Below are 56,074 nucleotides of genomic sequence, written 5' to 3' on the forward strand. Positions count from 1 at the left end.
GCCGTCGTGGTGGATCGCCGTGGCGGCGGAGAAGACTTCTGTGCGGGTCAAGGAGAGTTCCGCCGTGTGCGCGCCGCCGCCTTTGCGGTGGGGCCAGGATCGGCCGTGGCCGGGTGCGGGAGGGCTCGGCACCGCCGGGCAACGCCGTCGTGGTGGATCGCCGTGGCGGCGGAGAAGACTTCTGTGCGGGTCAAGGAGAGTTCCGCCGTGTGCGCGCCGCCGCCTTTGCGGTGGGGCCGGGATCGGCCGTGGCCGGCTGCGGGAGGGCTCGGCACCGCCGGGCAACGCCGTCGTGGTGGATCGCCGTGGCGGCGGAGAAAGGTGGTGTGGCGGAGAGGGGCGGTGTGGCGGAGAAGGGTGGTGTGGCGGGGGGCGGGAGCGGGGTGGGGCGGGAGGGCCGCCGCCCCGCCCGGGCAGTGACCGGGTGGGGCGGCGGGGGGTACGAGGAGAGGGGCAGCGGGGACTTGGCCCTTCTCCCCGAGTTCGGGGAGGGTGGGCGGGTCAGCCCATCTCCTCCAGGGCCTTGCCCTTCGTCTCCTTGACGTACTTGAGGACGAAGGGGATGGAGAGGGCCGCGAAGACCGTGTAGATCACGTAGGTCGCGGAGAGGTTCCAGTCGGCCAGCGACGGAAAGCTCGCGGTGATGGCCCAGTTGGCGATCCACTGCGCGGAGGCGGCGACGCCCAGCGCGGCGGCGCGGATCCGGTTCGGGAACATCTCGCCGAGGAAGACCCAGACGACCACACCCCAGGACAGGGCGAAGAAGAGCACGAAGATGTGCGCGGCGATCAGGGCGGTCCAGCCCTGCGCGGCCGGCAGCTTGCCGTCGACCAGGTCGTAGGAGAAGGCCCATGCCTCCAGGCCGAGGCCGATCACCATGCCGACGGAGCCGATGAGCGCCAGCGGCTTGCGGCCGATGCGGTCCACGAAGATCATCGCGATCACGGTGCCGATGATGTTGATGATCGACGTGGTGAAGGAGTAGAAGAACGAGTCCGTCGGGTCGACGCCCACCGACTGCCACAGGGTCGAGGAGTAGTAGAACGCGACGTTGATGCCGACGAACTGCTGGAAGACCGAGAGGCCGATGCCGACCCAGACGATCGGCTTGAAGAAGAAGGAGCCGCCGAGCAGGTCCTTGAACGTGGACTTGTGCTCGCTCTTCATCGCGTGCTCGATCTCGGCGACCCGGGCGTCCAGGTCGCCGCTCCCGCCCTCGACCTCTTCGAGGATCTCGCGGGCGCGGTCGTGCTTGCCGACGGAGATCAGGAAGCGCGGGGACTCGGGGATCGCGAAGGAGAGCAGGCCGTAGAGGACGGCCGGGATCACCATGACGCCGAGCATGACCTGCCAGGCCTCAAGGCCCATCAGCTTGCCGCGCTGGTCGCCGCCGGCGGCGTTGAGCAGACCCCAGTTGACCAGCTGCGAGATGGCGATGCCGATGACGATCGCGGCCTGCTGGAAGGAACCGAGACGGCCGCGGTAGGCCGGCGGGGCGACCTCGGCGATGTAGGCGGGGCCGATCACGGAGGCCATGCCGATGGCGAAGCCGCCGACGATCCGCCAGAAGGCGAAGTCCCAGAGGGCGAAGGGCAGCGCGGAACCGACGGCGCTGACGGTGAACAGCACGGCGGCGATCTGCATGCAGCGGATACGGCCGATGCGGTCGGCTATGCGGCCGGCGGTCGCGGCGCCGATGGCGCAGCCGATCAGCGCGACGGCGATGACCTGCGCCAGGGCCGCGGACCCGATGTCGTAGCGGCTGCGGATCGCCTCGACGGCGCCGTTGATGACGGAACTGTCGTAGCCGAAGAGGAACCCGCCCATCGCGGCCGCCGCCGCGATGAAGATGACATGCCCGAGATGATCGGGGTGAGCCGTCCCGGCTCCTGACTGGGGTGCCTGCGCAGTGCTGGTCACAAGAAACTCCTCGGGCCACCGGCAGCGCTGCCGGGGTGGGGGTGAGCCCTTTCAGGTTCAAGTGGCGCATATGTTCACGCCGCTCACACCTGAAGGTAAAAGCAACGTTGCAGAGACTATGCCTTCAAGTTTCGAAGTCAATAGACGGGGTGATGTGAGCTTGAAGGCATGGTGAAGGTCTTTGCCTTCAATAGTTGAAGCAATGAAGGGGGTGTGCAGGTCAGACCGGTGTACGGCACACGCAAACTCAGCGGAGGCGCTGGCTGATGACCTTCGACACACCGTCGCCCTGCATGGACACGCCGTACAGCGCGTCGGCGACCTCCATCGTGCGCTTCTGGTGCGTGATCACGATGAGCTGCGAGGACTCCTGGAGCTCCTGCATGATGCGGATCAGCCGCTGCAGGTTGGTGTCGTCCAGAGCCGCCTCGACCTCGTCCATGACGTAGAACGGGCTGGGGCGGGCCTTGAAGATGGACACCAGCATCGCGACCGCGGTCAGCGAGCGCTCGCCGCCCGACAGCAGGGAGAGCCGCTTGACCTTCTTGCCCGGCGGGCGGGCCTCGACGTCCACGCCCGTGGTGAGCATGTTGTCGGGGTCGGTGAGGATCAGCCGTCCCTCGCCGCCCGGGAAGAGGCGGCTGAAGACGCCCTCGAACTCGCGGGCCGTGTCCCGGTAGGCCTCCGTGAAGACCTGCTCGACCCGCTCGTCGACCTCCTTCACGACCTGAAGCAGGTCGGTGCGGGTCTTCTTCAGGTCCTCCAGCTGCTCGCTGAGGAACTTGTGCCGTTCCTCGAGGGCCGAGAACTCCTCCAGGGCGAGCGGGTTGACCTTGCCGAGCTGCTGGTAGGCCCGCTCGGCCGCCTTGAGCCGGCGTTCCTGTTCCGCCCGGTGGAAGGACTTGGGCTGGTTGCGCGGGTGCTCGGGGTCGTCCGGCAGCACCTCGCCCTCGGCGGGGGGCGAGGGCGGCACGAGCTGATGGGGGCCGTACTCCTCGACCAGCCCCGCCGGTTCGACACCCAGTTCCTCCAGCGCCTTCGTCTCCAGCTGCTCGATGCGCAGCCGCTTCTCGGCGCCGAGTACCTCGCCCCGGTGAACTGAATCCGTGAGTTTGTCGAGTTCGGCCTTGAGGTCGCGGCCGGTGGAGCGGGCGGCAGTCAGCTCCTGCTCGCGCTGTGCCTTCGCGGCCTCGGCGGCGGCCCGCTCCCGCTCGGCGCGGCCGACGGAGACCTCGACATGCGCGAGCAGTTGCCGCGCACCGGCGGCGACGGCCTCGGCGACGGCCGCCTCGTGGCGCAGCCGGGCCCGGCGCTGCTCGGCACGCGCGCGTGCCTCGCGTTCCGCGCGGGCGGCGCGGTCGAGGGAGTCGGCGCGGCCGGCCAGGCCCTTGACACGTTCCTCGTGGGTACGGGCCTGGAGGCGGGCCTCCATCTCGGTCTGCCGGGCGTTGGCGCCGTCGGCGGCGAGCCGGTCGCGTACCGAGGTGTCCGGTTCCTCCTCGACGGGCATCTCCTCGGCCACGGCGAGCCGCTCGGCCAGGATCTCCAGCTCTTCCAGGGACTTGTCGAGGGAGTCCTGGGCGCGGGCGGCCGCCGCCGTGGAGCGTTCCGCCTCACCGGCCGCGCCGCGGGCCTGTCCGGCGAGCCGGCCCAGCTGCTGGGCCACGGCCGACTTCTCCCGGTCGGCGGCGCGGCGCCGCTCGCCCAGTTCCTCGACGAGGGCCGCGCACTCCTTGCGCCGTGTCTGGGCGGTCTGCTGCGCCTCGGCCAGCTCCTCGCAGCGGACGGCCAGCTCCTCCAGTTCGGCGGCGGCCTCGTCGACCGAGGCCTGTACTTCGAGGAGGCTGGGCGCACCGGCGGAGCCGCCGTGGGCGAAGTGGGCGCCGAGGAGGTCGCCTTCGGCGGTGACGGCGGTGAGGTGGGGGTGGCGGTAGACGACGTCCTCTGCGGCTTCGAGGGTGTCGACGACGACGATGTCCTGAAGCAGGCGCCGTACGGCGGGCATCAGGTCGGCCGGGCCCCGGACCAGGTCCGCGGCGGGGCGCGCCGCGAGGGGGGCGGCGAGGGGGGCCGGGTGGGGTCGTCGGTCTGGTGCGGGTGCGTGGGGGCCGGTCGCGCCGTTCCCCGCGCCCCCGAGGGGCGCCGGCCAGGCGACGGTGTTGTCCAGTGCGGTCGTCGGTCGTCGGTCCGCCGCGGCGCCGTCGTGGCTGGGCGCGCCGTTCCCCGCGCCCCTTCGGGGCGCTTCGGTGCGGGGCGTCTCAGTGTGAGGCATCGGGGTGTCAGGGGCTCCCGCCAGCAGCAGGGCCGCGCGGCCGCCGTCCTGTTTGCGGAGGAGGCGGATCGCGTCGGCCGCCGAAGCCGGGGTGGTCACCGCGATCGCGTCCGCTGCCGTGCCGAATGCGGCTGCCAGGGCGACCTCGTGGCCCGGGGTCACGGTGAGCAGTTCCGCCGCCGGGCCCAGGACACCGGTGAGGCGGTCGCGGGCGCCGAGCAGTATCCCCGTGCCGTCCTTGCGGCGCAGGCCCAGTGCCAGCGCCTCGTGGCGGGCCTGGGTGGCGGCGCGGCTGCGTTCCGCCGCGGTGGCGGCCTCGCGGGCGGCGGTCAGGGCCGCCTCCGCCTCGGCGAGCTGCTGCTTCGCGTGGCCGTGCTGTTCGCCGAGTTCGTGGTCGCCGGCGTCGAGGCCGTCGACCTCGGCCTTGAGCGCCTCGTACTCCTCCTGCGCGGCGACCGCCCGTTCCTGGGCCTCGTCGCGGGCGGCGGCCAGGCGGTCGATCTCCGCCTGGGCGGACGCGGCGCGTGAGCGGGCCGCGTTGACCTGGCCGTTCAGCCGGGCCAGGCTCTCGCGCCGGTCGGCGATGGAGCGGGCGACGTCCTTCAGGCGCCGTTCCTCCAGGGCCAACTCGCGCTCCAGCTCGGCGCGGTGCGCGACCGTGTCGTCGAGGGCGCGCTCGGCCGCTTCCAGGGCGGCCTCCAGTTCGGCCTCCTGCTCCCGGATCCGGTGGGCCTCGCGCTCCATGTCCTCGGGGTCGCGGCCGCGCCGCTCCTCGGGGGGCGCGGAGGTGGCGCTCTTCACCCGGGCGTCGGCCAGCGAGATCGTGCCACGGACGCGTTCGGCGAGCTGGGAGAGCTCGTACCAGGTCTGCTGGGCGCGCTGCAGGCGCGGGGTGAGCTGCCGTACCTCGTCCTCCAGGAGCGCCTCGCGCTGGAGGGCCTTCTTCAGCTCCTGCTCGGCGGCCTCCTTGCGTTCCTTGAGAGCGGCCTCGTCGGCGATCTCGGTCTGGAGTGCGTTGCGGAGCCGTACGAGGTCGTCGGCGAGCAGGCGCAGGCGGGCGTCGCGGAGGTCCGCCTGGATGACGGCGGCCCGGCGAGCGACCGCGGCCTGGCGGCCGAGGGGCTTGAGCTGGCGGCGGAGTTCGTCGGTGAGGTCCTGGACGCGGGCGAGGTTGGCCTGCATCGCGTCCAGTTTGCGGAGGGCCTTCTCCTTGCGCTTGCGGTGCTTGAGGACGCCGGCGGCCTCCTCGATGAAGGCCCGGCGGCCCATGGGGTCCGCGTGCAGGACGGAGTCGAGCTGGCCCTGGCCGACGATGACGTGCATCTCGCGGCCGATGCCGGAGTCGGAGAGCAGTTCCTGGATGTCGAGGAGGCGGCAGGTGTCGCCGTTGATCTGGTACTCGCTGCCGCCGTTGCGGAACATGATCCGCGTGATGGTGACCTCGGCGTACTCGATGGGCAGGGCGCCGTCGGAGTTGTCGATGGTCAGGGACACCTCGGCACGGCCCAGCGGGGGGCGGCCGGTGGTGCCGGCGAAGATGACGTCCTCCATCTTGCCGCCGCGCAGCGACTTGGCGCTGTGCTCGCCCATCACCCAGGTGAGCGCGTCGACGACATTGGACTTGCCCGAGCCGTTCGGACCGACGACACACGTGATCCCCGGCTCGAACCGGAGCGTGGTCGCCGAGGCGAACGACTTGAACCCGCGAAGGGTCAGGGCCTTGAGGTGCACGCCGTCGGACTCTACCCGGCCCCGCTACCCCACTCCACGAAGCCTCGCAACCCCGCGGTTTCGCGCATGAACATGCAGGGCACACCAGACGTTAAAGAGGGTGAAAGGATGCGCGGGGCTACAAGCGGGTCGGGGCACGGGTCACCGGGGGCAAGAAAGAAGGGACGCCGGGGCGTCCCTTGCACATCTTGACAACTCAAGCGGTTGAAAGGGCTGCCCAACCGCCGCATGTGCTGTTGTGGAGCGATGCAGCGATCAGGTGAGCGCAGGCTCCGCCTGGTTTGCGTCGATGCTCTCCATGATCCTGTCGGGAGAAGCGGCAGCCGTCAGCGCGTCGTTCTCGGCCTGAATCCGTACGAGCTCGGATTCGAGGTCCTGGACACGCTGCTGGAGCCGTCGCATCTCGGCGAGGAGTCGCGGGTCGGAGCCGCCGACGTAACCGAGAAGCGCCTTTGCCATGATGGATGGTCCTCCACACTGAGTGACCGACCGTAGCGGTGTGGGTCGTGAGGGATTCGCACCCGCGGTGCTTGACACATTCGAGTGTTGCTCGACTGTTGCGCCATGCCAAACAGCTAAGGTGCGCGGGGCTTTCAGCGTCTCACCAAAAAGTTTGACGGTCAACACGATCACGCCCTGTATTGGCGGGCGAACCCGGGGGCGGCCCACCCTGGACGGGCGGCGCTGCGACTCCTGCGGGGCCCTCAGGGCGTGGCGATCATCTTTACCTGCGGAGCCTGCCACGCGCGGCGATTCTTGGCAACCACCAGGCCATTTCTGCTCGGGGCATATGCCAGTGGCAGATCGCTCCACTTCCTCCTGCGCGGCTTTACAGAGCGGGCTCAGCGGATGGCGAAGCCGTCGTAGCCGCCCCGGGGTGTGTCCCAGATCTCGGTGACACCCTCCACCCGCCCGGGCGTGTCATCGCCCTGGAGCCAGTCGAGCAGTCCTTCGCAGCCCTCCCGGGGGCCCTCCGCGACCACCTGGACGCGGCCGTCCCCCAAATTGAGAGCAAAACCACTCAGCCCGCCGATCTCCAGCGCCCGCGCCCGCGTGAACCAGCGGAATCCCACGCCCTGCACCCGTCCACGGACCCAGGCGACCAGTCGCACATCCTCGCTCATGGGTGCAACCTAACCGGCCAATGTCACTCGGGACACCTCCTCCCTCAGCGGTATGGGGTACCGTCCCCACCCAATGAATCTCATATGAAACTCACTCGATCGGGTGAGTCTGGTTGACCAGATGGAGTCACTGGCCACACCGGCCCCTGGTCGACCCCGACCGCGAGGACGAGGGAAGAAGGCAAGGACATGGGACGCCACCGACGCTCCGCCGCCGGCCGCGCCGCCACGGGCCGCGCCACGGGGGTCACGGAGAACAACGGCTCGTACCCGGGCGGCCACGACCCGCAGGACTCGTACGCGGGCCTCCGCTACGGCACGGGCACGGCCTCCTACCTGCGCCAGGAGGAGTACGCCGACACCAACGCACGGAGCTCGGCCTACCTGTTCGCGAGCGAGGACGACTACGCCCGCTTCATGGACACCGCCGAGTTCCCGGCCGAGGAGTTCGCCCCGGGAGGCGGCTCCCCCGCCGGCGGCGGGCACCGGCGCCGGAAGAAGGGCGGGCGGCCCGTGGCCACGGGTCTGCTCGGGGTCTCGGCGGCCGTCGCCATCGGCACGGTCGCGGTGGCCACCGGTGTGGTGCCGGGCCTGGAGAACTACAAGCTCGGCGGCTCCAACAGCACGACCGGCGGCGAGCAGGTGCAGGCCGACGGCGCGCCCAGCAACACGGCCGCCGAACAGGGCGGCACCTCCGGCAACGCCGAGAGCCGTGACACCGGCTCCTCCACCAGCCGTGACACCCAGCGCGCCGGCTCGCCGACCCGGTCGGCATCGGCCTCCGCGTCGGACTCCGCCTCCGCGTCCACGTCGCCCACCCCGACGAAGACGGCCACCGAGAAGCCGACGACCAGCACCACCCCCTCCGAGGAGCCGACGGTCACGCCCTCCAGGACGGCCACCAAGGCGCCGGTGAAGACCGCCGCGCCGATCACCACCTCCCAGGAGGCCGTGGTCGAGGCCGAGGTGCTGAAGCTGGTGAACGACGAGCGGGCCAAGGTCGGCTGCAGCGCGTTGTCCGCGAACTCCTCGCTGACCAAGCTGGCCGAGGCGTTCAGCGACGACATGGCCGCGCGGGACTTCTTCGACCACACCGACCCGGACGGCAAGACGCCGTGGGACCGGGCCGCGGCCGCCGGCATATCCAACCTCGGCGGCGAGAACATAGCCCGGGGCCAGGCCACCGCCCAGGCCGTCATGGACGCCTGGATGAACAGCGAGGGCCACCGCGCCAACATACTGAACTGCGACTTCAAGACCCTCGGGGTCGGTGTGCACTTCGGTTCGGGCGGCCCCTGGTGGACGCAGGACTTCGGCTACTGACCGGACCAGGTGCGACGGGTGCGCTAACCGACGGTTAGCGCACCCTGTCGGTTAGCGCTGTGCTCCCGTACGCTGAAACGTATGACCACCACCCAGGACCGTCCGGAGGAGACGCGGGAGACACCGGAGCCGCTTCCCCCGTACGACGTCTTCGCCCGGGCCTGCCCCTCGCGCACCACCCTCGAACACGTCATGGGCCGCTGGGGCGGACTGACCCTGAGCGCGCTGCACGAGGGTTCGTTCCGGTTCAACGAGCTGCGCCGCCGCGTGGACGGCGTCAGCGAGAAGATGCTCTCCCAGACGCTCCAGGCGCTGGAGCGCGACGGCCTGGTGCACCGCGAGGCCCAGCCGACCAACCCGCCCCGCGTCGACTACGAGCTCACCCCGCTCGGCCACGAGGTCGCCGAACGCCTGCTGTCCATCGTGCACTTCGTGGAGAGCCGGATGGACGAGGTACTGACCGCCCGCGAGCGCTACGACGAGACCCGCGGCGGCCGCTGACACTTCGGGCAGAAGTAGCTGGACCGGTTCATCCAGGCCCGCCTGCGCATCGGCGTACCGCACCGCCGGCAGGGCAGCCCTTCCCTGCCGTACGCGTCCAGCGAGCGGTCGAAGTACCCCGACTCGCCGTTGACGTTGACGTACAGGCTGTCGAAGCTGGTGCCGCCCACGGCCAGGGCCGCGTTCATCACGTCCCGTACATGGCCGAGGAGTTCGGCCGTGCGCGGCTGGGTGAAGCCGGCGGTGGGGCGTTCGTAGTGGATGCGGGCGCGCCAAAGCGCCTCGTCCGCGTAGATGTTGCCGACTCCGCTGATCAGCGACTGGTCGAGCAGCGCCCTCTTGATGGTGGTCCGCTTCCGGCGCAGCGCCTGGTGGAAGGCCGCGTCGTCGAACAGCGGGTCGAGGGGGTCACGGGCGATGTGCGCGATGACGTCCGGCAGTCCGTCGGGGGTGTTGTCGTGCAACGACAGTCCGCCGAAGGTGCGTTGGTCGACGAAGCGCAGTTCGGTGTCGACCTCGTCGGCGAACCGGACGCGGATGCGCAGGTGCTTCTCGTCCGGGGCCGCGTGCGGCTGGACCAGCAGCTGGCCGCTCATGCCGAGGTGGGCGAGGACCGACTGGTTCGTGTCCTCCAGCGGCAGCCACAGGTACTTGCCGCGCCGGCTCGGGGTGCCGACCCGGTGGCCCTTGAGGCGGTGCGTGAAGTCGTCGGCGCCGGCGAGGTGCCGTCGTACCGCACGCGGGTGCAGGACCTCGGCCTCGGCCACCTCGCGATGGGCGACCCACCGCTCCAGGCCGCGCCGTACGACCTCTACCTCGGGCAATTCGGGCATCGGGACTCCCGTAGCGGACCGTGGGGGAAGATCCGAGCGCCCGCCCCCGTACTGCCGGGGGCGGGCGCTCGGGCTGCGCTGTTCGTCAGGCGGAGGCGGCGGACGACGGACCGTCGTCCTCCTCGGCTTCGGCTGCGGCGGCCTGCTCGGCCGCCTTGGCCTCGGCGCGTTCGTCCGCCGCGGCGCGAATCGCGCGCCAGGCGGACTCGGCGGCCTGCTGCTCCGCCTCCTTCTTGCTGCGGCCGGTGCCGGTGCCGTACGAGACGCCTCCGACGCGGGCGGCAGCAGTGAAGGTCTTCTCGTGGTCGGGGCCGGTCTCCGTGACCAGGTACTCGGGCACGCCGAGGCCCTCCGTCGCGGTGAGCTCCTGGAGACTGGTCTTCCAGTCCAGGCCGGCTCCGAGGTTCGAGGACTTCTCGATCAGCGGGTCGAAGAGCCGGTGCACCAGCTCGGACGCCGAATCGAGGCCCTGGTCGAGATAGACCGCGCCGATCACCGCTTCCAGGGTGTCGGCGAGGATGGACGCCTTGTCCCGGCCGCCCGTGCCCTCTTCACCGCGGCCGAGCCGGATGAAGGAACCCAGGTCGAGACCGCGGCCCACTTCCGCGAGCGCACGCGAGTTCACCACCGCGGCCCGGAGCTTGGCCAGCTGGCCCTCGGGCAGATCGGGGTGGGTGGTGTACAGCGTGTCCGTGACGACGAGACCGAGGACGGAGTCACCGAGGAACTCCAGCCGCTCGTTCGTCGGCAGACCGCCGTTCTCGTACGCGTAGGAACGGTGGGTCAGTGCACGCACCAGAAGGGCGGACTCGAGCTTGTAGCCGAGCCGCCCTTCCAGAAGCGTGTGGGACGAGGCCGTGCTGTCCGCTTTCTTCTTGGCGGACGGGTCCGCCTTGGGCTCTTCGCCCTTCTTTGGACTGGACACAGTGCCTCTCACCTGGCCGCTCAGACTTCGAGGACCTGGCGCTTGTTGTAGGTGCCGCAAGACGGGCACGCGATGTGCTGCAGCTTGGGCTCGTGGCAGCGCTCGCACGCAACCAGGGTGGGGACCGCAGCCTTCCACTGCGACCGGCGGTGGCGCGTGTTGCTGCGCGACATCTTCCGCTTCGGAACAGCCACGGCTACTTCTCCTGCTTCTCGTCGACGCCCGCTTCCGCGTCAGCGCCGCTCATCTCGTCCTTCTCGCCGTCCTTGGTGGAACCGGCGAGTCCCTGCAAAGCCGCCCAACGGATGTCGACGGCATCGTGGTGGTGGTCCGGGTCGTCCGCGAGCCGGGCTCCGCACTCGGAGCACAGGCCCGGACAGTCGTCCTGGCACACCGGCTGCATCGGCAGTGCGAGCACCACCGCATCACGCAGCACGGGTTCGAGGTCGAACAAGCCGTCCTCGATGAAGAACCTGTCCTCGTCGTCCTCGGCGTCGTCGCCCGGTTCCGCGATCACGCGGCCCCGGTCGTCGGCGTCAGGGTACGAGAACAGTTCCTGGAAGTCCGCTTCGAGCTCCTGCCCGACCGGCTCCAGACACCTTACGCACTCCCCCTCGGCCTGTGCACGGGCGGTGCCTGTGACGAGCACACCTTCCATGACCGACTCGAGCCGGAGCGCGAGCTCCACCGGGGCGCCTTCCGGCACTCCGATGACTCCCTTGATACCGAAGTCCTGGGGAGCGTCGATCGTGCGGGTCAGGCGCTGCAACGCACCGGGACGCCGCCCCAGCTCGTGTGTGTCGAACACGAACGGGTTGCGGTGGTCGAGGCGCGCGTGAGGAGCCATTCCTGCTTTCGATCTTCGAGCTCAGAGGGACGCCGTCCGGAGAGACTCCCCGGGCAGCGCTGATCGCGGACGTAGACGCGACCGAACAGCCAGGATACTGGACCTTTCGCTGTCGGCCCAATCCGCCCGGTTCCTACAGGCCCCGGCCCTGCTCGTACGCCCTCAGCTGCTCCGGAGTGATCATGCTCGTGTCGAAGAGGCTGGTCTCGTCGAGGTCGTACGACTGGTGGTGCGTCTGGTGCGGGATCTGCTGGGCCGGCTGCTGCGTGGGGTCGTAGACGGGCTGCTGGCCGGTGTCGTAGCCCTGGTAGGCGGCCGCCGCGTAGGGGTCGGCCTGCTGGTAGCCGTAGGGGTCCTGCTGGTAGCCGTACGCGTCCTGCTGGGCGTAGACGGGCTGCTGCTGGGGGTAGCCGTACGGATCCTGTGCCGCGGGCTGCTGGTCGTACTGGGGCCGGCTCTGGGGCTGGGCGGCGGCGGGCTGCTCGCTCTGGGCCGTCTGGGCCGCCTGCGCCGCCCGGTCGTCCTGGTCGGCGAGGGCCGCGAGGTCGGCCAGGTAGTCGGCGTCGCTGGAGTGCTGGAAGGTCGTGTTGTCGTCGGCCAGGGCGCCGAGGGCGTCGGTGGCGATCCGGCCGTGCAGCTTGGCGCGGCCCTTGCCGACGGCCTCCAGGGTCTTGGCGAGGACCGCCTCGAAGGCGCCCAGCTTGGCGTCCACGTAGGCGTCCGCGTCCCGGCGCAGGGTCTCGGGGTCGTGGCTGCGCTCGGGGGCGTCCTCGTCCTCGTAGCCCTGCTCGTCGAGGCCGGGGCCGGTGCCGAGCAGCTTCTCGCGGCCGCGGCCGACCGAGCCGAGGGTCTTGGTGAGGACGACCTCGAAGTTGGCGAGCTTGGAGTCGACGTAGTCGTCGGCCTCGGCGCGGACCTCCTCGGCCTCCTGGCGGGCCTCGCCCAGGATCCGGTCGGCCTCCGTCTGGGAGCGGCGGGCCACCTCGGTGCCCGAGATCAGCGAGCCGCGCTCGGCGTGCGCGGTCTCGATGATCCGTTCGGCCTCCATCCGGGCCTGCTCGACCATCTGGTCCCGGTCACCGATGAGCTCCTGGGCCTGGGCGAGGGAGCCGGGCAGCGCCTGGCGCAGCTCTTCGAGCATCGCGAGCAGGTCGGCGCGGTTGATCACGCATGACGCCGACATGGGCATGGCCCGGGCACCGGAGACCGTGGCCACGACCTCGTCGAGCTTCTTCTGTACGTCCACCCTGCGCTCGCCACTCTCTACAGCTGTGTTGGAGACGGACGGGACGACTGTAGCCCCATCAGTCCCTGTGAATACGCTTGTTGAGGGCCTCGAAAACAGGCGCGGGAACCAGGTGCGATACGTCTCCGCCCCACTGGGCCACTTCCTTGACCAGGGAGGACGAGAGGAAGCTGTAGGTGGGGTTGGTGGGGACGAACAGCGTCTCGACGCCGGTCAGGCCGTTGTTCATCTGCGCCATCTGCAGCTCGTAGTCGAAGTCGCTGACGGCCCGCAGGCCCTTGACGATGGCGGGGATCTCGCGCTGCTTGCAGAAGTCGACGAGGAGGCCATGGAAGGCCTCCACGCGGACGTTGCCGTAGTCGGCGGTGACGGTGCGGATCAGGTCGATCCGTTCGTCGATCTCGAACAGGCCCTTCTTGGACTTGTTGATCATCACCGCGACGTAGACCTCGTCGTACAGACGGGACGCGCGGGCAATGATGTCGAGGTGTCCGTTGGTGATCGGGTCGAACGACCCGGGACAGACGGCGCGGCGCACTAGTGATCCCTCGCTCTCCGGTCCGGTCATCGTGCGTCTTCGCACGTAGAGGCGGCGCGACCGTACCAAAACGTTCCCTCGCCGTAGCGACGGGACCGGAGGCCCTCGAAGCCGGTCGGCCAGTGGAAGTCGCCGCCTCTGGTGCTGCGCTCCACGGTGACGAGGGCTTCGGGCGCTAGCCAGCCCCCCGAGTGGAGTGTGAGGAGAATCTCCCGAAGATCGTGATCTGTGACCGCGTACGGCGGGTCGAGGAACACGATGTCGTACGGCTGCGCCGGTGCCGGGTTCTGGATGATCTGTTCCGCTTTGCCCGCTCGTACCTCGGCGCCGGGCAGGCCCAGATTCTTGACGTTCTCTCGTACGACGCGGGCGGCTCTGGGGTCGGCCTCCACGAGGAGGGTGTGACCGGCGCCCCGGGAGAGCGCCTCCAGGCCCACCGCTCCGGAACCGGCGTAGAGGTCCAGGACGCGTTCGCCGTCCAGGGGGCCGCCGAGGAGGGACTGCCAGGTGGAGAAGAGGCCCTCGCGTGCGCGGTCGGAGGTGGGGCGGGTGCCGGTGCCTGGTGGCACCGTGAGCCGACGTCCGCCGGCTGCGCCTGCGATCACGCGGGTCATCTTGAATCCTCGGTCCGGGGTGGTGGTGGATTCAGTTTGGCAGCTGGTACATCGTGGTTGCTCGCGCCCGCGCGGCGGAGCCGCATATGGACACAGCCCCGCGCCCCTTTCAGGGGCGCTGACCATCAGCCCTTTTCCAAGTACTGCTCCCTCTCCTCGTCCAGGAGGGCGTCCAGGGCTGTTCGTAGGCCGGCGAGGTCGGTCAGCTCCGGGTCCTTCGCCACCAGGGTCGTCGCCTCCTCTCTCGCCTCCGCGATGATCTCCTCGTCCTCGATGACGGCGAGGACGCGGAGGCTGGAGCGGGCGCCGGACTGGGCCTGGCCGAGGACGTCGCCCTCTCTGCGCTGTTCGAGATCGATACGGGAGAGCTCGAAGCCGTCCAAGGTCGAGGCGACAGCCGTGAGGCGCTGGCGGGCCGCGCTCGCCTCCGGCATCTCCGTGACGAGGAGGCAGAGGCCGGGGGCGGAGCCTCGGCCGACCCGGCCGCGCAGCTGGTGGAGCTGGGAGACGCCGAAGCGGTCGGCGTCCATGATCACCATGGCGGTGGCGTTGGGGACGTTGACGCCGACCTCGATGACGGTGGTGGCGACGAGGACGTCGGTGTCGCCCGCCGCGAAGCGGCGCATGACCGCGTCCTTGTCGTCCGGGTGCATGCGGCCGTGCAGGACCTCCACCCGGAGGCCGCTCAGCGGGCCCTTGGCCAGGTGGTCGGCCACGTCGAGGACGGCCAGTGGCGGGCGCTTCTCCGCCTCGTCCTCGGCCGACTTCCTGGCCTTCTTCGGGTCGTCCTCCTCGTCGCCGATGCGGGGGCAGACGACGTACGCCTGGTGGCCGTTGCCGACCTCCTCGCGCACCCGCTCCCAGGCGCGGGCCAGGAAGTGGGGTTTGTCGGCGGCGGGGACGACATGGGTGGCGATCGGGGAACGGCCGGCCGGGAGCTGGTCCAGGACGGAGGTCTCCAGGTCGCCGAAGACCGTCATCGCGACCGTGCGCGGGATGGGGGTGGCGGTCATGACGAGGAGGTGCGGGGGCTGTTTGCCCTTGCCGCGCAGGGCGTCGCGCTGTTCGACGCCGAAGCGGTGCTGTTCGTCGACCACGACCAGGCCCAGGTCGTGGAACTGGACCTTGTCCTCGATCAGCGCGTGGGTGCCGATCACGATGCCCGCGTCCCCGGTGACCAGGTCCAGCATCGCCTGCCGGCGGGCGGCCGTGCCCATCGAGCCGGTGAGGAGGACGACCTTGGTCGCGTGGTCCGCGCCGCCGAGCATGCCGCCCTCCGCCAGCTCGCCCATCATCTCGGTGATCGAGCGGTGGTGCTGCTGGGCCAGGACCTCGGTGGGGGCGAGCATGGCCGCCTGGCCGCCCGCGTCGACGACGGCGAGCATCGCGCGGAGGGCCACCATCGTCTTGCCCGAACCGACCTCGCCCTGCAGGAGGCGGTGCATCGGGTGTTCCGTCGCCAGGTCGTCGAAGATCTCCTTGGAGACCTTCCGCTGGCCGTCCGTGAGGGTGAACGGGAGGCGGTCGTCGAAGGCGCTGAGGAGGCCGTCGGAGGAGGGTCTGCGGGCGACCGCGGGGAGTTGGGCGTCGGTGTGGCGGCGGCGGGCCAGGGCGACCTGGAGGACGAAGGCCTCGTCCCACTTGAGGCGGTCGCGGGCGGCGGCGATGTCCGCCTTGGTGTGCGGTCGGTGGATCTTGAGGAGGGCCTCGGGGAGGGAGACCAGGCCGCGGCCCTCGCGGAGGGTCGGGGGGAGGGGGTCGAGGGCCTCCTGGGCGCTGGGGAGGACGGTCTGGACCGCCTTGCCGATCTTCCAGGACTCCAGCTTGGCGGTGGCCGGGTAGAGCGGGATCAGGGCGCCGGCCCAGGTCTCGACCGATTCGGCGGGGTCCTCGCCGCGGAGCAGTTCGTACGCCGGGTGTGCCAGTTGGAGGCGGCGGTTGAAGACCGAGACCTTGCCGGCGAACATCGCGCGGGTGCCCGGCAGGAGTTCCTTGTGGGGCTTGTGCACGCCGTTGCCGAAGAAGACCAGTTGGAGCCGGCCGCTGCCGTCGGTGATCGTGACCTCCAGGCGCTGCCCCTTGCCGCGGGGCGCCTTGGAGGAGGCGAACGTGTGCAGGCGGGCGTCGGCGACCATGGCGACCACCGTGACGTGCTCGTCCATGGGCAGGTCGGCGAGGTGGGTGAGCTGGCCGCGCTCCTCGTATCTGCGGGGGTAGTGGTGCAGGAGGTCGCCGACGGAGTGCAGGCCGAGATGCTCGGCCATCACCTTCGCGGTGGCGGGGCCGAGCACTGACTTCAGTGGTTGTTTCAGTGGTTCTTCCAGTGCGGGCACGAGATCCATTGCACACCACACCACTGACAATGCCGGATACGGTTCGGGAAACCCCTGGTCAGACGGTCGTTTTGAGCCATAGGATGGCGCGCTCCGGCCATCCTTCCGCGGTCACCACCCCACCAGGGACCGCCCGACCCCGCGCCGACCACGTCTTCCCCCCTCCGGCGCAGCGACGATGGATTCCCAGACCTCAGAGTCATCCCAGGCATCACAGTCACCCCATACGTTCCAGGTCGACCTGCGTGGTTTGGTGGACCTGCTCTCCCATCACCTGTACTCCAGCCCCAAGGTCTACCTGCGCGAGCTGCTGCAGAACGCGGTGGACGCGATCACCGCGAGACGGGCCGAGCAGCCCGACGCCCCGGCCCGGGTGCGGCTGTTCGCGGACGGCAGTTCGCTGCGGGTGGAGGACAGCGGCGTCGGGCTCACCGAGTCGGACGTGCACACCCTGCTCGCGACCATCGGGCGGAGTTCCAAGCGCGGGGACGGGCTGCAGGAGGCCCGCTCCGACTTCCTGGGGCAGTTCGGCATCGGACTGCTGGCGTGTTTCGTGGTCGCCGAGCGGATCCGGGTGGTCAGCCGCAGCGCCCGGACGCCGGACGCGCCGCCGGTGGAGTGGACGGCGCGCGACGACGGGTCGTACACCGTGCGGACGTTGGCGCCCGAGGCCCGTCCGGAGCCCGGCACCACCGTGCATCTGGTGGCCCGGGCGGGTGCGGCGGAGTGGCTGGACGAGCGGCGGGTGCTCGCGCTGGCGCGGGACTTCGGTTCGCTGCTGCCGTACGACGTCCGGGTGGGCGACGAGGCGGTCACCGACCTGCCGGCTCCCTGGGACCGGTCGTACCCCTCCCCCAGCACCCGGCGGGTGGCGCTGGCCCGGCACTGTCACGAGCTGTTCGGGTTCACGCCGTTGGACTCGATCGCGCTGGACGTTCCGCTGGCCGGGATCCGGGGGGTGGCGTACGTGCTGCCGTCGGCGGTGAGCCCGGCGCAACGGGCCACGCACCGGGTGCACCTCAAGGGCATGCTGCTCACCGAGCGGGCCGAACAGCTGCTGCCGGACTGGGCGTTCTTCGTGCGCTGTGTGCTGGACACGGACAGTCTGCGGCCGACCGCCTCGCGCGAGTCGCTGTACGAGGACGAGACGCTGGCCGCCGTACGGGAGGCGCTCGGCGAAAGGATTCGGTCCTGGCTGACCGGTCTCGCGGCGGGTGATCCGGAACGGCTCTCCGCGTTCCTGTCCGTGCACCACCTGGGCGTGAAGTCGCTGGCCCGGCACGACGGCGAGATGCTGCGGACGATGCTGCCGTGGCTCCCCTTCGAGACCACCGACGGGCAGCTGTCCCTGGAGGAGTTCGCGCAGCGGCACCCGGTGGTGCACTTCACGCGGTCGGTCGAGGAGTACCGGCAGGTCGCGCCGATCGCCTCCGCGCAGGGCATCGGGGTGATCAACGGCGGTTACACGTACGACAGCGAGCTGGTCGAGGCGCTGCCGTCGGTGCGGCCGGGGACGGTCGTCGCGGAGCTGGACGCGGACACCGTGACCGCGCATCTGGACGCGGTGGACCCGGCGGAGGAGCTGGCGGTGGCGGGGTTCCTGGCGGTGGCGCGGGCCAAGCTGGACCCACTGCAATGTGACATTGTACTGAGGTCCTTCCACCCCCTCTCCGTCCCCGCCCTCCACCTCGACGACCGCGCCGCCCGCCATGAGCAGGCCCGCGCGGAGGCCGAGGAGCAGGCGGACGACCTGTGGGCGGGCATCCTGGGTTCGCTGCGCGGCAGCGCGCCCCGCGCGCGGCTGGTGCTGAACCACCTCAACCCGCTGATCCGGCGGATCAGTTCCCTGAAGGACCCGGAGCTGATCGGCACCGCGACCGAGTCGCTGTACGGGCAGGCGCTGCTGATGGCGCAGCGCCCGCTGCGGCCCGCCGACTCGGCGCTGATCAACCGCTCGTTCATCGGCCTCCTGGAATGGGCCACTCATGGGGAGGGTGACCGCTGATGGGCGAGATCACCGACTTCGACTCGCTGCGCCGCGCGCTGGCCGAGAACTCCGAGGAGCCGGAGGGTCCCGCCCGCAACGCGCGCGCGGAGCAGCTGCTGCTGGAGGCCGAGAAGCTGAACGTCCCGCTCGCCGTGATCGAGGCGCTCGGGCACCAGCTGAAGGTCTACAACTACAGCTCCGAGAAGGACAAGATGTTCGTCCCGTTCGCGCGGCTGCTGCGGCTGTGGGACGAGCGGCCCGAGGACTTCGACGAGTACGAGACGCATTCGCTGCACTGGGTCTTCAAGTGGATGTCGGCCGGCATGCTCGACCAGCCGCACATCCCGCTCGCCTCGATCGAGAAGTGGCTGGGCGAGATGGAGCACCGCTACCGGCTCGCCGGGCACTCGGAGCGGGCGGTGCGCAGCGCGGAGTTCAGTGTCGCCGGGCACGTCGGGGACCTGGCCCGCGCGGAGCGGGCGTACGCGGCCTGGCTGGCGGCGGACCGGGACCGGATGGCCGACTGCCACGCGTGCGAGCTGCACGGGCAGGGCGGCTGGCAGCTGAAGAACGGCCGGGACGAGGCGGCGCTGGAGCTGTGGCGGCCGGTGCTGGAGGGCGAGTACAGCTGCGCCCACGAGCCGCACACGGTGCTGGCCTCCTCCCTGGTCCCGCTGCTGCGGCTGGGCCGGGTCGACGAGGCCCGTGCGCATCACCTGCGGGGGTTCCGGCTCGTCCGGCCGATGGAGAGCATGCGGGGCGCCTACGCGGACCATGTGGAGTTCTGCGCGCTGACCGGCAACGAGGCGCGCGGTCTGGAGCTGCTGGCGGAACGTCCCGCCTACTTCACGGACACCGGGCAGCCGCGCAGCCGGATGGACTTCATGGCGGTGGTGACGCTGCTGATGGACCGGCTGACCGGGCTGGGCCTGGACGGGCAGCGGGTGCCGGGGCCCGCCGGGCGGACGTGGACCGCCGGGGAACTCGCCGTCCACGCGCGCGCGGAGGCGCTGGAGCTGGCCGCGCGGTTCGACGCCCGCAACGGCACCTCCCATGTCGGCGACCAGGTGCGCGAGCGCATGGCCCGGCGGCCGCTGGTGGAGCGGCTGCCGCTGGGGGTGCGGGCGGCCCGGACGGCGCCCGCCGGGCCGGTCGCGCCGGTGCTGCGGGCGCCCGCGCCGCAGGAGCCGGAGGAGCGCCCGGAGCTGCCCGCGCTGCTCGCCGAGGCCCGGCGGCTGTCGGACACCCTTCAGCCGCACGCCATGGAGGCCTGGGCGGCGGTCGCGGAGGCCGCCGAGGAGACCGAGGTGGACACGTACGTCCGCGCGGAGATCACCGATCACACGGCGATGGGGCGCGGCCCGGAGGGCGTGGAGCTGTTCGAGCGGGCCGCCGAGCTGTACGCGGAGGCGGGTGACGAGGGCGAGGCGATCGCGGCACGCGGGCGTGCGGCGTACGTACGGGCGCTGGCCGGGGAGCTGGACGAGGCGCTGGCCGCGATCACCGATCCGTACGACCGGATCCTCGCGCTGTACGCCGACGACGCCACCGGGGTGCGGCAGACGGCGTCCGTGCTGATGAGCAGGGCGCGGATCCTGATGCGGCTGGTGCACGAGCGGTCCGCGGGCGCGGCCGACGCCGAGCAGGCCGTACGGGAGCTTCTGGCGCTGGTCGGCGGGCGCGGCGGGGCCGACGTACGGCTGGTGTCGCGGGCGGCCGAGGGGCGGGCGATGCTCGCCGAGCTGGCCGAGCACGCCGGGGACGGGGAGCGGGCGGGCGAGCTGTTCCGGCAGGCGGCGACGCAGTTCGCCGGTGCCGAGCTGCCCTGGTTCGCGGTCGAGTACGAGGTGCGGGTGGCCGCGCTCGCCCATGAGCAGGGCGACCTGGCCGAGGCGGAGCGGGCGCTGCGCTCGGCCCTGGAGCACGGCGGGCCGTACGTGGAGCCGGTCGGGCGGGCCCAGCTGCATCTCCAGCTCGCCGAGGTGGTCGGCGGGCGGGGGGCGGCCGAGGAGGCCGCCGAGCACGCCCTTGAGGCCGCGCACTGGGCCGACGAGGCCGGGGAGAGCGGCACCCTGGGCGCCTGGGCCCGGCACCAGCTGGGCGGCTTCCTGCTGCGCCAGGGGCGGTTCGCGGAGGCCGCCGAGGTGCTGGAGTCGGCGCTGGGCGACCTGAGCGCCGAGAAGCACGGGGACGGTGCCGTGGTGCAGACCCAGTGGTGGCTCGGGGACTGTCTGAGCGAGCTCGGCGAGCACCACGCGGCGGCCGAACGGCGGCTGCAGGCGGCCGAGATCGCCCGGCACTGGCCCGAGCAGCACGACCACGCCACGCTCGCGCACCTGGCCGCCGAGTCGCTGGGCAACGCGGACCTGCCCGTGGAGGCCGACCGGGCGTACACGCGCGCGGGCGAGCTGTGGCGGGCGGTGGGCAATGTGCACTTCCTGGTCCGCTCGCTGCGGGCCCGCGCGTGGCTGGCGCTGCGTACCGATGCGGGACCGGAGGGCGCGCGGAAGCTGATGGCGGACGCGGTCCGGGAGTGCGAGTCGGCGCTGGAGACCGCGGCCGACCCGGCCGCGGCCGAGCGGCTCGCCTCGGAACTCGGGCACACGCACCGGCAGTTCGGTGACCTGCTGGCCCGGTCCGTCCCGGAGGACGCCGAGGACGCGGCGATCCAGGAGGCGTTCGAGGCGGCGCTCGCCGAGATGGCGGCGGCGGTGTCGGTGTTCGCCGCGCTGGGCGAGGACGGGCTGCACAGCCGTACCGGCGCCGAACTCGCGGCGGGCTGGCTGGAGGCCGATCTGAGCCGCCCGGCGGACGCGGCGGCACGCGCGCGTGCGGTGCTGGACGCCTACGAGGGCGCCGACCCGGCCGACGAGACGGTCCGGGCCCGGCGGGCGGAGGCCCGGCAGCTGCTGGAGCCCACCGAGGAGTGAGCGGCCGGTCTACTCGACGCCGATGAGGAGCGGGGCCTCCTGCCGGCCGCCGGCGTAGACCACCGTGTCGACGGCGAGGTACGCCTCGCGCACGCGTGCCTCCAGGCGCTCGGCGACGCCCTCGGGCGCCTCGTCGCCGAGGACGAGGGTGACCAGCTCGCCCCCGGCCTGGAGCATGCGGTCCAGGACGGTCTCGGCGGTGGCCGTCACGTCCGAGCCGATGACCGCGACGTCGCCGTCGATCAGGCCCAGCACGTCCCCGGCCTGGCAGATGCCGGCCATGGTCCAGGACTGCCGTTCCGCGACCACGACCTCGGCGTAGCGGGTGGCGCCCGCCGCCGAGGTCATCTGGACGACGTCCTCGTCGAAGCGGCGGTCCGGCAGGTGCACGGCGAGCGCGGCGATGCCCTGGACCGCCGAGCGGGTCGGGATGAGGGCGACCCGGATGCCGTCCGCGCGGACCTGCTCGGCCGCCGCGGCCGCCGTGTGCCGCAGGTCGGCGTCGTTGGGCAGCAGCACCACCTCGCGCGCGTGGGCCCGCCGTACGGCGTCCACCAGCTCCCCGCTGGCGGGCGGCTCCCCGGGGCGTGCGAGCACGGTGGTCGCGCCGGCCTCGGCGTACAGCGCGGCCAGCCCCTCCCCCGGTACGACGGCCACCACGGCCCGCTGCACCCGCTCGCGCGGCGGCCGCTCCCCGCCGGCGTGCGCGTCCCCGGCGCCGAAGTGGGTGATCCGGATCCGGTACGGCCGCCCGGCCTCGACGCCGGCCTCCACGGCGGCGCCGGCGTCGTCGACGTGCACGTGGACGTTCCACAGGCCGTCGCCGCCGACCACGACCAGGGAGTCGCCGAGGGCGTCGAGGCGGGCCCGCAGCCGGTCCACGGCGCCGTCCCCGGCCTCCAGGAGGTAGATGACCTCGAAGGCGGGTCCGGGGGCGGCCTCGGCGCAGGCGGCGGCCCGGGCGTCGGACACGGCGTCCACGGGCGCGGGGGCGGTCGGGACGGCCGCGTAGGCGTGCGGGTCGAAGGCCACCGCCTCCCCGGTGAACGCCTCCACCAGCGCCCCGAGCACCGCGACCAGGCCCCGGCCGCCGGCGTCGACCACCCCGGCCCGTTCCAGGGCGGCCAGCTGGCCGGGGGTCGCCGCGAGCGCCTTGCACGCGCCCTCGTAGGCGGCCCGGGCGATCGCCCCGCAGTCGCCCTCCGCCGTGTCGGCCGCGTCCGCGGCGGCCGCCGCGACCGACAGCACCGTGCCCTCGACGGGGTGGGCCACGGCCCGGCGCGCGGAGTCGGCGGCGTGCCGCAGGGCGAGCCGCAGCCCGTCGCCGTCGATGTGAGTCGCCTCACCCGGCGCCCCGCCCCCGGTGAGGACGTGGGCCATGCCGCGCAGCAGCTGGGCGAGGATCGTGCCGGAGTTGCCGCGCGCGCCTATGAGCGCGCCGTGCGCCATCGCGCGGACGGCGTCGGCGAGGGTCGGGATCTCCTCGCCCAGCTCGTAACCGGCGAAGACGGCCTCCACGGCGCCCGTGGCCGACTCCAGGGTCAGATACAGGTTCGTGCCGGTGTCGCCGTCGGCCACCGGGTAGACGTTGATCGCGTCGATCTCCTCGCGGGCCCGGCCGAGCGCGCCCAGCGACAGGCCGCACCAGGTGCGTACCGCCAGAGCATCGAAGAATGTCTGCGGCACCTGCGCCACCTGCGCCTCCTTGAGCTGGCCGGACGTGGGACGCAGCGTAGACCCCGAAGGGGTGTCCACCGGTAGTGGGCCGGGAGTCGGCCCCTGAGCTGCCATGCTAGTTTCGTCTAACCGACGCAGCCGTTGTATGCTGCTCCGGTTGCCCGATCTGATCGGGCCATTCCCCTGGCAACGCCACTCAAGATCTCTGGTCCTCAGGATCTCGATCCCGGCACGCCGGGATTCAACCGTAAGTGCATCTGAAGTCTTTGGAGTGACCCGTGGCTGCCAACTGCGACGTCTGCGGCAAGGGGCCGGGCTTCGGCAACAACATCTCGCACTCGCACCGCCGTACGTCCCGTCGCTGGAACCCGAACATCCAGCGTGTGCGTACCGTGGTCGGCGGGACGCCGAAGCGCGTGAACGCTTGCACCTCGTGCATCAAGGCCGGCAAGGTCTCGCGCTGACGCACTGTCGCTGAGCGCGCGGCCACCGCTGGTTCGCTGCACAGAGCCGGTCCACCGAGAGGTGGACCGGCTTTTTGCCGTACCCAGAATGCCGGGCCGGGTGCTCGCCTCCCGGCCGCCGGCCCGCTTCTTCGAGAAGGTGACGGAGAAGGCGGCGACCGACATCAGGCTGCGGGAGTACCCCTTCCGAGCCCCGCCCCGGCCGCCGCTCCGAGGGCCCAGCCGTGGTCCACGGGCCCGATCCCGGCGCCGAGCGCGAACCCGGCCGCGATCGCCCCGGTGACGTACTCCTTGGCCGCCGCCACCGCCTCCGGCACGGACCGCCCCTTCGCCAGCTGCGACGCGATCGCGGACGCGAGGGTGCAGCCCGTGCCGTGGGTGTGCCGGTTGTCGTGCCGGGGGGCGCGGAGCAGGTGTTCGTCCGTGCCGTCGGTGAGCAGGTCGACGGCTTCGCCGGGGAGGTGACCGCCCTTGATCAGCACCCATTGCGGTCCGTACGACAGGACGGCCGCCGCGGCCCGTCGTAGATCCGCCTCCGCCTCGACGTGTACGCCGGTGAGTTGGGCCACCTCGTCGAGGTTGGGGGTGGCGACGGTGGCGACCGGGAGCAGCTCGGTGCGGACCGAGTCCAGGGCGGAGGCGGCGAGCAGCGGGTCGCCGTGCTTGGAGACGCCGACCGGGTCCACCACCACGGGCGCGTCGGTCCCGGCGATCAACTCCGCGACCGCCTCGACGAGTTCTGCCGAGGCCAGCATCCCGGTCTTCACCGCGTCCACGCCGATGTCGTCGACCACGCTGCGGTACTGGGCGCGGACCGCCTCGACCGGGAGTTCCCAAGCGCCCTGCACGCCCCGGGAGTTCTGCGCGGTCACCGCGGTGATCACGCTCATGCCGTGCACGCCGAGCGCCAGCATCGTCTTCAGGTCCGCCTGGATCCCGGCGCCACCGCCGGAGTCGGAACCCGCGACGGTCAGCACACGCGGGACGCCCGGGACGCCCGGGACGCTCATGACTCGATGTCCCCGAAGTGGTCCCAGCCGCCCTTGCTGGTCCAGGGCGCCCCGTCGACCGTCACCTGGGGCAGCGCGGACGGGTTGAGGACCTCGCCGATGACCTTCCAGCGGGCCGGCAGCTTCACGTCCGGCGGGAAGGTGGCCACGATCGCGTGGTCCTCTCCCCCGGTCAGCACCCACTGGATGGGGTCGACGCCGACGGCCTGGCCGATGTCGTTCATCTGGGTCGGGACGTCGATCGCACCGGACCGGATGTCGATCCGCACCTTGCTGGCCTCGGCGATGTGCCCGAGGTCGGCGATCAGCCCGTCGCTGACGTCGCACATCGCGGTGGCGCCGAGTCCGGCGGCGGCCGGGCCCGCGTGGTACGGCGGCTCGGGGCGGCGGTGGGCCTCCACGAAGGCGCGCGGCGAGCGGAAGCCGCGGGAGAGCACCGCGTAGCCGGCCGCGGACCAGCCCAGCCAGCCCGTGACGGCCACCAGGTCGCCGGGCTGGGCGCCGGCCCGGGTGACCGGCTCCTGGTTGCGCAGATCGCCGAGCGCGGTGATCGACACCATGATCGTGTCGCCGCGGACCACGTCGCCGCCGACCACCGAGGCGCCGGCCACCTGGCACTCGTCGCGGATGCCGTCCATCAGCTCGCTGGGCCAGGTCACCGGGAGTTCGGCGGGCACGACCAGGCCGAGCAGCAGGGCGGTCGGCACGGCGCCCATGGCGGCGATGTCGGCGAGGTTCTGCGCGGCGGCCTTGCGGCCGACGTCGTAGGCGGTGGACCAGTCGCGGCGGAAGTGCCGGCCCTCAAGGAGGATGTCGGTGCTCGCCACGACCCGGCGGTCGGGCGCGGCGACCACCGCGGCGTCGTCGCCCGGGCCGACCCGGACCGCCGGAGTGGTGGTGAGACGGGAGGTGAGCTCCCTGATGAGCCCGAACTCACCTAGCTCACCAACAGTGCCCTTCATTGTGCTTGCGCCCCTTCTGTGCCTTGCCGTGCCCGCTCGCGCGTCATCGTCGTCCTGGATACGGTCGAGGTGACCGTCAACTTCTGTCGTGCCTGCACCCTGGCGCGCAAGCCCTGTCCTCGCAGGTCTCCCCGCGGTGAGCGGCGACGCGATACCGTGGCCGTTCCTTTTCCCCACATGATCCTCGTGGCCGCCCTGGAGGTTCCGTGGTACAGGCGTACATCCTGATCCAGACGGAGGTCGGCAAAGCGTCGACCGTCGCCGAGATCATCAGCAAGATCCCTGGAGTCCTCCAGGCCGAGGATGTGACAGGACCGTACGACGTCATCGTGCGCGCGCAAGCGGAGACGGTCGACGAACTCGGTCGGCTCGTGGTCGCGAAAGTCCAGCAAGTGGACGGCATCACGCGTACCCTGACCTGCCCGGTCGTCCATCTGTAGCCCCCGTCTACGCTTGGCCGGTGAACTTCTTCCGTCACCGGCCATTCGGTCTGCCCGCGTTCGCTCTGTTGTTGATCGCGGCCGCGGGCTGCTCATCAGCAGACGACGCTCCGTCGGTGGCGGTTCCCACTCCGGGCGCCGCGGTCACGAAGCTCTGCGATCGCCTTGACCAGGTGCTGCCGGCGAAGGTCGACAAGCTGGACCGACGCGATCCGGAACCGGCCTCTCCGCTGACCGCCGGGTGGGGCGGCGACCCGGCGATCATACTGCGGTGCGGTCTCGAGCGGCCTGCGAAGATGGCCGATCCGGAGGCCGACGGGGTCGAGGTGAACGGGGTGGGGTGGCTGCTGGAGCAGCGGTCCGACAAGTCGTTCCGGTTCACGACGACGTTGCGGAAGGCGTATGTCGAGGTGACGATCCCGGCGGGACGGACGGGGGACGGCATGGCGCCGCTGGTGAGCTTGGCGCCTGCCATCAAGGAAGCGGTGCCTGAGGGGATTGCCGACTAGGCACCGTAGCGGCTGAAGCAGTGCGTCGGGTGCGGGTTGTGCGTGGTTGCTCGCGCCCACGCGGCGGAGCCGCAAATCGAATACAGCCCCGCGCCCCTGGCGGGGCGCCTTCGGCTCGGGGGGTTTCTAGCGAAGCCCGGTTGAACGGTTCAGGGCTGCCTGGATCAGGCGGTCGATCAACTCGGAGTAGGCGATACCGCTCGCCTGCCACATCTGGGGGTACATCGAGATCGGCGTGAAGCCGGGCATGGTGTTGATCTCGTTGATGACGAAGTCGCCGTCGTCCGTGAGGAAGAAGTCCGCGCGGACCAGGCCCTCGCAGGACGCGGCCTCGAAGGAGTCCACCGCGAGCTTCTGGACCTCGGCGGTCTCCTCGGGGGTGAGGGGGGCCGGGACGATGCCGGGGGTGGAGTCGATGTACTTGGCGTCGAAGTCGTAGTACGCGTGCTCGGAGGGCGGCGGGATCTCGGCCGGGACCGAGGCGCGCGGGCCGTCCTCGAACTCCAGGACGCCGACCTCGATCTCCCGGCCCCGCAGCGCCGCCTCGACGAGGATCTTCGGGTCGTGGGCCTGGGCGGTGGCGATCGCCTCGTCCAGACCGGAGAGGTCGTCGACCTTGGTGATGCCGATCGACGAACCCGCGCGGGCGGGCTTCACGAACAGCGGCCAGCCGTGCTCGCCGGCGAAGTCGACGATCCGCTTGCGGGCGGCGGACTCGTCCCGCTGCCACTCGCGCGGGCGGATCACCAGGTACGGGCCGACCTTGAGCCCGAAGGTGGTGAACACCCGCTTCATGTACTCCTTGTCCTGGCCGACGGCCGAGGCGAGCACGCCCGAGCCGACGTAGGGGACGCCGGAGAGCTCCAGGAGGCCCTGCAGGGTGCCGTCCTCGCCGTAGGGGCCGTGCAGCATCGGGAAGACGACGTCGACCTCGCCGAGCGCCTTGGGCACCGAGCCGGGCTCGCTGTAGACGACCTCGCGGTTGGCCGGGTCGACGGGGAGCAGCACGCCGCCCTCGGTGGACTCGGCCAGGTCGCCGACCTCGGGCGTACGGCGGTCGGAGATCGCCATGCGTTCCGGTTCGTCGGCCGTGAGCACCCAGCGGCCTTCCCGGGTGATACCGATCGGCAGGACGTCGTACTTCGTCCGGTCGATGGCCGCGAGGACGGCGCCGGCGGTGACCATGGAGATCCCGTGCTCGGAGCTGCGACCGCCGAACACGACGGCCACACGCGGCTTACGAGCGGGCTGCTCAGGGCTCTGGGGGAGGTTCTCGGTGCTCATATCGCGTTGAGAGTACCCGGTGGTAGGGCCCCGAGACAGCGTCCGCCGTGCGGGTTCGCTCAGCGTCGCTCGGGCTTCGCGCTGCGCGACATCAGCTCCTTGAGGGCGACCACCGGCGGCTTGCCCTCGTGCACGATGTCGACGACCGTCTCGGTGATCGGCATCTCCACACCGTGCCGGCGGGCCAGATCGGCCACCGACTCGCAGGACTTGACGCCCTCGGCGGTCTGCCGGGTGACCGCGATGGTCTCCTCCAGGGTCATGCCCTTGCCGAGGTTGGTGCCGAAGGTGTGGTTGCGGGAGAGCGGCGAGGAGCAGGTGGCCACCAGGTCGCCGAGACCGGCGAGTCCGGAGAAGGTCAGCGGGTCGGCGCCGAGCGCGCTGCCCAGCCGCGCGGTCTCCGCCAGGCCGCGCGTGATGAGCGAACCCTTGGCGTTGTCGCCGAGCCCCATGCCGTCCGCGATGCCCACGGCGAGGCCGATGACGTTCTTCACGGCACCGCCCAGCTCGCAGCCGATCACGTCGGTCTCGGTGTACGGGCGGAAGTACGGGGTGTGGCAGGCGGCCTGGAGCCGCTGGGCGACCGTCTCGTCGGTGCAGGCGACCACGGCGGCGGCCGGCATCCGGGCGGCGATCTCACGGGCCAGGTTGGGCCCGGTGACCACGGCGATCCGGTCCTGGCCGACCTTGGCGACGTCCGCGATGACCTCGCTCATCCGCATGGTCGTACCGAGTTCGACGCCCTTCATGAGCGAGACCAGGACCGTGTGGGGCGCGAGCAGCGGCGCCCAGTCGGCGAGGTTGGCCCGCATGGTCTGGGAGGGCACCGACAGCACCGTGAAGTCGGCGTCGGCCGCGGCCTCGGCGGGGTCGGTCGTGGCCCGCAGGTTCTCGGGGAGTTCCACACCGGGCAGGTAGTCGGGGTTGGTACGGCCGGAGTTGATGGCCTCGGCCACCTCCGCGCGCCGCGCCCACAGGGTGACGTCGCACCCGGCGTCGGCGAGCACCATCCCGAAGGCCGTACCCCACGAACCCGCGCTGAAGACCGCCGCCTTGGCAGGCTTGCTCACTTGCCGCTCTCCTCTTCCAGACCGCTCTGAGACTCTTCCGGACCGCTCTGCGACGCACGCGTGCGGCGCCGCTGCTCGATCCGCACCTGGCGTGGATCGTAGGGGGTCTCGGGGGCCTTCTCGCCGCGGATCTCCTCCAGCTGGCGGGTGATGGCGGCCATGATGACCTCGGTCGCCTCCTTGAGGAGGTCCTGGGTCATCTCCTTGTCGTAGAAGCGGGTGAGGTCGACCGGCGGGCCGGCCAGCACGTGGTGCGTCTTGCGGGGCAGCACGCTGGGCTTCTTCGCGTACGGCGGCAGCAGTTCGTTGGCGCCCCACTGGGCGACGGGGATCACCGGGCACCTGGTCTGCAGGGCGACCCGGGCGGCACCGGTCTTGGCGGCCATGGGCCACTGGTCGGGGTCGCGGGTGATCGTTCCCTCGGGGTAGAAGGCGACGCACTCACCGCGCTCCACGGCGTCGATCGCGGCCCGGAAGGCGCTGAGCGCGTCGGTGGACTCGCGGTAGACGGGGATCTGGCCGGTGCCCCGCATGGCGGCGCCGACGAATCCCTTCTTGAAAAGCCCGCTCTTCGCCAGGAATCGCGGAACGCGGCCGGTGTTGTACTGATAGTGGGCGTAGGCGAAGGGGTCGATGTGGGAATTGTGGTTCACCGCGGTGATAAAACCGCCCTCGGCCGGAATGTTCTCCATTCCACGCCAGTCCCGCTTGATCAGAACCACCAGCGGAGGTTTGCAGAGCACCGCAGCGAAGCGGTACCAGAAGCCGATTCTCCGGCGGGGCACGCGGACACCTTCCTCTAGGACTTCTTCCCGGCCTGGGATCGGGAAGAAGTGTGGCCCCGGCCCGCCGGCCTGTCGAGAACACCGTACGCCTCGGTGTCGCGGCCACCCGGTGGGCCCGGGTGACAATGAGGCAACAAGGGAGGGACGGTACGACTGTGCAGTGGACCTTGGTCATCCCGCTCAAACCTCTGGCCCGTGCCAAGAGCAGGCTCGCGGACACCGCGGCGGACGGTGTGCGTCCGTCACTGGCCCTCGCCTTCGCCCAGGACACGGTGGCGGCGGCCCTGGCCTGCCAGTCGGTGAAGGATGTGGCAGTCGTCACGGACGACACGCTGGCCGGCCGCGAGCTGTCGGCGCTGGGGGCGCGCATCGTCCCGGACCCGCCGGGAAGCGGCCTGAACGCGGCGCTGCGGCACGGGGCGGCGGCCGTCCGGGCATCGCGACCGGAAAGCCCCGTGGCGGCCCTGAACGCCGATCTCCCGGCGCTGCGCCCCCTGGAATTGTCCCGGGTGCTCGACGCGGCCGCGGAATTCCCGCGCGCTTTTCTCCCGGACACCGCGGCAATCGGCACCACCTTGCTGGCGGCGACCCCCGGCCATGAATTGGCGCCCGCATTCGGACCGGATTCCCGCGCCCGCCACCGCGGCTCGGGCGCCGAGGAACTGCGCCTGGTCGGCGTGGACTCGGTCCGCCAGGACGTGGACACCGGCGCCGACCTGCGTGCCGCTCTGGCCCTGGGCGTGGGCCCGCGCACCGCCGCGGTGGCCGCCCGCCTGCTGATCCCGGACCAGTAGGCTGCCCTTCATGCAGGCGACCGCATACACGTACGACCCCGAGACCCGCAGCGGCCAGGTACTCCTCGACGACGGGACCCCGGTGCCGTTCGACGGCACCGCCTTCGACGCGGGCGGCCTGCGGCTGCTCAGGCCGGGGCAGCGGGTACGGATCGAGACGGAGGGGACCGGAGGAGATCTCCGGATCACCCTGGTGACTTTGCAGACGCTCTGAGGCGGGAGACCTGAGGCGGGAAACCACTTCTGCTGCCGGACACACCGCGGGCCGGACTCCCCGGGGGAGTCCGGCCCGTCGCGTGAGTAACCCGACGTCTCCGCAGCTCAGCGAGCGGCGGCCTTCTTGGCGACAGCCTTGCGGGCCGTCGACTTCTTGGCCGGCGCCTTCTTGGCGGTGACCTTCTTGGCCGGCGCCTTCTTCGCGGCCGCCTTCTTGGCCGTCGCCGTGGTCTTCTTGGCGGCCGTCTTCTTCGCCGTCGCCGTGGTCTTCTTCGCCGCGGCCGTGGTCTTCTTGGCGGTCACCTTCTTCGCCGTGACCTTCTTCGCGGTCACCTTCTTGGCGGTGGTCTTCTTCGCCGCCGCCTTCTTGACCGTCGCCGAAGCGCCGCCGGTCAGGCTGCCCTTGGGCGCCTTCTTGACTGCGACCTCGCCGCCGCGCGGCAGCTTCTTCGAGCCGCTCACCAGGTCCTTGAAGCCCTGGCCGGCCCGGAAGCGCGGCACGGAGGTCTTCTTGACCCGAACCCGCTCGCCCGTCTGGGGGTTGCGGGCGTAGCGGGCGGGGCGGTCCACCTTCTCGAAGGACCCGAAGCCGGTGACCGAGACCCGCTCACCTGCGACGACCGCGCGGACGATGGCGTCCAGGACATGGTCGACAGCCTCGGCGGCCTGCTGGCGGCCGCCCATCTTGTCGGCAATCGCTTCTACGAGCTGCGCCTTGTTCACGTCTTCCCCTTCGGAGACATCGCCAGAACGAATGTGTTCAAGCTTTTTCGCACGTTAGGCAGATATATACCGCAAATCAAACACGAAACGGGCTTATCACCCTTGTGCCGCAACGGACTCGGTCGGCTCGGGCGGTCCAGTCAGCGTTCCTCTTCGGGGATTCGACCCGCGTCGAGGTCCGCGTTGAACCGTTCGAGCCGCCGTGCCGCGTCGGCGACGTCGTGTTTGGCCGCGGCCGTAATGACCAGCAGCTTCCGGGTCAGCGCCATCCGTACGCCCTCCGGGACTTGCAGTGCGCGCACTTTTGTGTGCGCTTCCTTGAGTTGGCCCGCGACCGCCGCATAGAGCTGGAGTTGGCCGTCGTGTTCCATGCACAGATTGTGCCATCTGGGGCGAGTTGTCGCCTGCGCAGGGTGCAACTGCCGCCTCAAATGGCCTTCCGGGCACTTGCGGAAGCCACGGACACAGCACTCACGTACCCTCACAACATCCGTCCTAACGTGGGAAGTTGGCAAGAGCTGCGACAACGCGAGCGTCCGTTCGGGTGCAGACATGGCTGTACCCCCAATCGTGGCGATCGGGGGTACAGGCGGGGTGTCGCGGTGGCTGAAAACAGCCGTGTTCAGTTGTGTGGCGGCCCCCCTGGGGGTGGCCGGGTCAGACCTGGAGCGTCCGCGGCTTGTACGACGGCCGCTTGGCCTCGTACGCGGCGATGTCCGGCTCGCTCTGGAGGGTGATGGAGATGTCGTCCAGGCCGTTCAGCAGCCGCCAGCGGGAGTTCTCGTCCAGCTCGAAGGAGGCGGTGACGCCCTCGGCGCGCACCTCGCGGGCCTCCAGGTCGACGGTGATCTCGGCCTCGGGGTCGTTCTCGGAGAGCTCCTGCAGGGCCTCCACGATCTTCTGGTCCAGGACCACCGTGAGCAGGCCGTTCTTCAGCGAGTTGCCGCGGAAGATGTCGGCGAAGCGGGAGGAGATCACGGTCTTGAAGCCGTAGTTCTGCAGCGCCCAGACGGCGTGCTCACGGGAGGAGCCGGTGCCGAAGTCGGGGCCGGCGACCAGCACCGTGGCACCCTGCCGCTCGGGGCGGTTGAGGATGAAGTTCTCGTCCTTGCGCCAGGCCTCGAACAGACCGTCCTCGAAACCGTCCCGGGTCACCTTCTTGAGCCAGTGAGCAGGGATGATCTGGTCGGTGTCGACGTTGGAGCGGCGCAGCGGGACCGCCCGGCCGGTGTGCGTGGTGAATGCTTCCATGGCTGATCAGACTCCAGCGGGCGTACGGGCGTCGGACAGGTCGGCCGGGGAGGCCAGGTGGCCCAGGACGGCCGTGGCGGCCGCGACCTGCGGCGACACCAGGTGGGTACGCCCGCCCTTGCCCTGCCGGCCCTCGAAGTTGCGGTTGGAGGTGGACGCGGAGCGCTCACCCGGGGCCAGCTGGTCGGGGTTCATGCCGAGGCACATCGAGCAGCCCGCGTGCCGCCATTCGGCGCCGGCGTCCTTGAAGACGACGTCCAGGCCCTCGGAGACGGCCTGCAGACCGACCCGGGCGGAGCCGGGGACGACCAGCATCCGTACGCCGTCGGCGACTTTGCGGTCCTTGAGGATCTCCGCGGCGGCGCGCAGGTCCTCGATCCGCCCGTTGGTGCAGGAACCTACGAAGACGGTGTCCACGTTGATGGAGCGCAGCGGCTGGCCGGCCGCCAACCCCATGTACTCCAGGGCCTTTTCGGCGGCGAGACGCTCCGAAGCGTCTTCGTACGAAGCCGGGTCGGGGACGTCCGCCGAAAGCGGTGCGCCCTGGCCCGGGTTGGTGCCCCAGGTGACGAAGGGCGAGAGCGCGGCGGCGTCGATGTGCACCTCGGCGTCGAATTCGGCGTCCGCGTCGGTCTTCAGGGTCTTCCAGTACGCGACGGCGGCGTCCCAGTCCTCGCCCTCGGGGGCGTGGGCGCGGCCCTTGATGTACGCGAAGGTGGTCTCGTCGGGGGCGATCATGCCCGCGCGGGCACCGGCCTCGATCGACATGTTGCAGATGGTCATCCGGGCCTCCATCGAGAGCTTCTCGATGGCGGAGCCGCGGTACTCCAGGATGTAGCCCTGGCCGCCGCCGGTACCGATCTTGGCGATGATCGCCAGGATCAGGTCCTTGGCGGTGACGCCGTCGGGCAGCTCGCCGTCGACCGTGATGGCCATGGTCTTCGGGCGGGCCAGCGGCAGCGTCTGGGTGGCCAGCACGTGCTCCACCTGGGAGGTGCCGATACCGAACGCGAGGGCGCCGAAGGCACCGTGCGTGGAGGTGTGGGAGTCACCGCAGACGACGGTCGTACCGGGCTGCGTCAGACCCAGCTGCGGGCCGACGACGTGCACGACGCCCTGCTCGACGTCGCCCAGCGGGTGCAGACGCACCCCGAACTCGGCGCAGTTCTTGCGCAGCGTCTCCAGCTGGGCCCGGGAGACCGGGTCCGCGATGGGCTTGTCGATGTCGAGGGTCGGGGTGTTGTGGTCCTCGGTCGCGATGGTGAGGTCGAGGCGGCGCACCGGGCGGCCGTTCTGGCGCAGCCCGTCGAAGGCCTGCGGGCTGGTCACCTCGTGCAGCAGGTGCAGATCGATGAAGAGGAGGTCGGGCTCGCCCTCGGCGCGCCGGACGACGTGGTCGTCCCAGACCTTCTCCGCGAGTGTCCTACCCATCGCTTTCCCTCCGGCCGGCAGACGTGCACCGGCCCAACTAGAGATCTTGAGGAAGCGGCTGCCCGTGTTCCGGGCCCCTGAAGTCGTGGTTCCGGGCGTCCGCCGCCGGGCCCGTTGGTCCGCGGGCCACTGTGTGATTCCAGGGTGGCGCGTTCCACGGAAAATTGAACTTGCGTTTCACAGAGTGAGACGTGAGTATCGTTGCATGGACAACAGTAGCGGCGTCGGCGTGCTGGACAAGGCGGCCCTTGTCCTGAGCGCCCTGGAGTCCGGTCCGGCCACCCTCGCGGGTCTGGTCGGGGCCACCGGACTGGCACGACCCACGGCCCACCGGCTGGCCGTGGCTCTGGAACACCACCGCATGGTGGCACGCGACATGCAGGGCCGTTTCATTCTCGGCCCCCGACTCGCGGAACTGGCCGCGGCGGCCGGCGAGGACCGCCTGCTCGCGACGGCGGGCCCGGTGCTCACGCATCTGCGGGACATCACCGGCGAGAGCGCGCAGCTCTATCGCCGCCAGGGCGACATGCGGATCTGCGTGGCCGCCGCGGAACGCCTGTCCGGTCTTCGGGACACGGTGCCGGTCGGCTCCACGCTCACCATGAAGGCCGGTTCCTCGGCGCAGATCCTGATGGCCTGGGAGGAGCCCGAGCGTCTCCACCGCGGCCTCCAGGGCGCCCGCTTCACGGCGACGGCCCTGTCCGGCGTCCGCCGCCGCGGCTGGGCCCAGTCCATCGGCGAACGCGAGCCGGGCGTCGCGTCGGTGTCCGCGCCGGTGCGCGGCCCTTCCAACCGGGTGGTCGCCGCCGTCTCCGTCTCCGGCCCCATCGAGCGCCTCACGCGCCACCCCGGCCGCATGCACGCCCAGGCCGTCATCGACGCGGCAGCCCGCCTCTCCGAGGCCCTGCGCCGCACAGGCTGACAACCAGCCCCCCTCAAGGAGAGGCCGGCCTCAACGCCGCGGCAGGCCTCCCCCTACGGGAGCTGACCCACCCAGGGGCGCTGGGGGTACCCCCGGCCGAAGGCTGGGGGAGGAACTGCGCGACCAGCCACACGCTGCCCGCACCCGTCCACCACGCGAGGCCCCCACGGCGCAGAACCTGCCACCACAGGCCGTCAGCCGTCCGCGACGCCGTCGTGGCTGGTCGCGCAGTTCCCCGCGCCCCTACGGGGCGCTCCGGTGAGCGAACCTGTCCTTCGCGTACCGGCCCCGCTTCTCCACCGGCACCACCCCGCTCGCCGCCCCCAGCCCGAACTCGGGCATGTCGAAGTAGATCGACTCGTAGGCGCCCTCGGGTGCGACGTAGGTCTCGTGCCACAGGCCCACGTGCGCGTGCAGCTTCCCCGCCTTCTCCTTGCGGTTCACGGCGCCCCACACCTTGTGGTGGAGCAGCCCCACCTCGCTCGCGTACGCGTACAGCTTCTCCTTCGACTCCCAGTACTGGACGACGTAGTACGTGCGCGGCGAGGCCGTCAGCAGGATGCGTCCCAGCAGCCCCCGGCCGGGGTCCCGCGCCAGCTCGGCCAGCATGCGGAACATCGACAGCATGACCGGGAACCACTGGTGGACCGCCCAGAAGTGGTTGATGCGCATGCCGATCAGCAGGACCACCGCGTCGCCCTCGCGCGCCGCGGTGGTCCGCCCCGGAATCGGTTTGGCGAACATGACGGCACCACCCCCGGATCGGTCGGATAGCAGCACTATCCTTTGGTCGAGTGCTTGGATAGTGGCACTTGCCAAGGAGGGGCGCAAGACATGCGGCTTGCCCGGTTGAGCGAGCGCAGCGGGGTGTCCGCCGCGACGATCAAGTACTACCTGCGCGAAGGGCTGTTGCCGCCGGGCCGCCAGGTCAACGCCACGACCGCGGAGTACGACGAGGGGCATCTGCGGCGGCTGCGCCTGGTGCGGGCGATGATCCAGGTGGGCCGGATTCCCGTCGCGACGGTCCGCGAGGTGCTGGGCCATGTCGACGACGACTCGCTGGGCCGGACGATCCGGGTGGGCGCGGCCCTGTGGGCGCTGCCGCAGGTGCCGGAGCCGGACGAGGACGACGAGTGCGTGCGGGCCGCGCACCGGGAGGTGGCCGCGCTGCTGGACACCCTGGGCTGGGAGAACGCCAAGCAGCTCACGACCATCTCCCCCGCCTACCGCCAGCTGGTGGTGGCGGTGGCCGCGTTCCGCCGGCTCGGCTACGACTGGGACGCCGAACTCCTCGTATCGCGTGCGAAGTTGATGCATCAGGCGGCGATCGCCGATCTGGACTTCCTGGAGACGCATCCGACGGAGGAGGAGCGGGTGGAGGCGGCGGTGGCCAGCGCGGTGCTGGTGGAGCCGATGCTCCAGGCGCTGCACCGGCTGGCACAGGAGGAGGAGACGGCGCGGCGGTACGGCTTCGAGTAGGGCGCGCCCCGGAGGCCACGAGAAAGGCCCTCCGCCGAAGCGAAGGGCCTTCTGGAAGTACCCCCGACCGGATTCGAACCGGCGCTACCGCCTTGAGAGGGCGGCGTGCTAGGCCGCTACACAACGGGGGCGTGGACACTGCGTGCGCTTGATGTACAACGCCGCAGGTCCGAGCTGGTCTACCTGGACTCGAACCAAGACTAACTGAACCAGAATCAGTCGTGCTGCCAATTACACCATAGACCAATGATGGTTTAGACCAGTTCGTACCCCCGACCGGATTCGAACCGGCGCTACCGCCTTGAGAGGGCGGCGTGCTAGGCCGCTACACAACGGGGGCCCTAGCGATCATCCGTAGAAGATCTCCGTACCCCCGACCGGATTCGAACCGGCGCTACTGCCTTGAGAGGGCAGCGTGCTAGGCCGCTACACAACGGGGGCTTTGCAGATGAGCTCTGCGAGCTGGCCTACCTGGACTCGAACCAAGACTAACTGAACCAGAATCAGTCGTGCTGCCAATTACACCATAGGCCACTGGAACGCAAGCCCCTGAGGGGATCTTGTTCTAGTTTCGCTCCTCCGGTTCCGGCCTTTCGGCCCGCTCCCCGGCGGCGCAGGAAGAACATTACCTGAAGGTGGACGGGGCTCCAAAACGGGTATCCGCGCGGAGGATCGCGGGCAGTTCGGCGAGGGAGGCGATCCGGTGCGGCCCCGCCGGTGCGTCGGCACCGGTCACCGGCCCATGGCGGTCGATCCACACCGACAGCAGCCCGGCGTCGGCGGCACCACGCCCGTCGATCTCCGGATGGTCGCCGACGTACGCGACCTCGTGCGGGGCGAGTTCCAGCGCCTCGCAGGCCGCGAGGAAGGCGCCGGGCGCGGGCTTGGAGACGCCCAGTTCGGCGGCGCACAGGATGGCCTCGAAGCGGTCGTGCACCCCGAGGGCGCGCAGCTTGCGGTCCTGCACGTGGATGCTGGAGTTGGAGAGCACGGCGTGCCGGTGGCTGGCCGCGAGCGCGTCGAGGGCGGGCAGGACGTCCGGGAAGAGGGCCCAGGCGGCCTCGTAGTGCGTCAGATAGCGGCCGAACCAGGCCTCGGCCTCGGCGTCGCTCAGTTCCGCGTCCAGGAAGACCCGCACCCGGTCCCGCCGCTGCCCCTCGAAGCTCGCCTCGCCCGCCGAGAACCGGGCCCACTGCCGGTCGGTGATCTCCCGCCACCGCACCAGCGCCGCCTCCGCGCTCCCGTACGCCTGCAGCAGCCCCTCCGCCACCAGATGCGCCCGCATGCCCTCGCGGTCGGCACTGGTGTAGTCGAAGAGAGTGTCGTCCACGTCCCAGACCACGGCCCTGATCGTCATACCGCCGACGGTACCGGGTGGGTACGGCGAAGGGGCGGCACCGGCATGAACCGGAGCCGCCCCTCCCCCGCGCGTGCGTTACGCGGCCAGCTTCGCCAGGGCCGCGTCGATCCTCGCCAGCGTCTTCTCCTTGCCCAGGACCTCCAGGGACTCGAAGAGCGGCAGGCCGACGGTGCGGCCGGTGACGGCCACCCGGACCGGGGCCTGGGCCTTGCCGAGCTTGAGACCGTGGGCCTCGCCGGCGGCCAGGACGGCCTCCTTCAGGGACTCCGGGGAGGTCCAGTCGGCCGACTCCAGCTTCTCGCGGGCCGTGGCCAGGAGGGCGTCGCTGCCCTCCTTCATCGCCTTGGTCCAGGAGGCCTCGTCCACGGCCGGCTCCGCCAGGAACAGGAAGTCGACGTTGTCGGTGATCTCGGAGAGGACCTTCAGACGGGTCTGGGCGTGCGGGGCGATCGCCTCCCACTTGGCCTCGTCGAAGTCCGCCGGGGCCCAGGGGGCGAAGGGGGCCTTCAGCCAGGGGGCGCAGCGCTCCGTGAAGTCCTTCACGTCCAGCATGCGGATGTGGTCGGCGTTGATCGCCTCGCACTTCTTCAGGTCGAAGCGGGCCGGGTTGGGCTGGACGTCCGCGACGTCGAAGGCCGCGACCATCTCGCCGATCGAGAAGATGTCCTGGTCCGCGGAGAGCGACCAGCCCAGCAGGGAGAGGTAGTTGAGCAGCCCCTCGGGGAGGAAGCCGCGCTCGCGGTAGAGGTTGAGGGAGGACTCCGGGTCGCGCTTGGACAGCTTCTTGTTGCCCTCGCCCATGACATAGGGGAGGTGACCGAAGGCCGGGGTCCGCTGCGCGATCCCGAGCTCCGTCAGCGCCTTGTAGAGGGCGATCTGGCGGGGGGTGGAGGAGAGCAGGTCCTCGCCGCGCAGGACGTGGGTGATCTCCATCAGGGCGTCGTCGACCGGGTTGACGAGCGTGTAGAGCGGGGCGCCGTTCGCGCGGACGATGCCGTAGTCCGGGACGTTCTCCGCGGTGAAGGTCAGCTCGCCGCGGACCAGGTCCGTGAAGGTGATCGTCTCGTCGGGCATCCGGAAGCGGACGATGGGCGTACGGCCCTGGGCCCGGTACTCCGCCACCTGCTCCTCGGTGAGGTCGCGGCAGTGGCCGTCGTAGCCGGACGGCTTGCCGGCGGCGCGGGCGGCCTCGCGGCGGGTGTCCAGCTCCTCCTGGGAGCAGTAGCAGCGGTAGGCGTGACCGGCGTCCAGGAGCTTGGCGGCGACGTCGGCGTAGATGTCCATGCGCTGCGACTGGCGGTACGGCGCGTGCGGGCCGCCGACCTCCGGGCCCTCGTCCCAGTCGAAGCCCAGCCAGCGCATCGCGTCGAGCAGCTGGTTGTACGACTCCTCGGAGTCGCGGGCCGCGTCGGTGTCCTCGATGCGGAAGACCAGAGTGCCCTGGTGGTGCCGGGCGAACGCCCAGTTGAACAGGGCGGTGCGGACCAGGCCCACATGGGGGTTACCGGTGGGCGAGGGGCAGAAACGTACGCGGACGGGTGCGCTAGCCACGCTTGACAACCTTGTTGGTGAGAGTGCCGATGCCTTCGATGGTGACGGCGACCTCGTCGCCGACGTTCAGGGGGCCTACCCCTGCCGGGGTGCCGGTGAGGATCACGTCGCCGGGGAGCAGCGTCATGGCCTCGGTGATGTTGACGATCAGGTCCTCGATGGAGTGGATCATCTCGCTCGTACGGCCGAGCTGGCGCTGTTCGCCGTTGACCGTGAGCTGGATCGTCAGGTCGGACGCGGTGGCGAGGTCCAGGTCCGTCTCCACCCAGGGGCCGAGCGGGCAGGCGGTGTCGAAGCCCTTGGCCCGGGCCCACTGCTTCTCGCGCTTCTGGACGTCCCGGGCGGTGACGTCGTTGGCGCAGGTGTAGCCGAGGATCACGTCCGCCACGCGCTCGCGCGGGACCTCGCGGCACAGCCGACCGATGACCACGGCCAGTTCGGCCTCGTGGTGGAGGTCCTGGGAGAAGGACGGGTACTGGATCTCGTCGCCGGGGCCGGTGACCGAGGTGGACGGCTTGAAGAAGGCGAAGGGGGCGTCCGGGACCTCGTTGCCCAGCTCCTTCGCGTGCTCCGCGTAGTTGCGGCCGTAGGCGACGACCTTGCTGGGGAGCACCGGCGGCAGGAGCCGGACCTTGCTCAGCGGGACCTTGGTCCCGGAGAGCTCGAAGTCCGTGAACGGAATGCCCTTGATGATGTCGAGGACGAGTTCGTCCTGCTTGTCGCCCTCGACCGCGCCGAAGGCGACGTTCCCGTCGATGGAGAATCTGGCGATGCGCACGGGATCCTGCGCCCCTCACTGAACCGGCTGGAGTCTGACGCTCCAGGCTAACGTGGTGAGGGGTGGCCGCCGTGGAATAACCCGGTGACCGGGTGGCTGAGCGAACGGCGGCCGTACCTCGTACTACTCCGCGACCGAGGTCCCGGCCGGGATCTCCATGAGGATCGTGCGCCGGGGGTTGGCGGTCTGGGCGGGGAGGTCGAGGGAGTGCTCGGGCAGTTCGGGGGTCTGCAGTTCCTCGGCGTCCTTGAGGTGGGCGAGGGTGGTGCGCCGGGGGTTGGCTATGTTGCGGAACATCATCGTCGTCTTCACGGTTGTACGAGACCCCGTCGTGAGTGGGTTGGCAGAGACTTCCCTCTTGTAAAGCGCCAGGCTAAACATCGAATTCCCGGCGGAAGCCGCCGAGCGGCTGTGATCTGCGTGTGAGTTTGCTCACGAAGCCGAGGGCAAACCGGTCATTCCAGGCCGCCAAGTCGGCGCAACGAAACGGACATTGACGAACTGAAGCTGTCATTCCGCTCCTGATCATGGCGACTGGGACACCCCTCGCGTGCCCGCGACTGGCAGGGATACGTCCGTTATGTACGTGCTCGGCTTCGACATCTCGTAACGTGTCACTCACACGCTGTCACGGAGGTCACAGCTCGGCCCACGGCCCTTGTTGGAGATCCGGCACTGTGCTGGAATTCCACGGAACCGCCGCAGGATCGAGCCGGCGCGCAGGGGGCGCAACGCAGCGCCGAGTGGCGGCGAGACAGGGGGAGCCAGCGCCGGTCACACTCACGACCAACAGGGGGCGTATTCAGGGCGCTCCCCGTACAACGCCGACACCGTGTCTCTCCGTTCAGCGGAGGGGCGCCTGGTCCAGAGGTTGCGACGCTAGTGCAGGGACGATTCAAGAGGGATGGCAGCGCTCCGGCGGAGCCGGAGGCGCACGGCGGGACCGACCGCGGTTCCTCCCCCCAGCACGCCCAGAACCTGGGGCCGGGCACGGCCCCGGCCGGCGGTGGCGGTGACGGCGGTGAGCGCTCCGGGCGCCCCGCCGTGTCGGCGTCTTCGGGGTCCACGGGCCCCCAGCCGGCCGTCACACCGACGCCCACGATCAAGCCCCCGAAGGCTTCGTCGAACCCCGGCTCGCGGATAGCCCTGCGCAACTGGCGCATCTCCACGCGCCTGGTGTCGCTGCTCGCGCTCCCCGTGGTGGCGGCGACGACGCTCGGCGCGGTGCGTATCAACACCTCGCTCGACGACATCCAGCAGCTCGACAACATGAAGCTGCTGACGGACATGACCACGCAGGCCACCGAGCTGGCCCAGGAGCTCCAGAACGAGCGTGACAAGTCCGCCGGTCTGCTGGCGCACGGCGCGTCGACCAACGACGTCACGGTCAAGGGCCTCGAGGAGACCACCGACCAGGCCCGCGAGAACTTCCTCAACGCCTCCGAGGAAATCGACACCGCGAGCAAGAACGGTCAGCTCCAGGGCGTCCGCGACAGCCTCGTCGGCCTGGCCGGCCAGCTGGACGACCTGGCGAAGATCCGCAAGGACGCGTACCAGCAGAAGGAGAACTCGACCCAGACGGTCGAGGCCTACCACCGGCTGATCACCCAGCTGATCGACCTGTCGCAGGACATGGCGCAGGCCTCCAGCAACCCGGAGATGATCCAGCGCACCCGCGCCCTGGCGGCGTTCTCCACCGCCAAGGAGTACGCGTCCGTGCAGCGCGCCGTCATCGCCGCGGCCCTGCCCGCCAACAACACGACCGCCGGCGACCTCTCCGAGAACGACCGCCTCTACGGCGAGTCGGCCCAGGAGAGCGAGACCTCCGAGCTCACGATCTTCCGGAAGATCTACGCCGGCAACGCGGCCGAACTGCTCAAGCCGATCGACGAGAACAACCCGACGATCGAGTCCGCGAACACCTACGCGAAGCGTGCCCTCGGCGCCCAGAACGGTCTGAACGAGCTCTCCAAGCGGTCGTACCGCGACTGGGTGGACGACAGCTCGACCAAGATCGACCAGATGCAGAAGATCGAGCACACCCTGCTCGAGGACATGGAGCAGAAGGCCCGCGAGCTGCGCTCCTCCTCCGAGCGGGAAGCGATCATCTCCGGTGCGCTGATCCTGCTCGTCCTCGGTGTGTCGCTGGTCGGCGCCTTCATCGTGGCCCGCTCCATGATCCGCTCGCTGCGCCGCCTCCAGGAGACCGCCACCAAGGTCGCCCAGGACCGCCTGCCCGAGCTGGTCAAGCAGCTCTCCGAGTCCGACCCGCAGGACGTCGACACGTCCGTGGAGTCGGTCGGTGTGCACTCCCGGGACGAGATCGGCCAGGTGGCCGCGGCCTTCGACGACGTGCACCGCGAGGCGGTCCGCCTCGCCGCCGAGCAGGCCCTCCTGCGGGGCAACGTCAACGCGATGTTCACCAACCTCTCGCGCCGCTCCCAGGGCCTCATCCAGCGTCAGCTCTCGCTCATCTCCGAACTGGAGTCCCGCGAGGCCGACCCGGACCAGCTGTCCTCCCTCTTCAAGCTCGACCACCTCGCGACCCGTATGCGCCGGAACGGTGAGAACCTTCTGGTCCTCGCGGGTGAGGAGCCCGGCCGCCGCTGGACCCGCCCGGTCCCGCTGGTCGACGTGCTCCGCGCCGCCGCGTCCGAGGTGGAGCAGTACGAGCGCATCGAACTGGCCGCCGTACCGACCACCGAAGTGGCCGGCCGCGTGGTCAACGACCTCGTGCACCTGCTCGCCGAGCTGCTCGAGAACGCCACCTCGTTCTCCTCCCCGCAGACCAAGGTCAAGGTCACCGGTCACGCGCTGCCCGACGGCCGCGTCCTGATCGAGATCCACGACACCGGTATCGGCCTCTCCCCCGAGGACCTCGCGGCGATCAACGAGCGGCTCGCCTCGCCGCCCACCGTGGACGTCTCGGTCTCCCGCCGCATGGGTCTGTTCGTGGTCGGTCGTCTGTCCCAGCGGCACGGCATCCGCATCCAGCTGCGCCCGTCCGACTCCGGTGGTACGACCGCGCTGGTCATGCTCCCGGTGGACGTCGCCCAGGGCGGCAAGAAGCCCGCTCCCGGCAAGCCCGGCGCCCCCGCGGCCGCCGGTGGTCCGGCCGCCGCGCAGGCCGCGGCCGGTGCGGCCGCCGCCCGCCGCGGTAACGGCCAGGGCGGTGCCGGCGGTCCGCTCGGCGCGGGTGCCCCCGCCCCGGCCCTCGGCGGTGCCGGCACGGCCGGCGGACGCGGTGGTGCGCTCGGTTCGGGCGGGCCCTCCGGCGGCGGACTGCTCGGTGCCGGTGCCGGCCCGCGCGGCCAGGTCGGCGCGGGCCAGGGTCCCCGGGCCGCGCTGCCCGGCGCGGGCCAGAACGGCGGCCGTCCCGGCGCCCAGGGCGGCGGGCCGCGTGGCCCGCAGGCCCCGCAGCAGGGCCGGTCCGGCGGCGGTGCCTTCGGCGGCCAGGACGCGTTCGGCAACCCGCAGGACTCCTTCGGCGGTCAGGACGCCTTCGGCAACCGTGGTCCGGTCCCGCCGCAGCGCTCCGCGAACTCCTCCGACCAGGGCCGTCAGCCCCAGCTGCCGCCGCGCGGTGGCCCGCGGGCCGAACTGCCCGGCGGCAACCCGCCGCAGGGCCGGCCCAGCTGGAGCGACGACAACGCCCAGCCGCCGCTCTCCCGTGCCTCGCTGGACACCCCGCGCGGCCACGACGAGGACCCGAGCCACACCGCGCAGATGCCCCGCATCGACGACCGGCAGGATCTCGGCGCCACCTCTCAGATGCCGGCGATCCCGCAGGCGTCGTCGACCGGCGAGTTCCCCCGCCCGGACTTCAACGCGCCGAACGGCTCGCAGAGCACCGGCTCGTTCCCGCGGCCGGGCACGACCGGCCCGCAGAGCACCGGCTCGTACCCGCGGCCCGGCGCCAACGGCCCGCAGGACACGGGGTCGTTCCCGCGCCCGAACGTGAACGGCCAGCACGACACCGGCTCGTTCCCCCGCCCGAACGTCAACGGCCAGCAGGACTCCGGCCAGTTCGTCCGCTCCGACGTCTTCGGCGGCTCGGGCGGCCCGCAGGCGGGTGCCCAGAACACCGGGCAGTACGCGGCCCCGCAGGCCTACGACAACGGCTCCACCGGCCAGTTCGCCACGCCGTCCTTCGACGGTGGCTCCACCGGACAGCACTCCCTGCCCGGCCGCCAGAACGGCTACGGGAACCACGGCCAGAACGGCAACGGCCAGCACGCCACGGGTCAGTTCGAGCGCCCGCAGACCAACGGACGCGGTGCCGACTTCGGCGCCGCCCAGCGTCCGCCGGTCCCGCCGGCCCGCCAGGAGCCCGAGGCGCTGCCGCCGGCCAGCGGTCCCGGTGACGGTCGTACCCCGCTGTACGACACGCTGGAGACCAACTGGTTCCACGGCGGCCAGCAGGACCAGCAGCAGCCGCAGAGCAACGGCAACGGCAACGGCAACACCAACGGGACCGGCCCGGCGTCGATTCCGCCGCTGCCCTCCCAGCCGCCGGCCCCCACGGCCGCGGCCCCCCAGCGTCCCGCCCAGGCAGCCTGGCGCACCTCTCCGAACGACGACCTCGTCCGGCAGGCGGAGCGTGTACGGCAGCCGGCGGCGGGCGGTGTCACCACCTCCGGTCTGCCGCGCCGGGTGCCCCGGGCGAACCTCGTACCGGGCACGGCGCAGCAGCAACAGCACCACACCGGTCCGCAGGTCTCGCGTGCGCCTGATGACGTCCGCGGCCGGCTGACCAATCTCCGTCGGGGTATCGCGCAGGGTAGGCAGGCCGCACCCGGCCAGCAGACCGGCAGCTTCCCGAACCCCACTCACCAGCAGGAGCGTTAGTTGAGTCCGATGAGCCAGGCGGCACAGAACCTCAACTGGTTGATCACCAACTTCGTGGACAACACCCCGGGGGTGTCCCACACCGTCGTCGTGTCCGCCGACGGCCTCCTTCTGGCGATGTCCGAAGGCTTCCCCCGCGACCGTGCCGACCAGCTGGCGGCCGTCGCGTCCGGGCTCACCTCGCTGACGGCCGGGGCCTCCCGGATCTTCGAGGGCGGCACCGTGGCGCAGACGGTCGTCGAGATGGAACGCGGCTTCCTTTTCCTGATGTCCGTCTCCGACGGCTCGTCCCTCGCCGTACTGGCCCACCCGGAGTGCGACATCGGCCTCGTCGGCTACGAGATGGCACTGCTGGTCGACCGCGCGGGCGCGGTGCTCACGCCCGATCTGCGCGCCGAACTGCAAGGCAGTCTGCTCCACTGACAGCCTGGATCCAACCCACCTCACCAAATCACCGTCCGGCCGCCACAATCCCCCCACCGGCCACGTCCGACGGCACGACTGACCGACTTGCTGTCCCGCCCGGAGGAACGATGACCCCGCCCACCGCCTCTCATGATCCGTACGCGGAGCCGTACGGGGACGAGGGCGACCAGCCGCTGGTACGTCCTTACGCGATGACCGGCGGCCGGACCCGGCCGCGCTACCAGCTCGCCATCGAGGCGCTGATCAGCACCACGGCCGACCCGGCAGCGCTCATGGGGCTGCTCCCGGAGCACCAGCGCATCTGCCACCTGTGCCGTGAGGTGAAGTCGGTGGCCGAGGTGTCGGCCCTGCTCGCCATGCCGCTCGGTGTGGCCCGGATCCTGGTGGCCGACCTCGCCGAGGCCGGCCTGGTCGCCATCCACCAGCCGGGCGGCGACGAGAACAACGGCGGCGCACCGGACGTGACGCTGCTCGAAAGGGTGCTCAGTGGACTTCGCAAGCTCTGACGGAGGCCGGGCCACCACCTCCGCGAAGATCGTGGTGGCGGGCGGCTTCGGCGTCGGCAAGACCACTTTCGTGGGAGCGGTCTCCGAGATCAACCCGCTGCGCACGGAGGCCGTCATGACGTCCGCCTCGGCGGGCATCGACGACCTGACCCACACCGGGGACAAGACCACCACCACGGTGGCCATGGACTTCGGCCGTATCACCCTGGACCAGGACCTGATCCTGTACCTGTTCGGCACGCCCGGCCAGGACCGGTTCTGGTTCATGTGGGACGACCTGGTACGCGGCGCCATCGGCGCCGTCGTCCTGGTCGACACCCGCCGTCTCGCCGACTGCTTCCCCGCGGTCGACTACTTCGAGAACAGCGGCCTGCCGTTCGTCATCGCCCTCAACGGCTTCGACGGGCACCAGCCCTACACTCCGGAAGAGGTACGCGAGGCACTGCAGATCGGACCGGACGCGCCCATCATCACGACGGACGCCCGGCACCGCGCGGACGCGAAGAGCGCGCTGATCACCCTGGTGGAGCACGCCCTCATGGCACGACTGCGGTAGTAGGCGTAGGCAAGTCCGACATCGCATACGGCAGTTGTCGTAAGGAAACCGGAGCCGACTGTGGCCTTTGACACGGTCGGCTCCGGTGTTCATAACGTTTCGGCAGAGGAATCCAGTGGTATCGCCACGCGTCGCGGTCACGCGGTACCGCTGCGCTCACATCGGCCCCGCCTTTTGGCGGGGCTCGCTCTTTATGACCGTTTTATCTGGGACTTACATCCGCGTACTCCGCCGGTTTCCGGTGTTTGGAAGTGCGCAGGCCCCCGTGCTGGAATGCCTGAACTGCCCAATAGTCAAAGACGTACTGAGTAGTGGTCTGTGACACACCGGGCTCTGAGAGACTGCGGCACGACGACAGGTGCCCGCCGCCGAGAGGTTGTTGGTCGAGTGAGGCGAAGCAAGAACGGTCCCGAGCCGTCGGCACGGGGCAACTTCACCCCGCCGCCGCGCGCTGCGGCGCCCACCCCTGTGCCAGCCGCGGAACCACCGGCCGCGCCCGCGAAGAGCGGCGGCCGTTTCTCCCCGCGGAACTGGCGTGTGCCGACCAGGCTGAACGCGATTCTGCTCATACCCGTGGTCGTCGGCCTCGTGATGGGCGGCTTCCAGGTGAAGAGCTCCATCGACACCTGGCAGGAGGCCCGCGACGCGGAGAACACCGCGCGCCTGGTCCGCGCCGCTCTGAGCTACGGCGACGCCCTCTACAACGAGCGTGACGTCACCGCCGCGCCGCTGCTCCTGAACAAGGACAAGGCCACGGTCACCGCGGCACGCGCGGAGACCGACAAGGCCGCCGACGCCTTCGACGCGGCAGCGCAGAACATGCCGCAGAAGGCCGGTCTGGAACGCCGTCTGAAGCTGTTCCGCGAGGCGGAGCCCTCGCTCGCGAACCTGCGTACGGCCGCGTACACCACCAAGCTCACCGGTGTGCAGACCGAAGAGGGGTACACGCAGATCGCGCACCCCCTGATGGAGTTCGCCAACGAGCTCGGCCTGGGCACCGGAAACATCACGTCCTACGGCCGTACCGTCTACGCCATCTCGCTCACCAAGGCGGCGCTGTCGCTGGAGCGCTCGATCGGCATGCACCTGCTGATCAAGCCCGGCCCGGACGCCGGCAACCTGGCCTCGCAGCGCGTCGCCCTCTCCTCGTACGCCTACCTCGAAGGCATCGCCGTCGAGGAGTACATCGGCGGTGGTACCGAGGCGGACGCGCAGAAGCTGACCGATCTCCAGAAGAAGATCAAGAGCGACGGCGCGGCGTTGGTCCAGCAGGCCAAGGCCAAGGACCCGAACTACGTGGCCCCGCCGTCCAACTCGACCGCGATGGTCTCGGCGCTCGCGACGCTGCAGGACACCGACCCGTCCACCCGGCAGGCGCTGGCCACCAAGGGCATCACCGCCGACAACTGGTGGACGGTCAACACCCTCAAGTACAACGCCTACCGCACCATCGAGTCGGACATGGCCGACAAGGCGGTGAGCGAGGCCTCCGGCATCGCCGACGACGCCAAGACTTCGGCGTTCATCACCGGTGCCGCGGTCGTGGTCGCGCTGCTCGCCGCGTTCATCCTGGCCGGCATGGTGGCCCGCCAGATGTCCCGCTCGATGCGCCAGCTGCGCAACGCCGCCTTCGGCATCGCCGAGCAGCGCCTGCCGATGCTGGTCGACCAGCTCTCCCGCACCGACCCCGGCCGGGTCGACACCCGGGTGGCGCCGATCCCCATCAGCACGACCGACGAGATCGGCGAAGTCGCCCGCGCCTTCGACCAGGTCCACCGCGAGGCCGTCCGGCTCGCCGCCGAGCAGGCCCTGCTGCGGGGCAACATCAACGCGATCTTCACCAACCTGTCGCGCCGCAACCAGTCGCTGATCGAGGGCCAGCTGACCCTGATCACCGACCTGGAGAACAACGAGGCCGACCCGGACCAGCTGGAGAACCTCTTCCGCCTGGACCACCTCGCGACCCGTATGCGCCGCAACGGCGAGAACCTCCTGGTCCTCGCCGGCGAGGAGCCGGGCCGCCGCTGGGACCAGCCGGTCCCGCTGGTCGACGTGTTGCGCGCCGCCTCCTCCGAGGTGGAGCAGTACGAGCGCGTCGAGCTGTCCGGCGTCCCGGAGGCCGAGATCCACGGCCGCGCGGTCACCGACCTCGTGCACCTGCTGGCCGAGCTCCTGGAGAACGCGACGACGTTCTCCTCCCCGCAGACCAAGGTCCGCGTCACCGCGACCCGTCTCCCCGACGGCCGCATCATGATCGAGATCCACGACAAGGGCATCGGCCTCACCGCCGAGGACTTCGCGGACATCAACCACAAGCTGGCCAACCCGCCGACCGTGGACGCCGCGATCTCCCAGCGCATGGGCCTCTTCGTGGTCGGCCGGCTGTCCGACCGGCACGGCATCCGGGTCCAGCTGCGCCCCTCGGGCGAGCAGGCGGGCACGACCTCGCTGGTCATGCTGCCGGACGCGATCACCCACGGCGGTGGCGGCGAACAGCAGCTGGACCGCGACGAGTTCACCGTCTCGCAGATCATCCCGGAGCAGCAGTTCCAGGCCGAGAACTTCAGCCAGCCGCAGCTCCAGCCGATGCGTACGGCCGCCGAACTCGGCTTCGACGACAGCCGCTACGTGGAGGTCCCCGACGACATCCGCGACCTGGACCCCGTCGGCCGCTCCCTGATGCGCGAGGAGCGCCGTGCGGCCCTGGAGGCCCAGGCGCAGCCCTCGCAGGGCGCAGAGGCCCCGCAGAGCCCTCAGGAGACCGCTGAGATCCCGTCGTACGTCGACGAGTTCGATCGGGGCCGGCAGGGCTACGACAGCGCCGGTACGGCCTTCCAGGAGCAGCCCACGGGCTTCGACTCCCCGGCGGCCTACCAGGAGCAGTCGCAGGGCGGGTACGACGGGCAGCAGTACTACGCGCCGAACGGCGGTCTGCCGCAGAACGACGCGTTCTCGCCGGACGCCTTCTCCACCGGCGGCTACCCCGAGCCCGCCTATCCGGAACCGGTCCAGGAGAAGCCCGCGGCCGCGCACACCGCCGCCTCCGAGTCCTTCCCGGCCTTCGGCGAGCAGCAGTCCTACCAGGACGACTGGCCGCAGCAGGACGGTTACCAGAACGGCTACCCGGCCCAGTACGCTCCGGAAGCGGAGTCGGTGCAGGCCGGTGACGTGGACGAGCGGAACCGCGTAGGCTTCGACCGTCCGGGAGCGGCCCCTTCCGCAGGCCACCAGCTGACCGATGCCGGGCTGCCCCGCCGGGGCTCCGCCGGCGGCGGCACGGGCCACGCGAACGGCACGGGTCCCGTACAGCAGGCACCGGCACCGGCCGCACAGCAGACCCCCGCACCGGCGGCCCCGGCTCCGGCGACGGGCGGCGACAGCAACTGGCGTTCCCAGAACGACGAGCGCTGGCAGCAGGCCTCGCAGCTGCGCAAGCCCAAGGCGGGCGGGGTCACCTCCTCCGGCCTGCCGAGGCGGGTACCCAAGGCCAACCTGGTCGAGGGAGCCGCCGAGAGCACCCCTCAGGGAGGCCCACAGGTCTCCCGCGCCCCGGAGGACATCCGGGGCAGGCTGAGCAACCTGCGTCGCGGCGTCGAGCGCGGACGCAACGCAGGCAGTGAAACGAACGGCCAGGGCTTCGGTCCTGACAGCACCTACAACCAGGAGCGTTAGTGTGAGCCCGATGAGCCAGGCGGCACAGAACCTGAACTGGTTGATCACCAACTTCGTGGACAACACCCCGGGGGTGTCCCACACGGTGGTGGTCTCCGCCGACGGACTCCTTCTGGCGATGTCCGAAGGCTTCCCCCGCGACCGTGCCGACCAGCTCGCGGCCGTCGCCTCCGGTCTGACGTCTCTGACGGCAGGCGCCTCCCGGATCTTCGAGGGTGGCAGCGTGAACCAGACGGTTGTGGAGATGGAGCGGGGATTCCTCTTCATCATGTCCGTTTCTGATGGTTCCTCGCTGGCGGTCCTCGCCCACCCGGAGGCCGACATCGGCCTGATTGGGTATGAGATGGCCCTTTTGGTGGACCGCGCGGGCACGGTTCTTACCCCGGATCTGCGTCAGGAACTCCAAGGAAGCCTTCTCAACTAATAGTCAGACGGTGCGTTTTGGCGTCCCGGGGCCGTAAGGTTTCGGGACGCGGCTCCACAGGGATGGGTGCCCGGCACGGTCGGAGGAGGAGAGAAAGTGGCAACACCCCCAAGCGGTTCGAATAACGGCAACTGGTCGTACGGTCCTGCCCAGGGCCAGGGCGACGGTTCCGCGAACCGGTACAACTTCCCCTCCACGCCGAGCCACCGGCAGCCGTACGCACCGCAGGGCCCTGGTCCCTCGCCGTACGACCAGCCGCCGGCGCCGCGCATCCAGCCGGTACAGCCGCAGCGCCGTCCCGAGCCGGCGCCGGCCTCGGGGTCGAACAACCCCCTGGTGCGTCCGTACGCCATGACCGGTGGCCGGACCCGCCCGCGGTACCAGCTCGCCATCGAGGCGCTGGTGCACACCACCGCGCAGCCGCACCAGATGCAGGGCCAACTGCCCGAGCATCAGCGGATCTGCAACCTCTGCCGGGAGATCAAGTCGGTGGCCGAAGTCTCGGCCCTGCTGTCGATCCCTCTCGGCGTGGCCAGGATCCTCGTCGCCGACTTGGCGGAGGCGGGCCTGGTCGCCATCCATCAGCCCGGCGGCGACGAGAACGCCGGCGGCCAGCCAGACGTGACACTGCTCGAAAGGGTGCTCAGTGGACTTCGCAAGCTCTAGCGGCGGTCCTTCCCGCTCCACCACCTCAGCGAAGATCGTGGTGGCGGGCGGCTTCGGCGTGGGCAAGACCACGTTCGTCGGTGCCGTCTCGGAGATCAACCCGCTGCGCACAGAGGCCGTGATGACGTCCGCGTCTGCCGGCATCGACGACCTCACCCACACCGGGGACAAGACGACCACCACGGTCGCCATGGACTTCGGCCGTATCACCCTGGACCAGGACCTCATCCTGTACCTGTTCGGCACGCCCGGCCAGGACCGGTTCTGGTTCATGTGGGACGACCTGGTACGCGGCGCCATCGGCGCCATCGTGCTTGTCGACACCCGCCGCCTCGCCGACTGCTTCCCCGCGGTCGACTACTTCGAGAACAGCGGCCTGCCGTTCGTCGTCGCCCTCAACGGCTTCGACGGCAGCCAGCCGTACAACCCCGAAGAGGTGCGCGAGGCGCTCCAGATCGGCCCGGACACCCCGATCATCACGACCGACGCCCGCCACCGCGCGGACGCCAAGTCGGCCCTGATCACCCTGGTGGAACACGCGCTCATGGCGCGCCTGCGCTAGCGACGATCTCCGCAGAGGGGCCCCTCCCGTCCGGGAGGGGCCCCTCTGTCATATCCGTACCCCTACCCGTACGCGGTTCTGCCCCGGGGCCTCTCCGGACACGCCACGGCCCCGCTCTCCCGGAAGGGGGAGCGGGGCCGTGGTCACGTGCGTGAAGGGCTCAGTGCCAGCTGTGCGGGGCGCGGAAGCCGTTCTCGCGCTCCAGGCGGCGCCAGCCGGCCTTGGCGCGGCCTCGGTGGGTCTGCTCGGTGTCGGCGGTCGGCCGGGCGGCCGCGCGGGCCAGGAGGACCGCCGTGATGGCGGCGACTTCCTCCGGGTCGGCGTTGCCCTTCTCGACGCGGATGTCAGGCACGTTCATGGGTGTCAGTCTCCGTGAGAGAGGTTTCCGCGGGATTACTGCGGGGGGTTGCCGTGCTTACGGGACGGCAGGTCGGCGTGCTTGGTGTGCAGCATCGCCAGCGACTTGGCGAGCACCTCTCGGGTCTCGGCCGGGTCGATGACGTCGTCGACCAGGCCGCGCTCGGCCGCGTAGTAGGGGTGCATGAGCTCCGCCTTGTACTCCTTGACCATCTTCTGCCGCATGGCCTCGGGGTCCTCGGCGGAGGCGATCTGCCGACGGAAGATCACGTTGGCCGCGCCCTCCGCGCCCATCACCGCGATCTCGTTGGTCGGCCACGCGTACGTGAGGTCGGCGCCGATCGACTGGGAGTCCATGACGATGTAGGCACCTCCGTACGCCTTGCGCAGGATGAGCGAGATCCTCGGCACGGTCGCGTTGCAGTAGGCGTAGAGGAGCTTCGCGCCGTGGCGGATGATCCCGCCGTGCTCCTGGTCGACGCCGGGGAGGAAGCCCGGTACGTCCAGGAAGGTGACGATCGGAACATTGAAAGCGTCACACATCTGGACAAAGCGCGCAGCTTTTTCGCTCGCCTCGATGTCCAGGACACCTGCCAGCACCTGCGGTTGGTTGGCGACGATGCCCACGACCTGGCCGTCGATCCGGGCCAGCGCGCAGATGATGTTCCGCGCCCAGCGCTCGTGGACCTCCAGGTACTCGCCGTCGTCGACGATCTCCTCGATGACCTTGGCCATGTCGTACGGCCGGTTGCCGTCGGCCGGGACCAGGTCCAGGAGGACGTCGCTGCGGCGGTCGACGGCGTCCGTGGACTCGACGCGCGGCGGGTTCTCGCGGTTGTTCTGCGGGAGGAGGGAGAGGAGGTAGCGGACCTCCGCGATGCAGGTCTCCTCGTCGTCGTACGCGAAGTGGCAGACGCCGGAGGTCTCCGCGTGGACGTCGGCGCCGCCGAGCCCGTTCTGGGTGATCTCCTCGCCGGTGACCGCCTTGACGACGTCCGGTCCGGTGATGAACATCTGCGAGGTCTCGCGGACCATGAAGACGAAGTCGGTGAGGGCGGGCGAGTAGGCCGCGCCGCCGGCGCACGGGCCGAGCATCACGGAGATCTGCGGGATGACACCGCTCGCCTTGGTGTTGCGCTGGAAGATGCCGCCGTAGCCGGCGAGGGCGGAGACGCCCTCCTGGATACGGGCACCGGCGCCGTCGTTCAGCGACACCAGCGGGGCGCCGGCCGCGATGGCCATGTCCATGATCTTGTGGATCTTGGTGGCGTGGGCCTCGCCCAGCGCGCCACCGAAGATCCGGAAGTCATGGGCGTAGACGAAGACCGTACGGCCCTCGACCGTGCCCCAGCCGGTGATGACACCGTCGGTGTACGGCTTCTTGGCCTCCAGGCCGAAGCCGACCGCACGGTGCCGGCGCAGCTGCTCGACCTCCTGGAAGGAACCCGGGTCCAGGAGCAGCTCGATGCGCTCCCGGGCCGTCAGCTTGCCCTTGGCGTGCTGTGCCTCGGTCGCCTTCTCGCTGGGGCCCGCCACAGCCGCCGCACGGATCCCGTGCAGCTCGGCGACCCGCCCGCGCGCGTCCGTCGGTTCGCCGGTGGGCTCGCCCGTCGTCTCTTCCAAAACGGTCATGTAGCGACCTTACGAAGGACACCAAGCAATGCGAGACGTCGACTCCGTACAGTCTCCGACGCGTTTTCCTGGAAGCACTGAACAGAACCAGAACGGCATGCAGCCGTTCCGACTGCTCAGGGGGCTGCGCCGTTGTAGGGGTGCCACAAAGGCGACACCTGAGACCCGGCTCACATTCGCAGGTGGCCCATACCACCCGCCGGGTGACGCGGGCCCCGGACGGCGCCTCCCGCACCCTATCCGCACCCCCCGCCGCGGCGTCCCGTCGCGTCGCGATATGCACTACCCGACGTTACGTTGAGTAATGACCGCGACACGCGAGCGGATGATGTTGAAGGTTGAATGGAATGGGTCTACGGTGGGCTGCGTTAAGTTCGTTGAACGTTAAACATCAACGGTCCGCGTCTTCGGCATTCCCCGCTCGGAAGGCACGACCCGTCCCCTCAAGGAGCACGTCATGGGCATCTTCGGCCGCAAGAGCGACGAGACGACCGCCGCCGGCACGACCGCCGACAACGCCGCGCTGACCGGCGACTACACCATCGACCCCGCGCACACCACGCTCGGCTTCGTGGCCCGCCACGCGATGGTCACCAACGTCAAGGGCAGCTTCCAGGAGTTCGAGGGCACCCTGCACCTGGACGGCACGGACCCGGCCAAGTCCACGGCCTCCCTCGACATCAAGATGGACAGCATCACCACCGGCAGCCCCGACCGCGACGGTCACCTGAAGTCGGCGGACTTCTTCAAGATCGACGAGTTCCCGACGATGACCTTCCGCTCCACCTCGGCGGAGGCCCTCGGCGACGAGGACTACCGCGTCACCGGCGACCTCACCATCCTCGGCGTCACCAAGCCGGTCACCATCGACCTGGAGTTCAACGGCGCCGCCAAGGACCCGTTCGGCAACGAGCGTGTCGGCTTCGAGGGCAAGGCCGAGATCAAGCGCTCCGACTGGGGCGTGACCTGGAACGCGGCGCTGGAGACCGGCGGTGTCCTGGTCTCCGACAAGATCAAGCTGAACTTCGACATCTCCGCGATCAAGAACGCGTGAGCCCCTCCCCGTAGCGCCCGCCCTCCGCTCCCCCGCGCGGAGGCCGGGCGCTCGGTCATGTCCGGGGCGATGTCCGGGGCCGCACCGCCTCCTTCCCGGAGGACAGCCCGGTCAGGGCGGCGGCCAGTCTCGCCGCCCGGCCCCGCGCGGTGCGGGCCGTGAGCAGCCCGAAGATCACCTGGTACCGCTCCGTCCGCCCGAGGGCGTCGAAGGCCGCCCCGGCTTGCGGGTTCCGCTCCAGCGCCGCCGCCAGGTCCTCGGGCACCCGGGCTTCGCTCTGCGGCTCGTACGCCACCTCCCACCGCCCGTCCGCCCGCGCGGCGGCCACCTCCGCGAGCCCCGCGGGACGCATCCGGCCGGCCTCGGTCAGCTCCGCCACCCGGCGCACATTGACCAGGGACCAGAGGCTGCCCGGCCTGCGCGGGGTGATCTTCTGCAGGAAGTACGTCGCGTCGAGCGCCTTGCGCTGCCCGGTGATCCAGCCGTGGCACAGCGCGACGTCGTTGACCTCGCCCCAGGTGACGGAGACCAGTCCCGAGCCCTTCTTGGCGACCTTCACCCAGAGGCCGGGATACGGGGCGGGGTGGGCGGCGAGCCAGTCGTCCAGGCCGGAGGTGGTGGAGAAGGCCAGGGCGGGGGCTGTCTCGGCGGTGTCGCGTGCGGTCATGGCGACACCGTAGGGAGGCATTAGGTCGGCACCCGTCCTAGTCGAAGTCAGTAGTCGAAGCCAGCAGTCGATGTCAGTAGTCGATGGTCGGATACCAGTCCCCTCGCCCCTGCGGGGTCAGGTCGAGCAGGTGCCAGACGGGCGTCAGCAGGTCGATGCCGCGTTCCTGGATGTCGTCGGCCATGCGCGGGTGGGCGGAGTAGGTGTGCCGGACCGTGCCGTCGCCGTCGCGGGTGAAGACGGAGACCGTGGAGTCCTGCGCGCCGTCCTCGTCCTCGCTCCCCAGGTCGTACTTGAACGTGCTGTCCCCACAGCTGAGCAGCCGCAGCCGGTGCCAGCCACGATCACGGGCGTACGTCCGCAGGGTGGGCGGGTCGGCGGCCGCGGCGATGACGAAGTCCGCGTTGCGGGCCACGTGGTGGGCGATGCCGTTGTAGCCGTCGATCCACAGCGTGCACATCGGGCAGGCACTGGTCTGGAGCTTGCCGTACATGAAGTGGTAGACGATCAGGGGCCGTTCGGGCCCGGAGAACAACTCGCTCAACGCGACCTCACGGACCGGGGCGTCACCGGCGTCGAGGTCGGAGGGGCCTTCGAGGAAGACGTAGTCGTCGACGGATGGGCCCTGCGGGAGCGCCCGGCGCCGGGCCGCGACCTCCTCGCGGTGCCGCATGAGCTCGATCTCGGCCAGCCGCAGCGCTTCGCGGGCCGCGAGATAGCCCTCGGATTCCCCGGCCAGCCTGGTCTGCCGCGCCATCGCGTCCTCCTGGAGTGGGGTCCCCTCCCAGGCCCTCAAGTCTAGGACGGTCACCAGGCGTGACGCAGCCGCTCCAGGTGCCCCGGACCCATGGCCTGGTCCCCCTGCTGGGCGCTC

General features: G+C 70.7%; 51 protein-coding genes and 5 tRNA genes. 20 read left to right on the forward strand and 36 right to left on the reverse strand.

Annotated features, from left to right (window positions below):
- Nucleotides 1-501: 501 nt before the first annotated feature.
- The 4 genes from ACGFZS_RS30835 to ACGFZS_RS30850 form a co-directional block, all read right to left on the reverse strand.
- Entirely contained in the window at nucleotides 502-1,920 is a 1,419-nt protein-coding gene (locus ACGFZS_RS30835; RefSeq protein WP_365691132.1) for a sugar porter family MFS transporter, read from the reverse strand.
- Between the two features lie 247 nt (nucleotides 1,921-2,167).
- Entirely contained in the window at nucleotides 2,168-5,923 is a 3,756-nt protein-coding gene (locus tag ACGFZS_RS30840) for an AAA family ATPase (protein ID WP_393797825.1), read from the reverse strand.
- Between the two features lie 255 nt (nucleotides 5,924-6,178).
- Nucleotides 6,179-6,382, reverse strand: coding sequence for a hypothetical protein (locus tag ACGFZS_RS30845; RefSeq protein WP_093498859.1), 204 nt, complete (start codon nucleotides 6,380-6,382; stop codon nucleotides 6,179-6,181).
- Nucleotides 6,383-6,765: 383 nt separating this feature from the next.
- The gene (locus ACGFZS_RS30850) at nucleotides 6,766-7,047 is read right to left on the reverse strand and encodes an acylphosphatase (protein WP_355714388.1); all 282 of its coding nucleotides are present in this window, start codon (nucleotides 7,045-7,047) and stop codon (nucleotides 6,766-6,768) included.
- A gap of 189 nt (nucleotides 7,048-7,236) precedes the next feature.
- Between ACGFZS_RS30850 and ACGFZS_RS30855 the strand changes: the two genes are divergently transcribed.
- Together ACGFZS_RS30855 and ACGFZS_RS30860 are read left to right on the forward strand one after the other, a co-directional pair.
- The gene (locus ACGFZS_RS30855) at nucleotides 7,237-8,370 is read left to right on the forward strand and encodes a CAP domain-containing protein (protein ID WP_393797826.1); all 1,134 of its coding nucleotides are present in this window, start codon (nucleotides 7,237-7,239) and stop codon (nucleotides 8,368-8,370) included.
- Between the two features lie 81 nt (nucleotides 8,371-8,451).
- Complete coding sequence (locus ACGFZS_RS30860; protein WP_393797827.1) at nucleotides 8,452-8,871, forward strand: winged helix-turn-helix transcriptional regulator; 420 nt, start codon at nucleotides 8,452-8,454, stop codon at nucleotides 8,869-8,871.
- On the opposite strand, the gene mutM is transcribed toward ACGFZS_RS30860, so the two are convergent.
- The 8 genes from mutM to recG all read right to left on the reverse strand — a co-directional run bounded on the left by mutM (nucleotide 8,844) and on the right by recG (nucleotide 16,216).
- Nucleotides 8,844-9,704, reverse strand: a complete 861-nt coding sequence (mutM, locus tag ACGFZS_RS30865) for a bifunctional DNA-formamidopyrimidine glycosylase/DNA-(apurinic or apyrimidinic site) lyase (protein ID WP_393797828.1) — start codon at nucleotides 9,702-9,704, stop codon at nucleotides 8,844-8,846. The genes ACGFZS_RS30860 and mutM overlap by 28 nt on opposite strands.
- Before the next feature lie 85 nt (nucleotides 9,705-9,789).
- Nucleotides 9,790-10,641 (reverse strand): ribonuclease III, encoded by an 852-nt coding sequence (gene rnc, locus ACGFZS_RS30870; protein ID WP_359221525.1) that lies wholly within the window; start codon nucleotides 10,639-10,641, stop codon nucleotides 9,790-9,792.
- An 8-nt stretch (nucleotides 10,642-10,649) separates the two neighbouring features.
- The gene (gene rpmF, locus ACGFZS_RS30875) at nucleotides 10,650-10,823 is read right to left on the reverse strand and encodes a 50S ribosomal protein L32 (RefSeq protein WP_007493396.1); all 174 of its coding nucleotides are present in this window, start codon (nucleotides 10,821-10,823) and stop codon (nucleotides 10,650-10,652) included.
- A 2-nt stretch (nucleotides 10,824-10,825) separates the two neighbouring features.
- A complete protein-coding gene (locus tag ACGFZS_RS30880) occupies nucleotides 10,826-11,476 on the reverse strand; it encodes a YceD family protein (protein WP_393661334.1) in 651 nt (216 codons plus the stop codon).
- Nucleotides 11,477-11,609: 133 nt separating this feature from the next.
- Nucleotides 11,610-12,722: a cell division initiation protein gene (locus ACGFZS_RS30885; protein ID WP_393797829.1), complete on the reverse strand. Its 1,113-nt coding sequence runs from the start codon at nucleotides 12,720-12,722 to the stop codon at nucleotides 11,610-11,612.
- 58 nt (nucleotides 12,723-12,780) lie between these two features.
- A complete protein-coding gene (gene coaD, locus ACGFZS_RS30890) occupies nucleotides 12,781-13,260 on the reverse strand; it encodes a pantetheine-phosphate adenylyltransferase (protein WP_355714369.1) in 480 nt (159 codons plus the stop codon).
- A gap of 26 nt (nucleotides 13,261-13,286) precedes the next feature.
- The gene (rsmD, locus tag ACGFZS_RS30895) at nucleotides 13,287-13,874 is read right to left on the reverse strand and encodes a 16S rRNA (guanine(966)-N(2))-methyltransferase RsmD (protein ID WP_393797830.1); all 588 of its coding nucleotides are present in this window, start codon (nucleotides 13,872-13,874) and stop codon (nucleotides 13,287-13,289) included.
- 125 nt (nucleotides 13,875-13,999) lie between these two features.
- Nucleotides 14,000-16,216 carry an ATP-dependent DNA helicase RecG gene (recG, locus tag ACGFZS_RS30900; protein ID WP_393797831.1) on the reverse strand — a complete coding sequence of 739 codons (2,217 nt, stop codon included), beginning with the start codon at nucleotides 16,214-16,216 and terminating at the stop codon, nucleotides 14,000-14,002.
- Nucleotides 16,217-16,385: 169 nt separating this feature from the next.
- Between recG and ACGFZS_RS30905 the strand changes: the two genes are divergently transcribed.
- On the forward strand, nucleotides 16,386-18,212 hold the full coding sequence (locus ACGFZS_RS30905) for an HSP90 family protein (protein WP_365691103.1): 1,827 nt from the start codon (nucleotides 16,386-16,388) through the stop codon (nucleotides 18,210-18,212).
- A complete protein-coding gene (locus ACGFZS_RS30910) occupies nucleotides 18,212-21,124 on the forward strand; it encodes a tetratricopeptide repeat protein (protein WP_393797832.1) in 2,913 nt (970 codons plus the stop codon). Before ACGFZS_RS30905 ends, ACGFZS_RS30910 begins: the two co-directional genes overlap by 1 nt.
- Nucleotides 21,125-21,133: 9 nt before the next feature.
- On the opposite strand, the gene ACGFZS_RS30915 is transcribed toward ACGFZS_RS30910, so the two are convergent.
- Nucleotides 21,134-22,819 (reverse strand): DAK2 domain-containing protein, encoded by a 1,686-nt coding sequence (locus ACGFZS_RS30915; protein WP_393797833.1) that lies wholly within the window; start codon nucleotides 22,817-22,819, stop codon nucleotides 21,134-21,136.
- A gap of 260 nt (nucleotides 22,820-23,079) precedes the next feature.
- On the opposite strand from ACGFZS_RS30915, the gene rpmB reads away from it, so the two are divergent.
- The gene (rpmB, locus tag ACGFZS_RS30920) at nucleotides 23,080-23,265 is read left to right on the forward strand and encodes a 50S ribosomal protein L28 (protein ID WP_003993230.1); all 186 of its coding nucleotides are present in this window, start codon (nucleotides 23,080-23,082) and stop codon (nucleotides 23,263-23,265) included.
- 164 nt (nucleotides 23,266-23,429) lie between these two features.
- Here the strand turns inward: rpmB and thiD are convergent, their stop codons facing one another.
- Together thiD and ACGFZS_RS30930 are read right to left on the reverse strand one after the other, a co-directional pair.
- The gene (thiD, locus tag ACGFZS_RS30925; RefSeq protein ID WP_393797834.1) at nucleotides 23,430-24,275 is read right to left on the reverse strand and encodes a bifunctional hydroxymethylpyrimidine kinase/phosphomethylpyrimidine kinase; all 846 of its coding nucleotides are present in this window, start codon (nucleotides 24,273-24,275) and stop codon (nucleotides 23,430-23,432) included.
- Nucleotides 24,272-25,237 carry a thiamine-phosphate kinase gene (locus ACGFZS_RS30930; protein WP_046733970.1) on the reverse strand — a complete coding sequence of 322 codons (966 nt, stop codon included), beginning with the start codon at nucleotides 25,235-25,237 and terminating at the stop codon, nucleotides 24,272-24,274. Before ACGFZS_RS30930 ends, thiD begins: the two co-directional genes overlap by 4 nt.
- A 206-nt stretch (nucleotides 25,238-25,443) precedes the next feature.
- Here ACGFZS_RS30930 and ACGFZS_RS30935 point away from each other — a divergent pair, with 206 nt between their 5' ends.
- Complete coding sequence (locus ACGFZS_RS30935; RefSeq protein WP_355714353.1) at nucleotides 25,444-25,677, forward strand: Lrp/AsnC ligand binding domain-containing protein; 234 nt, start codon at nucleotides 25,444-25,446, stop codon at nucleotides 25,675-25,677.
- A gap of 20 nt (nucleotides 25,678-25,697) precedes the next feature.
- Nucleotides 25,698-26,186, forward strand: coding sequence for a DUF3515 domain-containing protein (locus ACGFZS_RS30940; RefSeq protein WP_393797835.1), 489 nt, complete (start codon nucleotides 25,698-25,700; stop codon nucleotides 26,184-26,186).
- A gap of 126 nt (nucleotides 26,187-26,312) precedes the next feature.
- On the opposite strand, the gene ACGFZS_RS30945 is transcribed toward ACGFZS_RS30940, so the two are convergent.
- Genes ACGFZS_RS30945 through ACGFZS_RS30955 form a run of 3 tightly spaced genes read right to left on the reverse strand, consistent with a single transcriptional unit; the run spans nucleotide 26,313 to nucleotide 29,325 of the window.
- The gene (locus ACGFZS_RS30945) at nucleotides 26,313-27,470 is read right to left on the reverse strand and encodes a D-alanine--D-alanine ligase family protein (RefSeq protein ID WP_393797836.1); all 1,158 of its coding nucleotides are present in this window, start codon (nucleotides 27,468-27,470) and stop codon (nucleotides 26,313-26,315) included.
- Nucleotides 27,471-27,529: 59 nt separating this feature from the next.
- On the reverse strand, nucleotides 27,530-28,540 hold the full coding sequence (locus tag ACGFZS_RS30950) for an NAD(P)H-dependent glycerol-3-phosphate dehydrogenase (protein WP_393797837.1): 1,011 nt from the start codon (nucleotides 28,538-28,540) through the stop codon (nucleotides 27,530-27,532).
- On the reverse strand, nucleotides 28,537-29,325 hold the full coding sequence (locus ACGFZS_RS30955) for a lysophospholipid acyltransferase family protein (protein WP_393797838.1): 789 nt from the start codon (nucleotides 29,323-29,325) through the stop codon (nucleotides 28,537-28,539). Before ACGFZS_RS30955 ends, ACGFZS_RS30950 begins: the two co-directional genes overlap by 4 nt.
- A gap of 155 nt (nucleotides 29,326-29,480) precedes the next feature.
- On the opposite strand from ACGFZS_RS30955, the gene cofC reads away from it, so the two are divergent.
- Nucleotides 29,481-30,119, forward strand: a complete 639-nt coding sequence (gene cofC, locus ACGFZS_RS30960) for a 2-phospho-L-lactate guanylyltransferase (protein WP_390977461.1) — start codon at nucleotides 29,481-29,483, stop codon at nucleotides 30,117-30,119.
- A 10-nt stretch (nucleotides 30,120-30,129) separates the two neighbouring features.
- A complete protein-coding gene (locus tag ACGFZS_RS30965) occupies nucleotides 30,130-30,333 on the forward strand; it encodes a hypothetical protein (RefSeq protein WP_393797839.1) in 204 nt (67 codons plus the stop codon).
- 107 nt (nucleotides 30,334-30,440) lie between these two features.
- On the opposite strand, the gene ACGFZS_RS30970 is transcribed toward ACGFZS_RS30965, so the two are convergent.
- From ACGFZS_RS30970 to leuC, 4 genes are all read right to left on the reverse strand, one after another.
- A complete protein-coding gene (locus ACGFZS_RS30970) occupies nucleotides 30,441-31,058 on the reverse strand; it encodes an HU family DNA-binding protein (protein ID WP_393797840.1) in 618 nt (205 codons plus the stop codon).
- A gap of 140 nt (nucleotides 31,059-31,198) precedes the next feature.
- Nucleotides 31,199-31,429, reverse strand: coding sequence for a hypothetical protein (locus tag ACGFZS_RS30975; RefSeq protein ID WP_355714330.1), 231 nt, complete (start codon nucleotides 31,427-31,429; stop codon nucleotides 31,199-31,201).
- Between the two features lie 286 nt (nucleotides 31,430-31,715).
- Entirely contained in the window at nucleotides 31,716-32,309 is a 594-nt protein-coding gene (gene leuD / locus ACGFZS_RS30980) for a 3-isopropylmalate dehydratase small subunit (protein ID WP_393797841.1), read from the reverse strand.
- Nucleotides 32,310-32,315: 6 nt separating this feature from the next.
- Nucleotides 32,316-33,740, reverse strand: a complete 1,425-nt coding sequence (leuC, locus tag ACGFZS_RS30985) for a 3-isopropylmalate dehydratase large subunit (RefSeq protein ID WP_393797842.1) — start codon at nucleotides 33,738-33,740, stop codon at nucleotides 32,316-32,318.
- Between the two features lie 205 nt (nucleotides 33,741-33,945).
- On the opposite strand from leuC, the gene ndgR reads away from it, so the two are divergent.
- Nucleotides 33,946-34,662 carry an IclR family transcriptional regulator NdgR gene (gene ndgR / locus ACGFZS_RS30990; RefSeq protein ID WP_089098541.1) on the forward strand — a complete coding sequence of 239 codons (717 nt, stop codon included), beginning with the start codon at nucleotides 33,946-33,948 and terminating at the stop codon, nucleotides 34,660-34,662.
- A gap of 243 nt (nucleotides 34,663-34,905) precedes the next feature.
- On the opposite strand, the gene ACGFZS_RS30995 is transcribed toward ndgR, so the two are convergent.
- A complete protein-coding gene (locus tag ACGFZS_RS30995) occupies nucleotides 34,906-35,406 on the reverse strand; it encodes a DUF4188 domain-containing protein (protein WP_393797843.1) in 501 nt (166 codons plus the stop codon).
- 90 nt (nucleotides 35,407-35,496) lie between these two features.
- Here ACGFZS_RS30995 and ACGFZS_RS31000 point away from each other — a divergent pair, with 90 nt between their 5' ends.
- A complete protein-coding gene (locus ACGFZS_RS31000; protein ID WP_359221496.1) occupies nucleotides 35,497-36,141 on the forward strand; it encodes a MerR family transcriptional regulator in 645 nt (214 codons plus the stop codon).
- Nucleotides 36,142-36,199: 58 nt separating this feature from the next.
- Here the strand turns inward: ACGFZS_RS31000 and ACGFZS_RS31005 are convergent.
- The 9 genes from ACGFZS_RS31005 to ACGFZS_RS31045 all read right to left on the reverse strand — a co-directional run bounded on the left by ACGFZS_RS31005 (nucleotide 36,200) and on the right by ACGFZS_RS31045 (nucleotide 40,142).
- A tRNA-Glu gene (locus ACGFZS_RS31005) sits at nucleotides 36,200-36,272 on the reverse strand.
- Between the two features lie 43 nt (nucleotides 36,273-36,315).
- Nucleotides 36,316-36,387, reverse strand: a tRNA-Gln gene (locus tag ACGFZS_RS31010).
- Nucleotides 36,388-36,408: 21 nt separating this feature from the next.
- Nucleotides 36,409-36,481 (reverse strand) — tRNA-Glu (locus ACGFZS_RS31015).
- A gap of 28 nt (nucleotides 36,482-36,509) precedes the next feature.
- Nucleotides 36,510-36,582 (reverse strand) — tRNA-Glu (locus ACGFZS_RS31020).
- Nucleotides 36,583-36,603: 21 nt separating this feature from the next.
- Nucleotides 36,604-36,675: transfer RNA gene (locus ACGFZS_RS31025), tRNA-Gln, on the reverse strand.
- Between the two features lie 91 nt (nucleotides 36,676-36,766).
- A complete protein-coding gene (locus tag ACGFZS_RS31030; protein ID WP_393797844.1) occupies nucleotides 36,767-37,498 on the reverse strand; it encodes an HAD family hydrolase in 732 nt (243 codons plus the stop codon).
- A gap of 78 nt (nucleotides 37,499-37,576) precedes the next feature.
- Nucleotides 37,577-39,061 (reverse strand): glutamate--tRNA ligase, encoded by a 1,485-nt coding sequence (gene gltX / locus ACGFZS_RS31035; RefSeq protein ID WP_393797845.1) that lies wholly within the window; start codon nucleotides 39,059-39,061, stop codon nucleotides 37,577-37,579.
- Nucleotides 39,045-39,830 carry a fumarylacetoacetate hydrolase family protein gene (locus ACGFZS_RS31040; protein ID WP_355714316.1) on the reverse strand — a complete coding sequence of 262 codons (786 nt, stop codon included), beginning with the start codon at nucleotides 39,828-39,830 and terminating at the stop codon, nucleotides 39,045-39,047. Before ACGFZS_RS31040 ends, gltX begins: the two co-directional genes overlap by 17 nt.
- Nucleotides 39,831-39,953: 123 nt before the next feature.
- Complete coding sequence (locus ACGFZS_RS31045; protein WP_217547523.1) at nucleotides 39,954-40,142, reverse strand: hypothetical protein; 189 nt, start codon at nucleotides 40,140-40,142, stop codon at nucleotides 39,954-39,956.
- Nucleotides 40,143-40,712: 570 nt separating this feature from the next.
- Here ACGFZS_RS31045 and ACGFZS_RS31050 point away from each other — a divergent pair.
- From ACGFZS_RS31050 to ACGFZS_RS31085, 8 genes are all read left to right on the forward strand, one after another.
- Entirely contained in the window at nucleotides 40,713-44,678 is a 3,966-nt protein-coding gene (locus ACGFZS_RS31050) for a nitrate- and nitrite sensing domain-containing protein (protein ID WP_393797846.1), read from the forward strand.
- A gap of 9 nt (nucleotides 44,679-44,687) precedes the next feature.
- Nucleotides 44,688-45,101, forward strand: coding sequence for a roadblock/LC7 domain-containing protein (locus ACGFZS_RS31055; RefSeq protein ID WP_023546525.1), 414 nt, complete (start codon nucleotides 44,688-44,690; stop codon nucleotides 45,099-45,101).
- Between the two features lie 110 nt (nucleotides 45,102-45,211).
- The gene (locus ACGFZS_RS31060; RefSeq protein ID WP_019058642.1) at nucleotides 45,212-45,610 is read left to right on the forward strand and encodes a DUF742 domain-containing protein; all 399 of its coding nucleotides are present in this window, start codon (nucleotides 45,212-45,214) and stop codon (nucleotides 45,608-45,610) included.
- Nucleotides 45,591-46,166: an ATP/GTP-binding protein gene (locus ACGFZS_RS31065; protein ID WP_046729249.1), complete on the forward strand. Its 576-nt coding sequence runs from the start codon at nucleotides 45,591-45,593 to the stop codon at nucleotides 46,164-46,166. The genes ACGFZS_RS31060 and ACGFZS_RS31065 overlap by 20 nt, the downstream gene beginning before the upstream one ends.
- 387 nt (nucleotides 46,167-46,553) lie before the next feature.
- Nucleotides 46,554-49,838 carry a nitrate- and nitrite sensing domain-containing protein gene (locus ACGFZS_RS31070; protein ID WP_393797847.1) on the forward strand — a complete coding sequence of 1,095 codons (3,285 nt, stop codon included), beginning with the start codon at nucleotides 46,554-46,556 and terminating at the stop codon, nucleotides 49,836-49,838.
- Nucleotides 49,839-49,848: 10 nt separating this feature from the next.
- The gene (locus ACGFZS_RS31075) at nucleotides 49,849-50,262 is read left to right on the forward strand and encodes a roadblock/LC7 domain-containing protein (protein WP_093825739.1); all 414 of its coding nucleotides are present in this window, start codon (nucleotides 49,849-49,851) and stop codon (nucleotides 50,260-50,262) included.
- A gap of 96 nt (nucleotides 50,263-50,358) precedes the next feature.
- Entirely contained in the window at nucleotides 50,359-50,928 is a 570-nt protein-coding gene (locus tag ACGFZS_RS31080) for a DUF742 domain-containing protein (protein WP_365691066.1), read from the forward strand.
- Entirely contained in the window at nucleotides 50,909-51,490 is a 582-nt protein-coding gene (locus ACGFZS_RS31085; protein WP_123973912.1) for an ATP/GTP-binding protein, read from the forward strand. Before ACGFZS_RS31080 ends, ACGFZS_RS31085 begins: the two co-directional genes overlap by 20 nt.
- Before the next feature lie 160 nt (nucleotides 51,491-51,650).
- Here ACGFZS_RS31085 and ACGFZS_RS31090 read toward each other — a convergent pair whose 3' ends face one another.
- Nucleotides 51,651-51,848 (reverse strand): acyl-CoA carboxylase subunit epsilon, encoded by a 198-nt coding sequence (locus tag ACGFZS_RS31090; protein ID WP_089098553.1) that lies wholly within the window; start codon nucleotides 51,846-51,848, stop codon nucleotides 51,651-51,653.
- Between the two features lie 35 nt (nucleotides 51,849-51,883).
- Entirely contained in the window at nucleotides 51,884-53,479 is a 1,596-nt protein-coding gene (locus tag ACGFZS_RS31095; RefSeq protein ID WP_365691063.1) for an acyl-CoA carboxylase subunit beta, read from the reverse strand.
- A gap of 457 nt (nucleotides 53,480-53,936) precedes the next feature.
- On the opposite strand from ACGFZS_RS31095, the gene ACGFZS_RS31100 reads away from it, so the two are divergent.
- Nucleotides 53,937-54,533, forward strand: coding sequence for a YceI family protein (locus ACGFZS_RS31100; RefSeq protein WP_393797848.1), 597 nt, complete (start codon nucleotides 53,937-53,939; stop codon nucleotides 54,531-54,533).
- Between the two features lie 55 nt (nucleotides 54,534-54,588).
- On the opposite strand, the gene ACGFZS_RS31105 is transcribed toward ACGFZS_RS31100, so the two are convergent.
- Nucleotides 54,589-55,200, reverse strand: coding sequence for a YdeI family protein (locus ACGFZS_RS31105; protein WP_393797849.1), 612 nt, complete (start codon nucleotides 55,198-55,200; stop codon nucleotides 54,589-54,591).
- Between the two features lie 73 nt (nucleotides 55,201-55,273).
- Complete coding sequence (locus ACGFZS_RS31110) at nucleotides 55,274-55,957, reverse strand: DUF899 family protein (protein WP_393797850.1); 684 nt, start codon at nucleotides 55,955-55,957, stop codon at nucleotides 55,274-55,276.
- Nucleotides 55,958-56,074 lie beyond the last annotated feature (117 nt).

This window comes from Streptomyces sp. NPDC048288 (assembly GCF_043201555.1).
Taxonomy (GTDB): Bacteria; Actinomycetota; Actinomycetes; order Streptomycetales; family Streptomycetaceae; genus Streptomyces.

What these genes read in the sequence shown, in the direction of transcription:
- ACGFZS_RS30845 (WP_093498859.1), bottom strand. Translation starts at nt 6,382, where the DNA reads ATGGCAAAGGCGCTTCTCGGTTACGTCGGCGGCTCCGACCCGCGACTC.
- ACGFZS_RS30850 (WP_355714388.1), bottom strand. Translation starts at nt 7,047, where the DNA reads ATGAGCGAGGATGTGCGACTGGTCGCCTGGGTCCGTGGACGGGTGCAG.
- ACGFZS_RS30855 (WP_393797826.1), top strand. Translation starts at nt 7,237, where the DNA reads ATGGGACGCCACCGACGCTCCGCCGCCGGCCGCGCCGCCACGGGCCGC.
- ACGFZS_RS30860 (WP_393797827.1), top strand. Translation starts at nt 8,452, where the DNA reads ATGACCACCACCCAGGACCGTCCGGAGGAGACGCGGGAGACACCGGAG.
- mutM (WP_393797828.1), bottom strand. Translation starts at nt 9,704, where the DNA reads ATGCCCGAATTGCCCGAGGTAGAGGTCGTACGGCGCGGCCTGGAGCGG.
- ACGFZS_RS30880 (WP_393661334.1), bottom strand. Translation starts at nt 11,476, where the DNA reads ATGGCTCCTCACGCGCGCCTCGACCACCGCAACCCGTTCGTGTTCGAC.
- rsmD (WP_393797830.1), bottom strand. Translation starts at nt 13,874, where the DNA reads ATGACCCGCGTGATCGCAGGCGCAGCCGGCGGACGTCGGCTCACGGTG.
- recG (WP_393797831.1), bottom strand. Translation starts at nt 16,216, where the DNA reads ATGGATCTCGTGCCCGCACTGGAAGAACCACTGAAACAACCACTGAAG.
- ACGFZS_RS30905 (WP_365691103.1), top strand. Translation starts at nt 16,386, where the DNA reads ATGGATTCCCAGACCTCAGAGTCATCCCAGGCATCACAGTCACCCCAT.
- ACGFZS_RS30910 (WP_393797832.1), top strand. Translation starts at nt 18,212, where the DNA reads ATGGGCGAGATCACCGACTTCGACTCGCTGCGCCGCGCGCTGGCCGAG.
- thiD (WP_393797834.1), bottom strand. Translation starts at nt 24,275, where the DNA reads ATGAGCGTCCCGGGCGTCCCGGGCGTCCCGCGTGTGCTGACCGTCGCG.
- ACGFZS_RS30930 (WP_046733970.1), bottom strand. Translation starts at nt 25,237, where the DNA reads ATGAAGGGCACTGTTGGTGAGCTAGGTGAGTTCGGGCTCATCAGGGAG.
- ACGFZS_RS30945 (WP_393797836.1), bottom strand. Translation starts at nt 27,470, where the DNA reads ATGAGCACCGAGAACCTCCCCCAGAGCCCTGAGCAGCCCGCTCGTAAG.
- ACGFZS_RS30965 (WP_393797839.1), top strand. Translation starts at nt 30,130, where the DNA reads ATGCAGGCGACCGCATACACGTACGACCCCGAGACCCGCAGCGGCCAG.
- ACGFZS_RS30975 (WP_355714330.1), bottom strand. Translation starts at nt 31,429, where the DNA reads ATGGAACACGACGGCCAACTCCAGCTCTATGCGGCGGTCGCGGGCCAA.
- leuD (WP_393797841.1), bottom strand. Translation starts at nt 32,309, where the DNA reads ATGGAAGCATTCACCACGCACACCGGCCGGGCGGTCCCGCTGCGCCGC.
- leuC (WP_393797842.1), bottom strand. Translation starts at nt 33,740, where the DNA reads ATGGGTAGGACACTCGCGGAGAAGGTCTGGGACGACCACGTCGTCCGG.
- ndgR (WP_089098541.1), top strand. Translation starts at nt 33,946, where the DNA reads ATGGACAACAGTAGCGGCGTCGGCGTGCTGGACAAGGCGGCCCTTGTC.
- ACGFZS_RS30995 (WP_393797843.1), bottom strand. Translation starts at nt 35,406, where the DNA reads ATGTTCGCCAAACCGATTCCGGGGCGGACCACCGCGGCGCGCGAGGGC.
- ACGFZS_RS31000 (WP_359221496.1), top strand. Translation starts at nt 35,497, where the DNA reads ATGCGGCTTGCCCGGTTGAGCGAGCGCAGCGGGGTGTCCGCCGCGACG.
- ACGFZS_RS31030 (WP_393797844.1), bottom strand. Translation starts at nt 37,498, where the DNA reads ATGACGATCAGGGCCGTGGTCTGGGACGTGGACGACACTCTCTTCGAC.
- ACGFZS_RS31055 (WP_023546525.1), top strand. Translation starts at nt 44,688, where the DNA reads ATGAGCCAGGCGGCACAGAACCTCAACTGGTTGATCACCAACTTCGTG.
- ACGFZS_RS31060 (WP_019058642.1), top strand. Translation starts at nt 45,212, where the DNA reads ATGACCCCGCCCACCGCCTCTCATGATCCGTACGCGGAGCCGTACGGG.
- ACGFZS_RS31075 (WP_093825739.1), top strand. Translation starts at nt 49,849, where the DNA reads ATGAGCCAGGCGGCACAGAACCTGAACTGGTTGATCACCAACTTCGTG.
- ACGFZS_RS31090 (WP_089098553.1), bottom strand. Translation starts at nt 51,848, where the DNA reads ATGAACGTGCCTGACATCCGCGTCGAGAAGGGCAACGCCGACCCGGAG.
- ACGFZS_RS31095 (WP_365691063.1), bottom strand. Translation starts at nt 53,479, where the DNA reads ATGACCGTTTTGGAAGAGACGACGGGCGAGCCCACCGGCGAACCGACG.
- ACGFZS_RS31100 (WP_393797848.1), top strand. Translation starts at nt 53,937, where the DNA reads ATGGGCATCTTCGGCCGCAAGAGCGACGAGACGACCGCCGCCGGCACG.
- ACGFZS_RS31105 (WP_393797849.1), bottom strand. Translation starts at nt 55,200, where the DNA reads ATGACCGCACGCGACACCGCCGAGACAGCCCCCGCCCTGGCCTTCTCC.
- ACGFZS_RS31110 (WP_393797850.1), bottom strand. Translation starts at nt 55,957, where the DNA reads ATGGCGCGGCAGACCAGGCTGGCCGGGGAATCCGAGGGCTATCTCGCG.